Below are 48,881 nucleotides of genomic sequence, written 5' to 3'. Positions count from 1 at the left end.
GGGAGTCCGCTTTTGGCGAGACGACCGAAGAATCTGAGATTCTTCGCCTTTGGTGCTCAGAATGACGATTTGTCCAGTCTACGTAGGGGCGTCCAATTGGACGCCCTGTTACAACTATATTCAGGAATTATATTTAGCAATAATTTAAAGACTAAGTCAAGAGAAATTTAGATAGTGCCCAATTTTAAAAACCTTTCCTTTTTCTGTTTTTTCCTGTTGCTAAGTTCAAAACTACATATATTTTAGATATATACAGAAAAGCAATTTGTCTTAGTAATTAAGATAAAGGAGCTAATTAACATGGATTGGAAAAAAGCAGTTGAAAAAGAAGGGCGTAATATTGACATACCTGGAGAATGGTTACCTTTATATTATTATGAGACTTTGACAATCTTATTTCGTGTGGAAAATGCTCTTCGTGTCTTTGTATATGCTGTGTTAAAAAATGAATTTCACGAAAAATGGCTAGATCTAAACATTACAAGTGATGATTCAGAAGAAAGCACGATTAAATCTATTGCAAAAAAAAGGATGGCACAGGCCAGCACCTATGGATATCTTGGTTATGCCATTAACTGTCCCATGCTACATCTAACAAGTGGTGAACTTATACGCTTGATAACCTCTGAATCATATTGGAAATATTTCAGGAAATATTTCCTAGGTAGCAAAGAGATTATTAAAAATAAATTAGATGAAATAGGTGCTATTCGAAATTCTCTTGCTCACTTCAGGCCAATCAAGGAGGACGATGTTGATGTCATAAAGCAAAACGCTAAACATGTCTTGGCGGAGGTAGAAAAATGTCTATTTGAAATGATGACTTGTAACAAAATTATCCCTACTAATATGGATGAAAATTGGTACAAAGAGTTAAGGACTCTTGGGACTGAAAACTGCACTCTATCTTTTAATCAAAGTAATGACGAGAATTGGATAAGAATAACTTTGGCTTACGATTGTCCATTATTGAAACAACAGATGTCAAATACCGAAGCACTCATTCGTTATAGAATTTTAAATATTAAGACATCAGCAATTGTAGAGCAATATCCAGTTTTATGTAATCTCCTAACTTACATTTCTGAAGAGGTGCCCTATACTCGTATGGATGAAAAAAGGAATGTGAAATTTAGTAAGAGAATATCAATGGTTTTTAACCACGAGGTGTTGTCAAAAGAGTACGCACAGATTAAAAAGGCTCTAGAGGAGCTTCTATTACTCATCTCAAAAGAGCAGGAGATGATAACGCAAGATAATCTAGCTAGTGGTAGAATAGTTGATGCTGTAGTGATATTAAATAAATTGCGAGGTTCTGGTAAGGATGCATTCTGGTCTATGGACATAGGTAGTCTTTCAACTCCTGTCAAAGAAAATGATTCACCCGAGTACTGGGGCAGTTTAGGTTATGTACCTAGTCATTTCATCTCTGATACTGATATGTATCCCTGGATGCCTGTGAAAATAGGTAGTTACGATCTTCCATTTTAACCAACTTTGTAAACCTTCTTATTGAAAAAACTAATCTTTTGAAAGGCCTCTCCTTTTACTGGTGGAGTCAGGAGTTACCTCCTGACTCCCTTTCTAAGGTAAAGCTAAAGCTTTACACTCCAATCTTCCGCGAAAACCCTCACTTAAAAATCTTGACAAATTCAATCTTCTACTGTATATAAGTTAAACCAGTAAATAATAGTTCCGATAAACTAAAGGTAACTATGGGTATTAAGAAATAGTAAAGGTTCCTGATTTTTATTTTAAGCAAACTAAGGAGAGAAAATGGTTATGGAGGAAAAAATTAGGACTTTTATCCAGAATAACTTCCTCTTGGGGGACAAGAACCGGGCTATTAAAGAAGACGAGTCGTTTCTGCAGAACGGGATAATCGATTCCACCGGGGTTTTAGAGCTGGTCAATTTCATCGAGGAGACCTACAAGATCAAGGTGGAGGATGAGGAGCTTGTCCCGGAGAATCTGGATTCCATCCAGAATTTGATAGCCTATATCCAGAGAAAACAGGAATAATAAACTTAATCCTGAAAAGAAGATTTCATTATGCTTTTAAATCATTTCCTTGAAAAAAGTGCTGAAAAATTTCCAGATAAGATCGCCTTAGTCTGCCAGGGCGAAAGATTAACCTATCAGCAGATCGATAGCTCTGCCAATAGATTAGCCAAGGGTCTGAAAGACTTTGGAGTGGAAAGGGGCGACCGGGTTGCGATTTTCTTAGAGAACTCAGTTGAGGCGGTTTTATCCATCTTCGGAATCTTAAAAGCAGATGCAGTTTTCGTGGTTATCAACCCAACCACCAAGAAAGACAAGCTCACCTATATCTTAAACAATTGCCGGGTCAAAGCTTTAATCACTGGTTCTGATAAACTGGATCTCATCCAGGAGGTTTTACAGAAAGCACCCTCAGTCAAATCTGTTATCCTCGCAGGTAAGCAGGAATCTGAAGTGAAAATGTTCGTACCTGACAAAAAGGTCTCTTACTTTGACAAGGTTTTACGCTCCTATCCTGACAATTCTCTGGAGAACAAAAATATCGATCTCGACCTGGCAAGCATAATCTATACATCCGGCACAACCGGAAACCCCAAAGGGGTGATGCTATCTCACTTGAATATGGTATCTGCGGCAAACTCCATCACTCAATATCTGGAGAATACCAGCGATGATGTCATCCTCAACGTCTTACCTTTGTCTTTCGACTATGGACTTTATCAGGTCCTGATGGGATTTAAAATCGGTGGAAGAGTCATCTTAGAGAAGAGCTTTTTATATCCTTATGTGATAATCGATCTGATGCTAAAGGAAAAAGTTACCGGATTTCCAGGAGTCCCAACCATTTTCGCCATCCTGCTTCAATTAGAAGACTTGAAAAAACAGAATTTCGATTCCTTAAGATATATCTCCAACACCGCTGCAGCTTTACCTGTTGCCTTCATAAAGAAAATCAGGGAGACTTTCCCAAAAGCAAAATTGTATTCAATGTACGGTTTGACCGAATGCAAGAGAGTATCCTATCTTCCTCCAGAAGAGCTTGACAGAAGACCTAACTCAATCGGAAAGGGAATGCCAAATGAGGAGGTCTATATAGTGAATGAGAGTGGACAAAAGGTGGAAACGGGAGAGGTCGGGGAGCTTGTGGTGCGTGGCTCAAACGTTATGCTTGGTTACTGGGAACTCCCAGAAGAAACCGCAAAGGTTCTGAAACCGGGTCCCCTGCCCTGGGAAAGGGTTTTATATACAGGTGACTTATTCAGGATGGACGAAGAAGGGTTTTTGTATTTCATAGGAAGAAAAGATGACATAATCAAATGCCGGGGAGAAAAGGTAAGCCCAAAGGAAATCGAGAATGTTTTATATAATCTTGAAGGTGTATTAGAGGCAGCAGTTGTTGGAGTGCCGGATGATATTTTGGGTCAGGCGATCAAAGCCTTTGTGGTTTTGAAAGAAGGAGTAATCCTTTCGGAAAAAGATATCCTGAGACACTGTCAAAAGAGCTTAGAAGATTTTATGGTGCCAAAATCTGTGGAATTAGTCGAGATCCTGCCCAAGACAGAATCTGGGAAAATAAGAAAAGTCGGTTTGAAGTAAGGAGAGGAAAATGGAGTTTCACAAAAAAATTCTGGATATAAATCCTGAGATAGAGTGCGAAAGGATTTGCGAATTCATTAAAGAACAGATTTTTACGCATTTCAGAAGAGAGGGCGCAGTGGTGGGGATAAGCGGAGGCATAGACTCAGCTCTAACTGCTGCTTTATCGGTCAGGGCTTTGGGCAAGGATAAGGTTTTAGGGGTCTTTCTGCCAGAGAAAGAATCGAATCCGATAAGCTTAACCTATGGGGAACTCTTAGCTAAGAAACTGGGCATAAGAACCGAAAAAGTCGACCTGACTCAAGCCCTGGAAAGTCTGGGATGTTATAAAAAGAGGGACGAGGTAATTGAAAAGATTTTCCCCGCTTATGACCGTTCCTATAAAATAAAAATCGGGCTTCCCCAGGACTTATTAGAAAGGGACCGGATTAATTATTTCAGCTTGAAGGTAATAAGCCACCAAGGAGAGGAGAAAAGTTTCCGCCTTTCCAAAGAGGGACTTTTAGGAATCGTGGCTGCCACGGATATAAAACAGAGAAGCCGGATGATCCAGCTTTACTATTATGCGGAAAAACATAACTATTTGGTCATTGGCACAACCAATCTGAGCGAATATGCTCAGGGTTTTTACGTGAAATTCGGAGATGGAGGAGTTGATCTGGAGCCGATCGCTCATCTTTATAAAACTCAGGTATACCAATTAGCGAAATTTCTGGAGATTCCGGAGGAGATAATCAAGCGAGTCCCTAGCCCGGATACTTTTTCAGCAGTGGTATCAGACCAGGAATTTTTCTTCTGTATGCCTTATGACCTTTTAGACTTGCTTTTGTATGCTCAGGAAAACAAGGTCCCTCTTTCAAAGGTGAGCCAGGTATTGAACCTTTCAGAGGAGCAGATAACAAGAGTCTATCGGGATTTTGACCAGAAAAGGAAAGCCTCAGTTCATTTGAACCAGAATGCCCCGAATCTGCTCTGAGGAATTGTAGTTGCTCGATTTATCGAGCCTGTAGTTGCCTGATTTATCAGGCATAAAAAAAGCCCAATGAATTGGGCAACTACAATATTCGGATGTAGTCGCTCGATTTATCGAGCACGTAGTTGCCTGATTGCTCTGTGACCGTCGGGTCCCCCGACCCGACGGGGTTAAAACCAGCCAAGTCAGGGGACTTGGCTGGCACAGAATGTCGGATTGTCGGCAGAATGAGATGATGACCGGAGAGTGAAATCCTATGAAAATCTGTACCAATTGCGTGCTACCAGAGACCTTTCCTGGCATCAGTTTTGACTCCAGAGGGGTCTGTAACTTCTGCCAGGAGTTCAAGGGAAAAGAATATCTGGAAAAAGAGAAGGTGAAATACCTGCAGAAGTTCCAGGAGCTTCTGGACAAATTTAAAAACTCCTCTTCCTACGACGCTTTAATGGCTTACTCCGGCGGAAAAGACAGCACCTATACTCTGAGCATTTTGAAAGAAAAATACGACCTTAAAATCTTAGCTCTGACCTTTGATAATGGCTTTTTATCAGAACAGGCTTTTAAGAATATCCGGCAGGTGGTGGAGAATTTGGGAGTTGACCATATTTTTTTCAAGCCGGATTTCAGCCTTTTGAAAAAGATTTTTTTGACCGGGACAAAAGATGACATCTTCTCCCGCAAAACTTTAGACCGGGCAAGCACCATCTGCACCTCCTGTATGGGGATTGTCAAGTTCACCACTTTGCGACTGGCTCTGGAAAAGAAGATTCCCTTTATCACTTATGGCTGGTCACCAGGACAGGCACCGATTTCCGCCTCCATTTTCAAGAACAACCCCTCCATGCTGAAAGGGATGCAGAATGCCATCAAAGAGCCTCTTTTCAGGATCGCGGGCGAAAAGATTAATCCTTATTTTTTAGAGGAGAATCATTTCGAGCAAAAAGAGAATTTTCCTTATAATATCAGCCCTTTAGCTTTTCTGGAATACGATGAGAAGAAAATATTCACAAAGATCGAAAGGCTCGGTTGGAATATGCCAGTTGATACCGACTCGAACTCGACTAACTGCCTTTTGAACTCCTTTGCCAATTTAGTACATAAACAGAGATTTGGATTTCACCCTTATGCCTTCGAGTTAGCCAAGCTGGTCAGGGAAGGTTATCTCGAAAGAGATGAGGCTTTGAAAAGGTTAGAACAGGCAGAAGACCAGAACACAGTGGAGCTGGTTAAGAAAAAACTTAACCTGAATTGATATGTTATATTTAGTCACTGGTGGAGCTGGTTTTATCGGCTCCCATATAGTCGAGAAATTAGTCCAGGCTGGAGAAAAAGTCAGGGTATTGGACAATTTCTCCTCTGGCAGAAGGGAAAATCTGAAAGATCTCCTGGATAAGATCGAACTGGTAGAAGGAGACATCAGAGATTTCTGGACAGTCATCAAAACAGTAGAAGGGGTTGACTTCATCCTGCATCAGGCAGCCTTAACCTCGGTTCAAAGGTCTATAAAAAACCCTCTGACTACCAATGAGGTCAACATCAACGGGACCTTAAACCTTTTGGAAGCTGCCAAAATCCACCAGGTAAAAAGATTTATTTATGCCTCTTCCTCTTCAGTTTATGGAGATACCCCCACTTTGCCTAAAGTGGAAACGATGTGCCCGAACCCGATCTCTCCCTATGCCATCAGCAAATTGGCTGGAGAGGAATACTGTCAGGTATTCTACAAGGTTTATGGACTGGAAACTGTTTCTTTAAGGTATTTTAACGTGTTTGGTCCAAGGCAGAACCCGAACTCAGAATATGCCGGGGTAATTCCCAGGTTTATAATGGCTCTTTTGAAAGTAAATAAGCCCAGTATCTTCGGGGATGGTGAACAATCCAGGGATTTTACCTATGTGGAAAATGTAGTGGATGCCAATCTGAGCGCCTGTAAAGTATCTTCTGTTGCCGGGGAAAGCATCAATATCGCCTGCAACCAGAGATACACTTTAAACCAGCTCTGGAACAACCTGGTGCGCTTGAGCGGGAAGAAAGTGGAGCCGGTCTATTCCGATCCTAAGCCGGGAGATGTCAAGCACTCGTTGGGTGATATCAACAAAGCCAAAAAACTTTTGGACTACCAGGTAAAAACCGGATTTGAAGAAGGCTTGAAGATAACCCTGGACTGGTATGCTGGATTGAACTCCTGATAATTTCGGGGCTCAAATAGAATCTCGCTAAAGTTACGTTTAAAAGATAAGGGGATTAAAATTCTTTGGATTTTAACCCTTTCCGTTTATATTGTAAATAATCGAATATTCGGAGGAAAATATGCGCAGAAGAGATTTTCTCAAAAATATCGGATTAGGCATGGGAGGAGGGATAATCTTTTTACCTGAAGCCCTGAAAGGAGAGGCAAAAAGTTTGATCAGGAATATACCTGCAACCCGGGTAGTCCAGATTCATAACCCGAACGCCACCAACTGGGATTTTGCCAGTGGCTATTATGGAGATTATGTTAACCAGAGCTTAGTGGACACGATGGTGGATAGAGGTGTATGCGAGCTAACTGGACTTTCGGATGCAGTTTCTGCCTGGCAGAGGATCATGAGCTCTTACAGCTCCGGGGATAAAATCGCAATCCGGGTTAATTTCAATTGCACCGAAAGCTACGATCCTTCTGGCAATTTAATAGATGCAGTAATAGAGCCGATCAATTCTATAATCTCCGGGCTGACCAGGATTGGAATTCCGGGCTCAGACATCTGGGTATATGATGCCTCCAGGACTTTGCCTGTCAGATTTACCTCCGGCTGTCCTTATTCTGGAGTCCGATTTTATGATTACCAAGGACAAAACGGAAACTTGAAAGCTGGTTTCGACAGCACCGACCCATCCAGGATCGTAACTTTTTCCAATTCAAATATCCCTTCTCACCAGATCACGGATGTGCTGGTCAATGCTCAGCATTTGATCAGCGTTCCCTTATTAAAAGCCCATTCCACCGGAGTCTCCGGAGGCTTCAAGCTTCATCTGGGAACAATCAACGGGCCGGGCTATGGGGATATTCATCCTTACCTTTACGATTTAGAAAAAAATCCATTAGTTGATATCTTTATGAATACCCATATAAAAGACAAGATAAGGCTGACGGTTGGAGACGGTCTTTTTGGCGCAAAATCGTATAACGCCACCCCGGAAAGCTGGTCTACCTTCGGGAACAAATCACCCAACACTCTATTTTTCTCCTTAGACCCTGTTGCCTTGGACACGGTTATGCAGGATCTTCTCCATACTCAGTGGCCCACTGGCTCTATGCCTCCGGATGACCATGACCACCTGCACTGTGCCTTCAGGCAGGGCTTGGGAATCCATGAGCATAAGGATAAAAACGGAAAATATTCCCAGATAGACTATCTAAAAGTAGAGCTTTAGATGGAAGAGCACTTCTATTTCAAAAACAGCTCCAGGAAAGAGCTTTTCGGAATAATGCATTATCCTGAAAAGCCAGGTTCTAAAGGAGTTCTGATCTGCCATCCCCTGTTTGAGGAAAAACTTCACGTCCACCGTGTGCTGGTGGATTTTTCCCGCCTTTTATCTTCCTCCGGGTTTAGCGTGATGCGTTTCGATTATTACGGAGATGGTGACAGTCAGGGTGAGTTTGAAGAAGCTACTCTACAAACCCGTTTAAATGACATCTCCTCGGCTCTGGATTTCTTCAGGGGAAAAACCTCAGTTGATAGATTAGCCCTCTTAGGGGTCAGGTTCGGAGCCACTTTAGCCTCTCTCTCCGCAGAGAATAAGGGACTTTCGGATGCTTTAATCCTCTGGGCTCCAATCTTAAAAGGGAATGACTATCTGCTTCAGCTCTTGAGGATGAACTTGACTCATCAGGTGGTTGTTTATAAAAGGGTGCTTTACACCCGTGAGGATCTGATTAAAGGGTTAAAGGAAGGGAGAAAGATTAACGTCGAAGGACATGAGATCACCAGAGAACTTTATGAACAGGTCTCAAAGGTAGATCTTTTGGCTGAAGACAAAAAATTCAAAGGAAAGGCGCTGCTGTTCCAGTTTTCCCAGAATTCAACTGACTTTGAGCCGGAGTTAGAGAGATTGAGGAGCCTGTATTCGAGGAATGGCACCTCTGAGCTTTTAAAAAGCAATGATCCGCCTTTCTGGGGAGATATGAAATATTATCCACCCTTGACTGATGACCTTTTCGGAAAGACCTTAACCTGGATAAAGGCTAATTTATAGTCGGCAATGGAAAAGATAGCTAATTTCAAATTCGAAAATCAGGAGTTAGCGGGGATTGTTAATCTGCCTGAGATTAGCTTTCCTGGAAGGGATAAGGTGGGGATCATTCTCTCTGTGTCTGCTCTTAAATACCGGGTCTGTTCTTATCGCCTGAATGTGAAGATCGCTCGAAGACTGTCTCAAGAAGGTTTTTTTGCTTTGAGATTTGACCCTTTGGGAATAGGAGACAGCCAGGGCAATCTTCCTTCTGCTTTAGGCTTGAACCACTTCTTAGAGATCCAGGCCGGCAGATATGTGAAAGAGACTAAAGCCGCTATTGATTTCTTCAAAAAAGAATATAAGCTGGACCAGATCATCCTGTTGGGTCTGTGTGGAGGAGCGATAACCATGCTCATTACCGGGGCTAAAGACCAGAGGGTGAATAAGCTGATACTCCTGGGAGTTCCGGTTCTGCTGGAGAATATCCCTGAAGTTAAACCTGAATTCAAAGATACGATAACCACTCCGGAATATGCCGGGCAGGTCCTTTCCACCTATAAAAGTAAGCTTTTAAGCCCCCAGGCCTGGCTCCGGCTTTTGACTTTTAAAAGCGAATATCGGACCCTGGCTAAATCCGTTTCTTTATATTTTAGAAAATTCTTCAAAAAAAATAATTCAAAAAAAAATCCGCGACTTAATGACCTTTTTCTAAGCTCTTTTAAAAGCCTTATTTCGGAAGGCAAAAAAATCTTATTCATCAACGGGGAGTTTGACCCAGCCACCTGGGAGTTTAAAGACGAATTTGAGGATAGATATCTAAAAAACCTGAAAAATCCTGACAGCACTTATCAGATCCACATGATCAAGAAGGCTAATCATATCTTCTCCTTAAGCGAATGTCAGGCGAAGTTATTAGACAAGATCAGCACCTGGCTTAGGCAGGAATATCCGGGGGTGAAAAAATGAGAATCCTGCATGGACCTCACGATTATGGCGGAGCCGGGTCCCGGATCTCACGGGCTCAAAGAGAATTAGGTCACCAAAGTGATTTTGCAGTTTTCCGTCCATCTTTCTCCGGCTTTCCAGTGGATTTCATTTTGAAAGATGAAAAAAAAGAATGGACCCGAACCCAGAGGTTTCTCTTCTTCTTGAAATGTCTGAGGAATTATGATGTTTTCCATTTTCATGCAGAATCCATTTTTGCTGCAGAGTTTAAAGATATTCCTCTTTTAAGAAAACTGGGCAAAAAGGTTATCTTTCATTTTCACGGAAGCGAGATCCGCGGCAAGAATATGCATCCCCGGATTAAATTAGCTTATGCCCGGCTGGTCTCCAGCCCGGACCTTCTGGAGTTCGTTCCGGACGGCATCTGGATTCCTCAGCCTGTGGATCTGGAATACTGGACGCCTCAACCTGAGAATAGTCCAAAGGAGAAACTGATTCTGGTTCATGCTCCGACCAGCAGAAAAGTTAGCGGCACAGATTATATCATCTCCGCAGTGGAAGATTTAAAAAAAGAGGGATACAGATTAGAGCTTTTACTGATCGAGGGTATGCCTTATGAGAGTTTAAAAGAGTATTATCATAAAGGTGATATCTTCATTGATAAGATAACCCTGGGAATCTACGGGACCTTCGCCATAGAGGGTATGGCATTGAAAAAACCGGTTTGTGTTTTTATAAAAGAGGAGCTCCTGCCTTTATATCCGGAGGAGCTTCCGGTAATGAATACTAATCCCGATAACCTGAAGCAAAACCTCAGGAAATTGATCGAGGATGAAAACCTGAGAAGAAAGTTGGGAGAACAAGGGAGGGCTTATGCGGAAAGATATCATGATGTCAGGAAAATAGCATCAAAATGCCTATCTATTTACCAGGATTTTTAAGATGTACCAGACCTTCAAAACCATAATCAAGCATACTGCCATCTACAGCACCTCTGACCTTTTAGCCAAGGCAGTGGGCTTTTTTCTTCTGCCGATTTATACAAGATACCTAAGTCCGGCAGATTATGGGATTTTGGAGCTTTTGGCAGTAACCTTGAACATCGTCATAATCCTGGTCCAGCAGGGAATGCACTCCTCTTTCTTCCGGGCTTATTCTTTTGATTATAAAGATAAAGCAGAGGACCAAAAATCAATAGTCAGCACCTCTTATTTGTATCTTCTCTTTTCCTCTTTTATCTTCCTGGGTGGAATTTCCCTTTTTTCCAGACCGATAAACAACCTCCTTTTTCAATCCAAAGACTATACCCTCTTGGTCCGGCTGACTTTTTTGACCGGCTTTTTCAATACCCTCAGCAATATCCCTTTTCAGCTTTTTCGGGCTAAGCTTCAGTCAGTTAAATTCAGCCTGGTCTCCATAGTGAGATTTTCTTTGAATCTTTTCTTCAACATTTATTTCATCTTAAAGCTGAAGCTGGGATTAAGCGGAGTAATCTACGGGAATTTATGCACCGCTGTTCTGATTTCCATGTTGATGCTCATTTTGACCTGGAAACAGCTTTCCTTCAAGATCTCCTGGTTAAAGCTAAAAGGGATGCTCAGCTATGGACTGCCTCTGGTTCCGGGAGCGCTTTCCTTCTGGGTTTTGACAGTTGCAGACCGGTATCTTTTGGAAAGGCTTTCCTCCACCACCGAGCTTGGTTTGTACTCTTTGGGAATCAGGTTTTCCGGGATTTTGGAGTTCCTGTTAATCCAGCCTTTTTTAACCACCTGGCCTTCGATTTATTTCCCCCTGGCTAAGGAGAAGGATGCTCAAGCGACTTTCTCCCGCTTGACCACTTATTTTCTTTTAATCGGTTGTTTTTTCAGCCTTGGAATAATCGCCCTTTCCAATCCAGCTATAAAAGTCATGGCAGATCCACAATTCTGGGGAGCCTATAAGGTCATCCCCCTCTTAGTGTTTTCGACACTGCTATATGGGCTTTTTGGCATAACTATCATTGGTTTATTCATCCAGAATAAAACCAAATACAATCCTTTGATCATAGGAATCGCGGCAGCATTTAACGTTTTGCTCAACTTCCTCTTGATTCCTCCTTACGGCATGCTGGGAGCGGCCTTTTCCATATTTTTCTCCTATCTTCTGATGAACCTTCTGGCATATCTGATCAATCTTCGAATCTATCCCCTACCCTACGAATGGATAAGAATTCTGAAGATGGTCACAGTTACAGCTTTAGTCCTTTTTGCCCTTAACCTCGTCCAGGTAAGCTCCTGGAAAAAGGAGTTACTTTTCAAGATGGCCGTTCTTCTTCTTTTCCCTTTAGCTCTATGGATAACCGGCTTTTTTGCTCCAGGCGAGCTTAAAAAAGCAAAAGATCTTACCCTGGAGCTTTTTGAAAAACTCGGGCTCAGAAAAGCATACCGCTTAATCTTCAACAAGAGATGAAAAGAAAGGTTTTAGTCATCGCTTATAATTTCCCCCCTCTGGGAGGCGGCGGGGTTCAAAGGACCCTTAAGTTCTCAAGATACCTCCCTTTATTCGGCTGGGAACCAATAATCCTCACTGTGTCCAAACCGGATTCACTCCTCTGGGATTATTCTCTGGTGAAAGAGCTTCCGGCTGATCTGCGGATCTTCAGGGCTCCAGCTTTTGAGCTTTCCAAATGGGAGAAAAGGTTTTTCTCTTTATTTAAACCCGCGGCGAATTCAAGGGCAGAAAAAAAGGGGAGCGGCCCCCATCTTCCTCAGGAGGTAAAAGCTCACCTTCCTAATCTGAGAGCTCTTCTTAAAAGAATTTATATGTTTCTTACCCTTTGGTTGAGGGTTCCGGATGACCAGGTCGGCTGGGTCCCGTTTGCCATCCTGGAAGGCCTTTCTCTGCTCAAATCAAAAAAGATCGATCTTATCTACACAACTTCACCCCCTCACTCCTCCCAGTTAATCGGCCTTTTTTTAAGTAAGCTTTCCGGCAAGCCCTGGGTGGCAGATTTCCGGGATGACTGGTTAGAGGATGAGCAGAGGATAAGTCATTACCCGGGTTTCTATTTGAGACTGGAAAGATACCTGGGTAAGAAATTAATTACAAAAACCTCCTGCCTGATCGCCAACACCGAATTTAAAAAAGAGACCTATGATAAAAATTATCCTCAGGCAAAAAGGATAGTGGTTATTCAGAATGGATTTGATGCCGAAGACTTAATGAGGGCCAGGCAAAAGCAGGATAAATGGCTAGATGACAAGCTCCACCTATGCCATACTGGTTATTTCTATCCAGGAATAGCGCTTTCTTTTTTTGAGACTTTAAAAGAGTTTTTTCTGGAGAATCCAGAATTAAGAGGGAAAATCCAGCTGGATCTGGTGGGTTACCTGGAAGAGGAGTACCGGGATTCGATAATAAAGAACCAGCTTGAGGACGTAGTCAAACTCTGGGGATATGTGGAACATCTTTCCTCCATAAATTTTCTATTGAAAAGCCATCTCCTGCTTCATCTCATAGGCTCAGAAGGGGAGTTCATGAAAGGGGTGGTGGCAGGGAAATTGTATGAGTATTTAGCCAGCGGAAAACCGATTTTATCCTTTGCCCCTAAGGGTGGAGAGAGCGAAAAGATGATCCTGCAGGCAAACTCCGGCTGGGTGCTGGATCTAAATGACAAAAAAGGGATTAAACTAAAATTGAAACAGATCTGCGAGCTTTTCTTCAGAGGAGAATTGAAAATCCAGCCGAACAGGAATTACGTAGAGCAGTTCGAAAGGAAAAAATTAACTCAAAAACTCAGCCTGGTTTTTGAGAATTGTCTAACTCAAAAATAGCTTGATATGCTGAAGATATTTTTTAAAAAAATAATCAAATTCATACTGGTGAAATTAAATCTCATCCGGCTCTTTTTCCTTTTCGCACCTCAAGGGAGATTGGTTATCCTCAACTATCATCGGATAAGCGACAAAAAAGAAGAAAAATCTTTGAGTCCTTTTGATATCGGGGTTACCACAGAGAAATTTGAAAAAGAGCTGAGATATCTGGCTCGAAACTTCTCGGTCATCCCCTTTTCACAGGCAATCGACCTTTTAAAAAATGGAAACGATTGGCCCAGATTCCCGGTGGTCATAAGTTTCGATGACGGGTACAGGGATGTCTATCTTAATGCTTTCCCTGTCCTGGAGAAATTTGATTTACCAGCCATAGTTTTCATCTCCACCCGTATGGTGGAAAAAGGAGAGCCTTTCTGGTGGGATGAGCTTGAAGGTTTAGTAGTGCATAACCATCTGGAGGAAATCAAATTAGCTCTGGAAAATTGTTTTTCCCCGGAATATGATTTAGACCTGGGCCATCTTAAGACAATTCAGGACAAAAGAGTTTTTTTAGAGACCTTAACTGAGCGAATCAAAAAGATCAAAGGTAAATATCGGGATGAGTTATTAAATAAACTCAAGCCCCTTTTGAAATCAGAAGAAGAGGAAAAAAGGGAAGTCCTTTCCTGGGATGAGATCAAAAAACTGAGAAAGTACGGAATCGAGTTTGGCTCCCACACTCATAACCATTACCTGCTGACTTTTGAGGACCAAAAGACCATTACCGAAGAGCTCAAAGTCTCAAAACGGAAACTGGAAGAGCACTTAGAAGAGAAGATCGAATTTCTATCTTATCCCAGCGGTCTTTATAATTCGGAGATAGAGAAAATGGCTGGGGAGTGTGGGTATAAGGCAGGCTGCTCGAATTCTTATGGGTTTAACCCTAAGGGAATTGACTTTTTTTCTCTGAAACGTTTGAGCCTGGAGGAATCCCAGAGCCTGGATGATTTCATCATCTCCCTGGGAAGGGCCTTCGGAGCACTCCCTTTCTTGAAAGAGTAGACATGCAAAAAAAAGAGCTGCTTTCATCTGGGACTGACCAGAAACTGATTCTAAAAAAGGTCGATACCTTGCAGGAATTCAAAGAGCTAAGGGATTCCTGGGACAGGCTATTAGAGGAGACCTCTAACCCCAACATCTTTCTCACCTGGGAATGGCTTTACACCTGGTGGGAATTCTATTCAGCCGGATACCAGCTCTTTATACTTCTGGCTCTGGATCAGAATGAGAATCTTTCAGGAATTGCCCCATTCTGTTTGACCCGGATAAGCCCGATCAGAATAAAAGTCTTGAGATTTCTTGGAACCGAGGAAGTTTGTTCAGACCATCTTGATTTTATTCTGAAGAAAGGAAGAGAAAAAGAGGCTCTCGCTCTTTTCTTTAAGTTTCTTGAAGAAAATTCGAAAGAATGGGATCTACTTGAGTTCACCGACATGCCTGAGGACTCTTTTAGCTTGCCTTTCGTTCAGACCCTGGCAGAAAAAAACAGATTAAGCTTTTCTTCTGACCCCTGGACTGTTTGCCCTTATGTGGTCCTGCCTAATAGTTGGGAAGATCTCTTGGAAGTCCTTTCACGAAAGGCTCGCAAGGATATTAAATATCAGTTGAAATTGCTTAAAGAACATTCGGATGTTCTTCATTCTACTGTTGAAAACAAGGATGAGGTTATCCCCAAGATGGAGGAGCTTTTCTTTCTGCACGGCAAAAGATGGAGTGCCTTAGGGGAACAAGGGGTTTTTCAAAGGGAGAGATTCAATCGCTTCCATAAAAAAATTGCCCAGCTCTTCTTTGACCAAGGATGGCTGCTTATATCTTATCTTTCGACCAAGGATAAGATCATAGCTTTATATTATAATTTTATTTACTCCAACCGGGTCTATTATTATCAGTCCGGGTTTGACCCTGATTGGAAAGATTTTAGCCCAGGAACAGCTTCGATAACTTTGACTATCCAGGCAGCCATTTCTAAAGGCATCAAGGAATTCGATTTCTTGAGAGGGGAGGCTCAATACAAATACAAATGGACTGAAAAGGAAAGAAAAAATCTAAAGGTTTTAGTCTGGAACAAAAATTTCAGATCAACAATCTATAAAAATTTTCTTTCTTTTCTGACAAATTCTAAAAAGTTAATTAAAAGATATCTGCCTGACTTCGTAATAAAAGTATTAAAATATCTCTGGCGAAAAGCAGGTTTTGCAGGAGAATAAACAGCTTTCAGTGAGGATCTTTCTATTGATAAAATTTCAATGTTGTTCAGCTTTTGATTCAAAAGGTGAAGTGACTATGTACCAAGGGATTAGACTAACAGAACTACAAACTCTAAATATTTTGTGCAGAAATTGAGCATTTTGTGACTTTATTTTTTGTAAGATTGCGTTTTATTTGAATAAGTTATGAAGTGGCATATAGTTTGCTAATAACAGACTTGATAAGGAGGAAAATTATGTGTAATAATAAGAAGATCGGCTCAGCGGTTCTATTTTTTTCATTATTCTTCTTTTCTGTGACTTTGGGTAAGGGTCCTACGCACCCTTCTGTAAATACTTTCGGAATGGGAGGGCCCTACTTAACACCTACTTGGCCTTATTATAATTCTACCAGTATGGCTTGGATGAATACTCACATAGATTTTCAATATTGGGGTAGTGTTACGGCAACAGATCCTACTTATGCTCTTTACTATAATCGTGGGCAAGCCATTGGGGAATATTACAATACTTGGTGCGATAACGAAAACTCTGAAAGACATCTGGATTTGGTAGCCTGGATGACAGCCAAAGGTTCTACTCATCCTGAGTCTTGTCTCGTCCATTGGCGGACTAATGCTTGGGAGCATCCCACTTCCGTAGCTGAGTGGTTTTTTGTTCCTGGCTGGGACAATGCTAATGATGCTGACCATAACTGGACAAGGGATAAGGAAAGCGATTTTGACTACAATAATGCAGTTTACGGGACAAGGTTTACTGTCCAGCGAACTTCTTCTCCCTATTACATAGAGGATGCGGGCGGTGGACTGTCTGGAGTTAGTTGGACGGCTAATAAGTGGCGGAGAGATTATATTAAATTAGGCTGGGGTGGTAATCCAGATACAGTTTCATACCGGGTTGATTCATCTACCACCAGTCGATTATATTTACCCTCTGCTCCGCCTTCACATACCTACACTTTTTATTTTGTAGATGACAGTTCTGCAGTTAATCATAATGCTGTGGCGATGGCAGACACCCAAGCCAGAGTAATTCAGTGTTTTTGGACTTCCGATTTAAGACAGATTATTTTTAATATGGCAAAACCATTGGTTCAGTCTTGGAACGGTCATAGTGCCAGAAAACTTTTTCTTGATGAAGGTTCTTATCGACCGCGTTCAATTCATTCTGACAATCCCTTTACGGATTTTGGCGGTGTTTTTAATTATCTGGAGTGGACTTACGGTGGCACAAGTCCAACCTGTTTCAATGAACCAGAGATAGATACCGGCTGGGGAGTTGGGAATATGCTATCCCATAAAGCTATCAGGGATACTTTTGCCGCACATCCTAACGACAGCATGTTCTTGATGGTGTCTTTTGCTGGCAATTATTGTGATACCAGTCTGGTTCAATATGGTAGTGGCGGGATGGAAGAAAATATGATAGAGGATGACGGTAAGTTTGAGGCAAATGATTATCCACCTATTTACTGGAGTCATCATCATCAGATACGTTGGTATCAACAACACAACAAATATGTTTTAATTCACGCTCAAGGTTATCCTGGGGGAGAGCAATCTAAGATTTATTCACTGGCAACTTACTATCTCTATAAGACTGATTCAGTCTACTATCTTTACGGAACGGGGAGTGCCTACGGTGTCAATTTCGGCGATACGACTGTCTGGTGGTATGGCTTAATGAGTATTGATATGGGAACTCCTACGGATACCTGTAAGATAGTGCAATCTCCAGGTGGTTCACTTGGGAATCTTTGGAAACGACCATTTACTAAGGGAATTGCCCTTGCCCGACACCGATGCGATGGGTGTGATGATTATACCAGTTCCAGTTCCTACAGTTTGGGTGGATATTACTACCGACTAAATTCAACTGGGGCTATTGTCGGGGATTCGATTAACTCGATTTCACTGCGGAACAACGAGGGTGCTGTCTTAACAAAAAGGGTCCCCGGGACGGCTTTGCTTCCCCCGACTCCTCTTTCTCCTCAAAACGGCTCTACTGTGGATACTACCCAGCCGACCCTCATTATACATAATGTCCAGGATTCGGCCGGCAGGCCTGTACTTTACTACTTTGAGCTGGACACGACCACCCAATTCGGCTCACAGAAAAAAAAGGAATCAACCCCTTTTGAGTTGGGAGCGGGTCAGGACAGTACTACCCACTGGACTGTCCCGACACCGCTCTCCTCTGGAGTCTATTACTGGAGAAGCCGGGCGTATACCAATACTTACCCAAGTGACACCAGCCAGCCTACTGCAGTTTATCATTTTCAGCTTTCCACCGGAATAGGGGATTCGATTTATGCTCTTTTCCTCCCTTCCCCGGTGGGAGATGAGCAGGTAGTTACCCTGCGACCGACTCTAAATGCCCAGTTCATACATAATGGTTTTGACCGAAACCAGATCAGGGCGAAATTCCTGGTAGGTGAAGATCCAGCATTTGACAACGACCGGACGATTTTCTCTCCCTACATAAATATCCCGGATAACCTCACACTCTCCTGGACCCTGGACCGGGACCTGCAGGAGGGAAGAAGATATTTCTGGAGAGTAAACGTTTATGATTTAGACGTTTTAGTCGCTGCCAGCGATCCTGGCTCTTTTTTGACTGGCTCGATTCACGTCTTTCCTAATCCCTTTAAGCCTTCTAAGGGCGATAATTTTGTAACCTTCAGGAATATCCCTCTATATTCAAAAATACAGATCACCACCTTATCCGGGGAGTTAGTCCGGGAGCTTACTGGCAACGCCTCTACGGATGTTGTCTGGGATGTAAAGAGTAAGGAGGGTAAAGACCTGGCCTCGGGGGTTTATTATTACCGGGTCGATTTCCAATCCGGCAGTTCTACTGGAAAGTTAGCTGTAATCCGATAAAAATCATAGCAATAGAAAATTGAAGCTTTGTAGGTCAACTATCCTCGCCAAAGGCAGGGTGGTTGACAATTCTTTTTGTCAAGCAATCCTGCGGATATGCTTGACCTACAGGATCCTGGCTGTGATCAGATAAAAATTTTAGTTTTATCTAACTAAAAATTTACTATCTTAAAGATATGGAACCGTCTAAAAATAGAGCTCTTCCGGGAAAAGGCGAGGGCGTCTCCCGGATTATCACCTCAGAGAAGCTCTGGTATCTCTTTTTGATCTTCATCTCTCTGGTCTCCGGGGCTTTTCTTCTTTTCGTCCCCAGACCCGAGATTGTGCCAGCTATGGCTTTAGCCTTTATAGTCGGTATTACCTTTTTCTTTTATCCATATCTGGGGGTTTTAGCTTACATCATCTTATCTTATATGCGGTTTGAGGAAACTATTCCTGCCCTGGGTCATCTGCATTTAGCTAAACTTCTGACAATCACCCTGATTGTAGTCTGGGCATTGAAAATCGGGATCACCAAATCCGGACTCTACTTGCAGGAGAAGGGGCTTATCCTTTTATACCTTTTTTACCTGGTGATGGTTTTTTCTATTCCCTTTAGTTTCTGGCCTTCCCGCTCCTTCGATATCTTTGTGGATATGCTCAAGATCCTGATTTTCACCATTCTTCTCATCCACCTGATAGATTCCCCCAAAAAACTAAAGACCTTCTTCTGGGTTTTCCTTCTGGTTAACGGCTATTTAGCCCTGAGCGCAATTAAGAATTTTCTTATCCTGGGGCAGAGCGCAGTTGCCGCGCGTATCGGCGGCTCAGGAGGATTCTTGGGGGATGCTAACGATTTTGCCTTAGCTCTGAGTATCGCTCTCCCCTTTTCCTTCTATCTTTTTTTGTCGGAGAAAAAAAAGATTTTGAAGCTGGTCTATTTTCTTTTCATCAGTCTTTACACCTTAGGAATCATCTCCACTGCCTCTCGCGGAGGTTTTATAACCCTGGTCTTCCTTTTTCTCTATTTCATCTTCAAGAGCAAGCATAAGCTGGCGGGGATTTTATCAGTGCTCCTCATTTTCCTTTTGATCTTTTTATTTGCTCCAAAGGAGTACTGGCAGAGACAGATGACCATCACCACCTACCAGCAGGATGAATCAGCCATGGGAAGAATCGGAGCCTGGAAAGCCGGTCTCAGGATGTTTGCAGACAGGCCTATATCCGGAGTAGGAGTGGGAGTTTATGAGGTGGCATACGGCGTAGAGTACGGGGGGAAAAGCGGTCCCTGGTTTTCGCCTCATAACGCTTATGTTCAGGTCGGTGCGGAATTAGGTTTTTTTGGAATACTGTTCTACCTGGGCTTAATGTTTTACGTTTATGCCCAGGCTAACTCCTTTATGAAATCATCCAGGGAGGAAAACTATCTGAAGTGGGTCTCTCAGGGACTGAAAGCAGCCCTTTTAGCCTATGCGGTTGGAAGTTTCTTTTTGTCAGTCGGACTTTACCCTCATCTTTACCTTTTGTTGGGGATGGTGATAGTAATTCGGATTTTAAAACATGCAGAAGAGACAAGGGTATGGCGGGAGACTTAAAGATTTTGACTCATATAGGGACACAGGCGAGCCCCACCTGGAAAGAAAAGGCAACTCTTGTTCAGACAAGACCAGGCACACTGAATTCCCTTATCCTTTCCCTGAAACTCTATTTCAAAAGAAAAGATTTTGACCTGGTGGTTATCTCCGGAGGGAAAGCCGGAGTATTTTTCTCTCTTCTGCAGAGCCTGCTGCCCTTTCAAAAAACCCCAACCCTGATGCTGGATTGCCTCTGGTATAGAGCTAAAAACCCTTTGAAAAGGATTCTGAAGCGTACTCAGATAAGACTGATGAACCAGTCAGACAGACTTTTCCTGGTCTGGGCTAAAAGAGAAATAGAGGCTTACTCTTCTGAATTTGGGATACCTCAGGAGAAGTTAAAATTTTTCCCTTATCACACCACCTGCGAAGTTTACGATTGCACAGTGGAAAAAGGTGATTATCTTTTCAGCGGAGGCAACTGGAACCGGGATTATAAGACCTTAGTGGAGGCGACCAGAGGTCTGAACTTGAGAGTTGTCATAGCAACCAACAACCGTCTTCTTCTGGATGGAATAGACCTGCCGGAGAACGTCAAAGTGATTAGCGCAACTGACTATCAATTCTATGATCTTCTGGCAAAATCGAAAATGGTGGTTGTGCCGATGGCAAAGGGATTTTTGCATTCCGGAGGACAGCAGACCTTCTTGAACGCTATGTTCTGGGGAAAACCGGTTATTGTTACTGACCCGGAAGGAGCAAATGATTATATCGAGGATAAAAAAACCGGGATGCTGGTAAATCCGGGTGAGGTCGGGGCATTGAGAGATGCCATCTCCTATATTTTAGAAAATCCTGAACAGGTTCAGAAGATGGTGGAAGAAGCTCAAAGGAAAGCCCAGGATTTAACCACTGAAAAATTCTTTCAAGGAATCATTAGATTAGCCCAAGAGATCGTCTATGGAGATAATTGAATATACTGATAGATTCGAAAGCCAGTGGAAAGCTTATCTGACTGAAAAAGAGTTTTCCACTTTCGCTCATCAGATCGAATGGAAGGCTGTGCTGGAAAAAAGCTTTAAGCAGAAGCCGGTTTATCTTTTAACAAAAGATGGAGATAGGGTGGTTGGCATCCTTCCCCTTTTTTATTATTCCAGCGTTCTTTTCGGGAAATTCTTAATCTCCTTACCCTGGCTGGATTATGGAGGTGTTTGTTCTGATTCAGTCGAGGTTCAGGAGAAGCTCATCGATAAAGCGATTGAGTTAGCCAGAGAAAAAGGATGTAAGTTCTTAGAGCTGAGAAGCGTGAAAGCGGAGGATAAAAGGCTGACCACAAAAACTTCAAAAGTAACCTTTATTCTGGAACTCGACCCTGATCCGGAAAAGGTCTGGAAAAGAATAGATTCCAAAGCCCGGAATCAGGTCAGGAAAGCCCAGAAATCAGAGTTAGAAGTCACCTTTGGACAGAAGGAAAATCTGGACCAGTTCTATTCAGTCTTCTCGGTTAACATGAGGGACTTAGGAACCCCGGTCTGGACAAAAGAGCTTTTCAAAAATATCTTGACTTATTTCCCGGATAAAAGCGAAATTGCTTTGGTGAGATTAAAGGATAAAGTGATCGGAGGTGGGTTGATCTTATATTTCAAGGATATGCTGACCGTTCCCTCTGCTTCTTCCCTGGGCTCATACTTGAGCCTTTGTCCTAATAATCTTTTGTACTGGGAGATAATCCAGCGCGGGTGCCTAAAAGGGTTTAAGAAATTCGATTTAGGAAGATCGACCTGGAATTCAGGAACGTTCAGCTTTAAAAGCCAGTGGGTTAAAGAGCCAACCCAGCTTTTCTGGCAGTATTATTTGAATAAAATAAAAGACCTGCCTGAGCTTAACCCGGAGAGCTCAAAATTCAGCCTGGGTATAAAGCTCTGGAAAAAGCTACCTCTAAGCTGGGCTAATTTTTTAGGACCTAAAATCGTGAGGAACCTGCCTTAAGATTATGTTAAGATCTATTGCTCCAGCCGGAACTCAGATTCGGTTCGCAGAGATATTTGCAAGCCTCTCCTCTTTCTTCTCTAAAAGTCGCTCCAGCGAAGAATTCAAGCAAAGCCTCTGCGTATATTTTCAGGTGAAAGACTGCTTCCTGGTCTCATCTGGCAGAGCGGCTTTGACTTTGATTCTTAAAACCCTCAGGAAGATCAGGAATAAGGATGAGGTAATCATCCCGGCTTATACCTGCTTCTCAGTCCCCTCAGCCATAGCCAAGGCTGGGTTGAAAATTAGCTTGTGCGACATATCCATGGAGACCTTAGACCTTGACGTTGAGAAACTTTCACGGCTTGTTAATGAAAATACCCTGGCAGTCCTGCCGGTCTATCATTTCGGATTAGCTCACTCTATCTCTGATATATTTGACCTATGTCGGGAAAAGAAGGTTTTCGTGATTGAGGATGTTGCCCAGGGGATGGGAGCAAGATTCGGGAATCAATTCTTAGGGACTTTTGGGGATTTAGGTTTCTTCAGTTTAGGTCGGGGTAAAAATATCACCACCATAGAGGGAGGAATCATCCTGAGCCAGGATCAGGAAATATCTACCCTTCTGAAAAAGGAATTGTCAAATTTGAGAAAAAATCTCGGCATTGAATTCTTCTGGAAGACCCTAATCTACAAGATTTTTCTGAACCCTTATCTTTTCTGGGTCCCGGAGAGAATACCGGCTCTTAAGCTGGGTGAGTCTGAATTCTCTTTGGATTTTGACCTTTTCTCCCTTTCCGAATACCAGGCTAAACTGGGGTTTTGTCTTTTCCCAAGGCTGGAAGAGATTAATCAGGCAAGGATAAAGAACGCTTCCTATCTTATCTCCGGTTTGAAAGATTTAGACAGAATTTCGTTTCTTCCCTTGCCGGCTGAGGCTTATTCTGTTTACCTTCGCCTGCCGATATTATTTAAAGCTATCTCTGAGAGAGAAAAAGTCTTTCAGCTATTAAAAAAGAAGAACTTGGGAGCTTCGAAGATGTATCCGACTTCTCTGGATAAAATACCGGGAATAGAAAAATATTTAGCCCCGCGCTCGGATGAGCTTTCCAAAAGCCATCTGGTGGAGAAAACCATTTTGACTTTGCCTACTCATCAATATCTGAAAGAAAGTGACCTGCAGAATATAATCAAGGTAATAAAAGAGGGAGGAAGATGAACGTATGAATCAGCAGATATCCTTAGAGGATTATAAGACCAAAAGGAGGTTGGGCCGGGCAAAAGACCTTTTTAGGAAAATCCTGAATCTAGTCACCCGGAATTTTGTCATGAGTTACAGGTTGAGAAATAAACTGTATCGAGGCCTGGGCGTGAAGGCAGGCAAAAATGTTTTTATCGCCCGTGAGGTTTTGATTGACGACAATTTTCCTGAGCTTTTGACCTTAGAGGACGGCGTGGTGTTGAGCTGGAGAGTGGTTGTCCTGATGCATGATACTTCCAGGCATCCGCACATAGTCGCTCCGGTGACCATTAAAAGAAAAGCTCTGGTTGGAGTGGGAGCGATAATTATGCCCGGAATTATAATCGGCGAATATGCCCAGGTGGGAAGCGGGGCTGTGGTGACTAAAGATGTTGAGCCTTATACCGTGGTGGCTGGAGTGCCGGCAAAAAAGATTAAGGATAAAGTCGATATTGAGCCAGATGAGTGATCAACCTAAGAAATTCATAATCTCATTAGCTGAGGATTGGGGGAGACTCCCTTCATCCTCTCAGCACATAATGCGGGTTCTATCCAGGGAATATTCAATTCTCTGGGTGGATTCTCTGGGTTTGAGAACCCCTTCGGTCAGCCAAAAAGATTTAAAAAGAATTTTTCAGAAATTGAAGAAATTCTTTTCCGGGATCAAAGAAAAAGAGCCAAACATCTACGTTTATTCTCCTTTAGTCCTGCCTTATTTTCAAAACCGACTGGCCAGAAAAATAAATCAGTTTATCCTGACTTTGAGTTTAAAATTTTTCCTCTCTAGAAAAGAAGCTCAAAGGAGGATCCTGTGGGCTGCCTGCCCAACAGCAGAGAGCCTGGTGGGAAGGTTGAAAGAGGAAAAAAGCATTTATTATTGTGCAGATGAATATTCTGAATTTACCGGATATTCTAAAAACTTGGTAAAAGAGTTGGAGCAAGAACTTCTAAAAAAGGTAGATCTGGTCCTGGTCGTTTCTGATAAATTATTCCAGACCAAAAAAGAATACAATCCGAATATCTTTTTAATTCCTCACGGGGTCGAATTTGACCATTTTTCTCGATACAACCTAACTTCTGTGGAACTCCCTGCTGATATAAAATATATTAAAAGACCGATAATCGGATATTACGGATTGATCCGGGACTGGATAGATTTTGAGCTTCTGGAGAAAATCACCCAGAAGAAAGATTGGTCCTTAGTTCTGATAGGGCCGACAAGCGTGGATATAAGCAAAATTCAGGCAAAAGAGAATAAGCACTTCTTAGGACCTAAAGATTATAAGGACTTACCTTTCTATCTCCAGGGTTTTGATGTATGTATCATCCCCTATAAACTAACAGAGGTCACGATAAATGCCAGACCTTTAAAACTTTTCGAGTATCTGGCTTCAGGTAAACCGGTAGTCAGCACGCCTCTCCCTTCTGTTTTACCCTACCAGGACATAGTCAGGATAGGCTCAACCCATGAAGAATTCATCCAGCAGATAGAAAAATCCTTACAGGAAAAAGATGAATCTCAAAAAAAGAAAAGAATTGATTTAGCCAGGGAGAACTCCTGGGAAAAACTGGTGCAGAAGAATTTGAAACCTCTTCTTCTGGCTTAAGGTTATGAAAAGAATCAAAGTCATAATTCTGATCGCCACTTATCGAATCGGGGGACCTGGCAAAGGGCTGATGGACTTCTGCCAGGCAGCACCGGATTATGGATGTGGCCCGGTTTTGGTCGGGTTTACTGTGGGAAAAGAGGAGACTTCCCCTTTCTTAGAGGAAGCTAAAAAAAGAAAAATCCAGACTTTAAGTATAAAACATCATTTCAGGTTTGACCCAACCCTGATTACCCAGTTTTCCTCTATTCTAAAACTGAATAAAGCAGATATCCTTCAAACTCACGGTCATAAGGCAAACTTTTTAGCTCTAACCTTACGAAGGTTTTTCAAGATCCCCTGGATCTCATTCATTCATGGCTGGACCGATGAGGACTGGAAGATCAGAGCTTACAACCGGCTGGATAAATTCCTGCTCAAATTTCCTGACAGGTTAGTTGCGGTCTCTAAGGAGCTGACGTCAAAGCTTTATGCTCTGAAAATTCCCCAGGAGAAAATCAGGGTCATCTACAATGCAGTCTTTGAGGACGGCATCCCGAAATTAAATCCTCCCCTTGAGGTAAGAAAAGAATTCAGAATCCCGGCAGAAGATAAACTTTTGGGCGTGATTGGCAGATTAAGTCCGGAAAAGGGACAAATTTTTTTCCTGCAGGCTTTTTCTAAATTAGCAGAAAACTACCCTCAGGTAACCGCCCTGATTGTGGGAGAAGGACCGGATGAGAAAAAACTAAAAGAATACTGTGCCTCAAAAAGACTTGAGTCAAAGGTAGTCTTCACCGGATATCAAAAAGACATAACCTCAATCTATAAGTCTTTAGACTTAGTTATCCTCCCCTCTCTTTCAGAAGGTATGCCTAATGTGGCTTTAGAGGGAATGCTTTTTGGAAAGCCGGTTATAGGAACAAGGTTAGGCGGGATACCTGAGGTTGTCATAGAGGAAAAGACGGGAATATTAGTGTCAGCAGCAGACCCGGATAGTTTGTCTAAGGCAATACTGGAGCTTTTAGAAGATAGAAATAAGATGAGGATTTTCTCAGACAATTCCCGGAAATATGTCCTGGAGAATTTCTCACTGGAGAAAAGGGTGAAAAATATAGTGGAGCTTTACCGGGAGCTTCTGGCTCAAACATGAACAAAGTTAGAAAAATACTTCATCTAAACAACACCAGCTCCATGGGTGGAGCTGAGCAGGTGATTTTAGACCTGGCAGCTTTTACCGACCCGGAAAAATTCAAGTCCTATGTATCCGCGTTCAGAGAAGGGGAGCTTGTCTCCGAGATGAGGAGAAGGGATATAAGATTCGTCTGGCTTAAAGAGAGCACCCAGGTGTATGATTACAGGTTTTTGAAGAATATCACCCGGCTGGTAAGAGAGAGCCGAATTGACCTGATTCATTCTCATACCTGGGGCACAGATTTCTACGGATACTGGGCTTCAAAGATACTCGGGATTCCGATGCTCGCCACAGTCCATAACCGGTATTACATCTTCGAGAAGTGGACCAGGAGGCTTTCCTATAAGGTTTTGATCAGCCACGTCCAGAAGATCGTGGCGGTCTCTAAAGATATACAGAATCTGCTGAAAAAAGACCTCAAACTGCTCCCTCAAAAAATAAAGCTGATTTATAACGGGATCGATACCAGCAGATTCGAAAAAAAGTTTGACCAGGAAAAGCTCAGAAAGGAGTTAAACCTTTCAAAGGAAAACCTTATCCTGGGGAATGTGGGCAACCTGAGAGAAGTCAAAGACCATCACACGCTGATTCTATCTTTTTCCAAAGTCTCTCCTTTTTTTCCTCAGGCTAAGCTCTTGATAATCGGAGAGGGTGAGCTTAAATCCAATTTGCTCAAACTGAGGGCTGAACTGGGACTGGAGAATAAGGTCTTGCTCTTGGGACATCGAGATGACATCCCTTCTCTTTTAAACCTTATGGACATCTTCATCTTATCCTCCCGTCTGGAAGGCTGTTCTATCTCAATTTTAGAGGCGATGGCATCAGGCAAGCCTGTGATTGCCACCAGGGTGGGCGGAAATCCTGAGCTGGTTCTAGAGGGTAAGACTGGCTTTCTCGTCCCTTATGCCGAGCCGGAGAAGTTGGCTGAGACCATAGTCCAGCTTTTAAAAGATGAAAAGCTAAGAAAAAAGATGGGAGAGGAGGGCAGAAAAAGGGTTAAAGAGAAATTCTCCAGGGAAACGATGATAAAAAACTACGAGGAGCTTTATTCCCAGATACTGAGATGATTATTTTTTTTATAGTTTTAGTATTTTTGCTGTTTTACACCTATTCGGGATATTTTCTTCTCCTGAAAATCATTTCTTTTTTCAGATCTACTCCAGTTCAAAAAGGGGAATATCTTCCTCAAGCAACCCTTCTTATCCCGGTATATAATGGTGAGAAAGTGATCAGAGGTAAGCTGGAGAATTGCCTCAAACTTGATTATCCTCAGGAAAAATTAAGGATAATAGTCATCTCTGATTCATCCACAGACAGAACTGAAGAGATCGCTCAATCATTCCAGGACCAGGGGGTAAAACTTATCAGACTGGGAAAAAGGGGAGGAAAGACCAGGGCTTTAAATCTGGCCTTGAAAGATGTTCAGACTGAACTGGTCTTTTTCACAGATGCCTCTACCTTTTTGAGCGAAAACTCTTTGAGAAACATAGCCAGAAATTTCGCTGATCTAAATGTTGGATGTGTAAGCGGAGAAGACCGGAGCATCTCTGCTTTTTCAGAAAAGTCTGAATCCGGGGAAGGGCTTTATGTTGGCCTGGAGATGAAATTAAGAAGGCTGGAAAGTCAAAGCGGAAACCTGACCGGGGTGAGCGGGTGTCTTTATGCTATCAGGGAAGAGCTTGTTAACGAGATACCGAACGATCTTATAGACGACTTTTATCTTCCTCTTCAGGTCGTGAAAAAAGGAAAAAGGGTGGTCTCCGAGCCTGAGGCAACTGCCTTTGTCACTAAAGTCACTGATTTCAAAGAGGAGTTCAGAAGAAGAAGTAGAACCACCTTAGGAGGCTTGGAGGTCTTTTTCTCGGAGCTCTCTTTATTGAATCCTTTTAAGTATGGTATCTTCAGCCTGGAGCTTCTGAGCCATAAACTGTTGAGATGGCTTACCCCTTTCTTGCTCTTGCTTTTGTCCCTGACCAATATTTTTCTGCTGCACACTCATCTGATTTTCAGACTAACTTTTCTATTTGAGCTTCTCACCGTTCTGATTGTCCTGATTCACTGGCTTTTTTTGAGTAATAAAAAATCAGCAGGAATTTTTTCTTATTTCGAATCTATATTTTATTTTTATCTGGTAAACTTAGCCCTGCTTTTTGCCTGGGTTAAATTTATCTCAGGAAAAAGAGAAATAATCTGGGAGCCATCCAGGAGGTGAGAATTTTTTAAAAAGTACCGACTCAAGCGATTGATGTGGTGGTCGGGTCCCCTGACCCGACTAAAAGCATGCCAGGTGAGGGGACCTGGCGTGCACAAAGAAATACAGGAGTGTAAAGCTTTAGCTTTAGTTTTAACCTATTGAGGAACAAGAGAAGTTCTGCTGGCAAACCTAAAGATTTGCACTCCAGATACTATTTCTTCAATCCTATATTGGGAAAGAGGTAAGAGACGTGGGAAGAACCTTAATCCTTCTTTATCACCGTCTTTTGTCCAGGAAAGAGAACCTCTCAAAGATAAACTCAGAAGAAAGGGTTTATCTCTTAAAAGAAGAGGAATTTATAAAACAGTTGGAGTATTTGCATTCTGAGGAGTGGAACACTATCTCTGTGGAACAGTTATTGGAATCTTTAAAGAATAGAACTTCCTTACCGGAAAAAAGCTTGATAATCTCCTTCGATGACGGAAACCAGACCGATTATACTATAGCCTTCCCCCTACTTGAAAAGCTCGGTTTCAAAGCTACATTTTTTTTAACCAGCGATTTCATTGATACACCGGGTCATCTGAGTAAATCTCAGATTCAAAAGATGAGCCAGGCAGGAATGGAGTTCGGCACGCACGGCAAAACCCACAAATTTCTATCGACTCTGGATGAGAATGAACTGAAACTGGAGCTTCAGGAATCAAAAAAAGTGCTGGAGGAAATCACCGGGAAGAAAATTGATCTTTTGAGTCTGCCTGGTGGTTATCACAGTTCTAAAGTAAAGAGAATGGGGCAGGAGCTTGGCTACAAAGGAATCTGCACTTCCAAATTCGGACTAAACGAAAATAATACCGACCCTTTTGAGCTTAAGAGAATTTCTCTCCGATTTGATGACCCCTTTTCACAATTTATTTCCATTGTTAATCAGGACAAAAAGCTTTATCTGAAAAAGAAGTTGAGGGGCAACTTTCTGAGTTTTCTCAAAGCCATTTTAGGACCGAATAATTACTTCAAACTCTGGAATTTCTACCAGAGGATTTCTACCAAAAAAAATTAAGCCGATGTTTGACTTTTTTTTATCATATAAATCGATTTTGAAATAACAAACTCTAAAATTTTCATTAAAAAGGATAATGTTTTGAGATTTGTTCAAATGCCATACAAGTTTTAAGAAATTCTCTGAAGTTAATTATTTGATTTTCAAGGAGTTAATATCGGGAACATTATTTGCTGTTTGGTATATGAAAACAAACAAGTTAGTAAAAGGTCAGAAAAGAAAGGTTTTCGCGGTCAAAATTCATTTTGGTCAAACATCTGGTGAAAAAGCATTTTTTTACAAAAATCTGATTAATTTCCCTTGACAAACCTTCGATAATTTCTATAATAAACAGAGATTAGAGGACCTTTATGAGAGGGGTAAAAAGGATTTTGAGAAAAAGCTGGATAGGCTGGTTAATTATTTTTTACCTGGCACTGGGCATTGGTGCTTTTGTTCATTCCGCGAATTTCCCCTGCCAGCCTTCGGGTAAGGTCTATTATAAGGGGAAATTGGTGCCGGATGGCCGTAAAGTTATGGCTTACATTCAGGGTGTCAAGTATGATGAGAAAGAAGTCAGAGGAGGAGCCTACACTCTCTCCATTCCGGCGGATGACCCCTCCACTGCGGCAAAAGAAGGCTGGGAAGACCAGGAATTCGTATCCTTAAAAGTCGAGGGTTATTCAGGAGCCACGACTTTCCAGATCTCGTCAAACGACTTAACACCTCAAATCGATATAAACTTAACCACCATGGGAGTGCTTAATCTCACCACCTGGGGAAAGATCAAGGCACTCTTTAAATGAACCTGACTTGAAACTCTGAATCTTGTTCTGCGTAAAAAAAAATTAGGAGGAGAAGATGAAATTGACTACGCGTGAAGATAAAGGGATAGTGATTTTAGAACCCAAAGGCAAAATCATGGGAGGCCCGGATGCAACCCTTTTGCACGACAAGCTGCACGAGCTCATAAATCAGGGAAAAAAGAAGGTTGTAATCGACCTGGCTAAAGTAGATTGGATGAACAGCACTGGGCTGGGCATATTGATCTCCGGACTGACCACCATGCGGAATAATGGCGGAGAGCTTAAACTGGCTAACGTGACCGAAAAAATCCAGAGCCTTTTGACCATCACCAAGCTCATAACCGTGTTTGAGACCTTTGAATCAGTTGATCAGGCAGTGGGAAGCTTCAATTAAACTCTCTTTTATTTTGGAAAGAACTTAATGCAGATCTAAAGGTAGGTCGATCAACCTACCTTTTTTTATTTAAGAAAATGACTAAGGTGATCCGCAGAAAAAACCAGATTATAATCCCCAGCTCCCAGCTTTACTTAGCCAAAGTGGATAGTTTCATGGAGGGTAAATTAAGAAAATTAAAACTGGACAAAAACCAGCTGGCCGACGTGGCGATTTCAGTGACCGAGGCGGTCAATAACGCCATAGTGCACGGAAATAAAAAAGACCCTGAGAAAAAAGTCACCCTCCGGCTCATTTGCGATAAGTCCTGTATCTGCATAGAGGTCGAGGACGAGGGGAAAGGGTTTGACCTTAACTCTCTCCCCTGCCCTATTACCGAAGAAAACCTGCTCAAGGAAGTTGGAAGGGGGATTTTCATAGTCCGGTCTCTGATGGACAAAGTCGATTTCATCTTCAAGCCAGAAGGCGGAACCATTGTCCGTCTCACCAAGTATTTGAAGAATAAGGAATAAGATATAAAGTGATTCTCCTTACTTTAGTAGCTTCAGTCTATCTGGTCTGCGGCATAGTCCTCTTTTTCCTGGGTATTACTATCTTGTCCGAGGATTACCGGGGAAGGCTGAACCGGATAACCAGCCTGATGCTTTTCTTTGCCGGCTCAGGCCCAGTTTTTGCCGCCTTTGGAACCATTCTTAAAGCTGGCGGGCTGGCATCTACGACTTCGGTTTTCTACACCAATATCTTTTTCTTGTGGGAGCTTTTCTTCCCCCAGCTTCTGCTTTTCTCCTTGATTTTTCCAGCGGAAAATCCTTTTTTGAAAAAACATCCCCGGGTCAAGATACTGATTTTCACGCCTCACATCTTTCGTCTCCTTCTGGTCTTGTTCCTGTACCAGCCACGCAATCTCATCAATTTCTCCTCCCTGGAAAATGTATCCGGACTGGGAGGTTTTATTCTCCAACCGGTAACTTTCGTTCTCAAATTCCTTTCTCTTTCGGTGGAGGTAATCTACAGGTTTCATCTACAGTTTTTTTCGATCATAAACTTAACCTATCTTTTCCTGGCGGTTCTCTTCCTTTACCGGGGAACCAGAAAACTGACCCAGAGCCGCTTGAAAACTCAGGCTCAACTGGTTACCTGGGGCATTAGATCTGCTGCTGGACTTTATGCGGTCGCCTTTATCTTGCCTGCCCTGACTAATTTGAGGATCCCTGACACACTGGGATATGCACTGACCATTGCGGCTCTTCTGATCGGGGCAGGTTCTATTGCTTGGGCAATCATCCGCTACCGCTTTCTGGATATCAGGACCCTGGTAAGGCAGAGTCTGGTCTATTCCCTGACCTCGGCCCTTCTTTTAGGAATCTATTTTCTTTTGATTGCTCAGTTGAGTAATCTGATGCAGAGCCTTTTAGGCCGCAGGGTCCCCATCTTAGAGATAGGTTACCTGATACTGGCTATATTCCTTTTCCAGCCGATTATGGGATGGATGGATGAGTTGGTAAAGAAGCTGTTGATGAAAGACAAGGCTGATTACCGCATAATGATGGAGATGTTCAGCCGTAAGATAATCTCCATTTTGAATCTGGATGAGCTTAACCGCACGATCTTTGACTCCTTGAAAAAGGAGATGTTAGTGGAGGAGGTTTACCTCTGCCTGTGCGAGACGAAAAATAAAAGATTTTCACTTTTATCCGAGCATAAAGACTTTTTCTTTCCCGAAGATGACCGTCTGATAGAACAGCTCAAATCCAGGGACCGGCCTTTTTTTTTAGATGAGCTGGAGCCTGGAGCTGAAACTCCTCTTTTTAAAACTCTGATTGAGTCAGATGTTTTTCTCATGGTGCCGATTTATAGCTCTGAGGAGTTTATCGGCTTTTTCGGTTTAACCAAAAAAATCACCGGTTTGAAATATACCTATGAGGATTTAACCCTTTTAAAGGTCCTGGCTAACCAGTACGTGATCGCCTATAGAAACGCCCGTCTCTATCAGGAGTCTTTAGAAAAACAAAAGATAGAGGAGGAGCTTCTGGTAGCAAAGCAAATCCAGCTCGGGCTTCTGCCTAAATCTTTTCCCAGGGGAAAAGCCTTTGAGCTTTCCGCTTATACCCAGCCTGCCCATCAGGTCGGAGGGGATTATTATGACTTTTTAGAGAGGTCTGATGGCTCCCTGGGGGTTGCCATAGCTGATGCTTCTGGCAAAGGTGTTCCTGCCGCCTTGATGGTCTCTCTCTTACACGCCTCTTTAAGGGCGATGATGAAAAACAAATTCGAGCCTTCTGAAACTATGTCCAACATAAATCAGCTCATCTCCTCTTCGGTCTCCGACGGCAGGTTCGCCACCATGTTTTACGGCGAGTTCAATCCTCATACCCGAAAACTTTCCTACTGCAATGCCGGGCACAACTATCCCATAGTCATTCGCAAAAACCAGAAAGTGGAATTTCTCAAAACAGGAGGGCTCATTTTAGGACCCTTTCCTGAGGCAACCTACCAGATGGAGCAGGTCCAATTTGAGCCTGAGGACTTGGTCTTCTTTTATTCGGATGGGCTAACTGAGAATTTCAATGAGAAACAGGAGATGTTCGGAGAAGACCGGCTCCTGGAGCTGCTTTTGGAAAACAGGAAACTTTCCAGCGAAGAGCTGAAGGAGCTTATCGTCGGGGAAGTCGAAAACTTCGCGCACGGCATCTCTTTGTATGATGATTTCACCCTTGTGATACTAAAGGTGCTATAGAAATTTAGCATATCAAAAAAATATGGACTTGAGTAATTTCTTAAAGATTCATAAGATAGAAATAATACTAGCCGCCTTATTTGCGCTCATATTTGCGATAATTGTTGAGATAATATTGAAACCATTCAGAAAATTATTTAATTGGATCTGGCAAATTATTATTAAGATGTTCGCTGAGAAAAATTTCGAGCAGAAGTATAGAGATTGGCTGGTTAATAGATTTAAGTTTTTGAATGTTAGGGGTATAAAGACAAATGCACCTGTAGCTATTGAACTGGAACAGGTTTTTATCTCTTTAAAAACTAAAAAGCCTGCAGAAAGAATGGCAGTTTCTGCAATAGAATCTAAAATTGAAGGAATTGCAGCAGAGTTTCTAGGGCAGGAGATATTTAAAAGAAAAGAATTTATAAGAAGAGGCGAAGAATATGAAACAGAAAAAACTTATGAGTTGAAAGACCTTTTTAATATACCTCAGAAAAGGTTTATAATAATCGGTGCTCCTGGTAGCGGAAAAACCACTCTACTTAGTTATCTCGCACTAAAGTTTGCCAGAAGGAATGTTAAAGAATTGGTAGGGTTTGAAGATGAACTCCTGCCAATTTTTATAAATTTACGTGATACTTCAAAAGCTGGATTTCTGGATGTAAGAAAATTTACAGAAAATTATAATACCTATATAGAATGCCCTGATACCCCCCCTGAAGACTTTTTTAAGAAAAGATTAGATGAGGGTAAGTGTGTCCTTCTGCTGGATGGTTTGGATGAGGTAGCCTCAGCGGAACAAAGAATTAAGGTAGCTAAATGGGTGGATGAACTTACCACTGTTTATCCTCAAAATATATTTATTGCTACTTCCCGGCCATATGGTTATGAAACTGCTCATCTATATAACGACTTTTTTGAATTGCATATCCTCGATTTTACACCTGAACAGATAGAACAATTCATAAGATACTGGACCAAGATTGTGGAGATTAAGGCAAGGGGAGAGGAAAGCGAATATACTTTAAAAGAGGCGGAGAGGGAAGCGGATAAACTTTTGAAAGCCATAAAAGAGAATCCAAAAATAGAATTTCTGACGGCCAATCCTCTTTTACTCACAATAATCATCTTAGTCCATCGTTACAGAGGACACCTCCCGGAAAGAAGGGTTGAGCTTTATGATGAGTGCTGTGATGTTCTACTTGGATACTGGGATATAGCTAAAGGTATAGCTGCGGAGCTTCAGCCCCGCCAGAAAAGAACTGTTTTGCAGCCTCTGGCATTCTATTTACACCAGAATGGACTGAGAGAGGAAAAAAGAGAGAAATTTATTGAATTACTTGAGAATGAACTGCCCAAAGTAGCAGTTCCCAAAGACAAAGCAGGTGATTTATTAGATGACATCAAAGACAGATGCGGAATTGTGGTTGAAACTAAACTGCGATATTTTGGTTTTACCCATCCAACTTTTCAGGAGTTCTTGACTGCCAGATATATCCTGGATAATGATTTGGAGAATTTTCTGGTTACAAAAAAGAGAGATAAATACTGGATAGAGGTAACCTTACTATATTGCGGTATGAAAGATACTACCAATCTTTTACAGAAAATCTTGAATGAAAAAGAGGATATATTTCATACTAATCTCTTTTTAGCTGGAAGATGTTTAGCTGAAAGTTCGTCAGCCTCAACTGAGATGAGAACCCGGATCACAAATGAACTATATAATATTTACTGGAATATAAACGAATTTAATCTCTCTAAGGAAACTGCTTTAGAAGTATTACAGGAGGTTAAAGACCAGAAGATAATTCAAAAATTCATTGAGAAAACCAAGGCTAAAGAGAGTTATGTTAGATGGAGTGCGGCAGATGCCTTGGGGCAGATAAAGTCAGAGCAGGCAGTTTCGCCTTTGCTTGAGCTATTGAAGGATAAAGAGAGTGATGTTAGATGGAGTGCGGCAGTTGCCCTGGGGCAGATAAAGTCAGACCAGGCAGTTTCGCCTTTGCTTGAGCTATTGAAGGCTAAAGAGAGTTATGTTAGAGGGAGTGCGGCAGATGCCCTGGGACAGATAAAGTCAGACCAGGCAGTTTCGCCTTTGCTTGAGCTATTGAAGGCTAAAGAGAGTGATGTTAGATGGAGTGCGGCAGTTGCCCTGGGGCAGATAAAATCAGAGCAGGCGGTAATGCCTTTGCTTGAGCTATTGAAGGCTAAAGAGAGTGATGTTAGATGGAGTGCGGCAGTTGCCCTGGGGCAGATAAAGTCAGACCAGGCGGTAATGCCTTTGCTTGAGCTATTGAAGGCTAAAGAGAGTGATGTTAGAGGGAGTGCGGCAGATGCCCTGGGGCAGATTGGGGATAAAAAAGCGGTGGAGAGTCTAAAGCTATTATTAAATGATACTGCATACACTATATATGGTCAGGTTAGAAAGATTGCTTTCAAAGCTTTAAAAGAGATATCTGAAAGAACTGGTACTGAAATTTATAGGATTGAATGAGGTCTCGTAGGCTGGGCTCCAAGCCCCACACTTTGAGACCTATGGATGAATTATGGATAAGATAAAAATCAAAAAACCCAAGCCCCGTAAAACCTGGTCTATCTCTCCTGTCACCCGGATAAAGGAAAGCGGCAAGGTTTATAAAAGAAAGGGGAAATTTTCTAAAAAAGAAGAAGAACAGGAAAACGATCTTTATTTCAAGTATCTGAGAAAAGAAGAGGATTTTCGATATTGCCCGCGCTGTAGCGCAGAGCTAATCAAGAAAAAGATTGACCATAACCTGAGAAAAGTCTGTCCGGTATGCGGTTTTGTGTTATACCGCAATCCTGCCCCTGCCGCAGGGGTTATCATCGAAAAAGAAGGTCAAATCGTTTTGGTCAGAAGAAAATATAACCCTTATAAAGGAGATTGGTGCCTGCCAGCAGGATTTATCGAATATGGTGAATCTCCAGAACATTGTGCAGTAAGGGAGGTAAAAGAGGAGACCAATTTAGAAATAAAGTTGACCAGCCTTTTCAGAGTCTATTCAGGTTCTGACGACCCGCGCACCCGGGCAATCCTTATAGTCTATCAGGGAGAAATCGCAAGTGGAGAACCTGCGCCAGGAGATGACGCCTCAGAAGTAAAGTTTTTCCCTGCGAAAAGCATCCCCCAGAATATCGCCTTCCAGTCCCATCGCCAGGCATTGAAAGATTACTTCTCTGCCCGGTAGGCCCACATTGCCCTCAACGTGGGTAAGCAACCGTAGCGCCCTCACCCCCGTGAGGACGACCCTCCCCAATGCTGGGCTGACATCCCTGTCTGACTTCAAAGAACAGACAAGATGTCTGTTCCACTTTTACGTTGCCTCAGGTGCGCGTAGGGGCGGAGTTTAACTCCGCCATAGCACGGAGATGTAGTTGCTCGATTTATCGAGCTAAAAACATGCCCAATAAATTGGGCAACTACAATTCGACACTCAGACTTGTAGGGGAGCTCCGTGTGAGCTTCCGAATGGCGGGAGGGGACGAGCCCCTCCCCTACGAAAAAAAAGCTTTGAAAGGTATCTTTCCCACTTCTAAAAACCTTTTTCCTCTGATTTTACCATTATAAAAATGCCCAATCTGCCGATAAAAAGAAATGAATCTTTATCTTTTAAACTCTTCTCCTGTGGAGGATGGGAATGAACAACTCTGGGGTTAACAAAAAGGACAAAACTGCCTTGGAGGAAATGGAAAGCCTCTTTCAGAAAGTCCAGACCGCACACCCCCGTTTACAAAATAACACTACTGGAAAATTTAAAAATGACGATTTAGAAGCCCTCTTAGAGGTCAGCCAGGCGATCAACTCTACTTTGGTCCTGGATGATATCCTGCAGACAGTGATGAAAAAAGCTGTCTCTTTGCTAAGAGCAGAAAGAGGTTTCCTGATGCTCTTGGATGATAAGGGAGAGTTGCAGTTCAAGACCGCGCATAATATAACCAACGAATCCTTGAATAAAGAGGATTTCAGAATCAGTATGTCGATTGCCAATAAAGTGGCTACCACTGGAGAATCGATTTACACCAGCGACGCCTTAAAGGACGAGAGGTTCTCCAAGCAAAAAAGCATCCTGGAGCTTAAGTTAAAATCGATAATGTGCGTTCCCCTGAAAAGTAAGGAGAAGATCATCGGGATTTTGTATCTGGACAACTCCTCTAAAAACAATGTATTTTTACAGAGCGACCTTTATGTTTTTGAGCTTTTTGCCGGGCAGGCTGCCATTGCCATTGAGAATGCCAAATTATACGAGAACCTCTTAGCCCTGAAAATATATAACGAAAACGTGGTCAGCCGTACCCCGATTGGCTTGATCGTGGTTGATAATAATCTCTGGATTACTATCGCCAACCAAGCTTCTAAGGAGATCTTCAAGAGGACCGGCTGGAAAGAGGACCTCTCAGACCTTTCCTTTAGCCAGGTCTCCATTTTAGATTTAGTGCCTGAAGAGGAGAAGAACAAATGGAAGAAGATCTGTTATCAGGTACTCTATACTGGCCAACCCTATGAGGAGGCAAAATCCTTCCACAAGTTCAAAGAGGAGGAACTGGTCTTATCCCTGAAGGTCAGTCCTTTGGAGAATGTTGAAAATCGGATAATGGGCTTGATCCTGGTAGTGGAGGACATCACCGATAAGGTGCTTTTAGAGAAAAGGCTTATCCAGTCCGAGAAACTGGTGGCTGCCGGGGAGATGTCAGCTTCCATAGGGCATGAGTTAAATAACTACCTTACCATAATCCTGAACAATGCTGAGCTTTTACCTTTACACTTGAAAAAAGGAGAGATCGAAAAAGTCTCCTCCAATGCCAAGGCTATCCTGGAAAGTGTCAACACTATGAAGCGCTTCACCGACGGGCTGATGGATTTTTCCAGGCTGGAAACTAAGGTGGAGAAATATGACCTGAAAAACCTGATCGAGGACCTGCTCTTCTCCTTAAAACCGCAGACCAAGTTCTCCCAGATAAAGTTCAACCCCAACTTTGACCCGGAGTTACCTATGCTGGAATTAGATGCAGGCCAGATTCAGCAGGTCTTCTTGAACCTGCTGAACAATGCGGCTGAATCCATAAAAGAAAAACCAGAAGGAAAAGGGGAGATTTGGATCTCCAGTGAATACAAGCCTGAAGAGAAAAAAATCTGGGTGAAAATAGAGGACAACGGCACGGGGATCCCGGCGGAGAACTTAAGTAAGATCTTTGAGCCGCATTTCACCACCAAAAAAGAAGGTCACGGCTTGGGGCTGGTGACCTGTCAGAAGATCATAAAGAACCATAAAGGGGAAATAAAGGTGGAAAGCCAGTTAGGGGAAGGAACCTCTTTCTTGATCAGCTTTCCTTTAAGCTCTTCTTAAATTGTTAATGACGTTAAGACCCTTTTTTTAGAAATTTGAAATTCTCCCTCTCCTATCTTTAAAAAATATTCTGAAATTATGTCAACCGAAAAAGAGTTTATTACTCCACGCTATCAAATCATAAAGGAAATTGGCCAGGGCGGCCTGGGAAAAGTCTTTGAAGTCTCTGATCTATGGGAGGGAAAAACTGTTGCCCTGAAGCTCCATTCTGCCCAAGAAGAGCAGAAAGAAGACAGCCTGGAGAGATTCAAGCAGGAGTTCAGACTGACCTCAGAGCTCTCTCACCCCGGGATAGTGGAGGTTTATGATTTCGGGTATACTATCGACAAAAGCGCCTTCTACACTATGGAGATGGTTCAGGGAGAAGAGCTCACTTCTGAAATTGCCCGGCAGGATTTAAACAGGTTTTATCAGGTAGTCTGGCAGATCTGTGACATACTGGATTACCTTCACTCTCAGGATCTTGTTCATGCCGACCTAAAACCATCCAATTTCAAGTTGACTCGCAATATTTTCTCCGTAAAACTTCTGGACTTCGGATTGGCGCGCAGAACCTTTTCTCAGGTTTCGTCCAGTACCTCAGGGACACTCGAATATATGGCTCCAGAGGTCTTCCTCGGTCGAGAAATTGACTCACGAACAGACCTTTATTCCCTGGGGATAATCTTATTTGAGCTTCTGACCTCAAGGGTCCCTTTTTCCTCTGAAGACCCTTTGATTTTGAGGTCTGACCACCTGGAGAAAACTGCCCCTCCACCGTCTGCCTTTAGACCTGAATTGCCGCAGGGTCTGGACTCACTGGTTCTGAAACTGCTTGAAAAAAAACCTGAAGATCGCTTTCAGAATATATCAGAGCTAAAAGAGGCTCTTTCGGATATTACTCCTTTCCCAGCCTGGGGATCTGAGAAGACTTCCTATTTAAACAGAATCTACGGTGGTAAGATCCTCGACCGGGAGAAAGAATACCAGGCACTGAAAAAAGAGCTGGATGAATCACTTACCCGCGGAGGAAGGTTATTTCTGATCGAGGGAGAGATGGGAATAGGTAAATCCACTCTTCTTAAATACCTAAAAAGGGAAGCCCAGCTTGAAGGGATTCTTTTTGTTCAGATAGATTGCCTCAAGGATGAGACCCACCCTCTCCAGCCCGTAAGAGAGCTTTTCAGCCGAATCTGGCCTTTTTTCCAAAAGCTTCATCCCTCATTTGGCGATAGATACGAAGAGATTTTTAAATCTTTCTTAAACGAAGGTTATGAAAAAGAAAGTCAGGCCAGTTCAGAACTGGAAAAACTCTCTTCTTTCATACTTGAGGCTTCTAATCTTTATCCTTTTGTTTTAGCTTTTGAGGACCTTCACCATATGGGAGAAGGAAGTCTGGTTTTGTTGGAGGAACTGACTAAAATCCTGGAGAAGTCTAAGCTCTTCTTATGCGGAACCCTACAAGAAGCCAATTTAGACCCAAAGGGTAAGCTTAAATCTTTGATCAACTGCCTGACTGGTTCAAATCAGTTCCACCTTCTGAGATTACCCTCTCTTACTAAGCAGAACCTGGGTAAGCACCTGTCTCAGAAGTTAGGACAGAAAACCGTCCCTGATACTTTGCTTGATTTCATTTACCGGAATTCCTCCGGGGTTCCACTTTTTGCTTTGGAAATTTTGAAGTATCTGTTTGAAAAGAAAGCCCTGTATGTTGAAAAAGGCTCCCTGAGATTTGAAGAACAACTTCTAAAAGGGCTCAATGTCCCTGACACGATCGAGAAGACCATCCTGGGTAATCTAAAAAAATACCCTGAGGAAGTCTTGAATTTTCTCAATCTGGCTTCACTTATCGGTATGGAGTTTGACCTGAACTCTATAAAATTCCTGACAGGATACGAAGAAGACAAAATATTCGAGTCTCTTTTCATCCTTCTGAAAGACCGGATTCTTATCCAGGCTCAAAAGAAAACTTCCAGCTTGGTATACGCCTTTTCTTCTCCGACTCTCCAGTCTTTAATCTACAAGAACTTCGTAGGAGAGAAGGAAGTTCTTCATCGTAAACTGGCATATTTTCTGGAGGGACGAAAATCCAGCGGAGAAGAAATCGAGACCGAGGAGATCGCTTCTCATTTCATCTTCAGCGATGATTACTTTAAAGCTTATGACTATTCCCTTAACTGCGCAATCAAAAATCAGAAGGATCTGGACTTTCCTCAGGCTCTAAAATACCTGGAAAAAGCCTTGGCGGCCGCTGAAAAACTTCCTGACGAGAAGGAGAAATCGAAAAGAACTGCTCAAGCCCTCAAGCAAAGGGGCGATCTGTTCTTAAAAAACATCGGCGATTTGAACCTGGCTTTGAAAGACTACCAGGGTATCCTGAAAACGGTAGGGCTTTCAGGGAACCTTGAATTAATTGCTGAAACCTATAAGGACTTGGGTGAACTTTTCCGGTTAAAACATGACCACCAGAATGGACTGAGCTTTTTGATTAAAGCAAAGGAGGCCTTTCAGAAACTTAAAGATTATAAAGAGGTCGCTCACACACTGAACAATTTAGGAAATATTTACTGGATAGATTCTCAATATCAAAAGGCTTTGGAGGCGTTTGGAGAAGCTCTGGAAATTCATCGATCTTTGGATAACAAGCACGATATAGCCTCCACCCTGAATAATATGGGCTCGATCTACGTCTCGCAGCATCAGTATAAAAAGGGACTGGAATATCACACGGAATCCTTGCAGATAAAAAAGGACCTGGGGAACAAAGAGGAGATAGCCAGAAGTTTAAACAATATCGGTTTTGTCTATTATCTTATGGGAAACCTGCAAAATGCTGTAAAATCTTACCTGGAATCTCTTGAGCTGAATCAGGAGATCGAAAACCAGAAGGAAATATCTATAAACCTGGTGAATCTAAGCGAGAGTTACTTTAAATTGGGGGATTATCAGAAAGCTATAGATTATGCCAGTCAAGGGTTGAAGATAGCCCGGGACATAGGCTTCCAGCAGCCAGTGGGCTATTTATTAAAGAGTCTGGCTAATATTGACCTGGAAACTGGTTCCTATCAGAGAGCATTGGCTCAATTGAAAGAGGCATTGGATCTTTCCGACGAAATAAAGGACAAGGAATTGAAAGTTTCAGTTCTGCTTTCCCTGGGAAGGTTGTTCTTTTTGTTGAACCGGGCAGAAGATGCGAATCGGTTTTTGGAAGAAGCTCAGGAGATCTCACAGCAAATAAATGACAAAAGGACCCAGATAGCAGTTGGTCGTTTAAAGGGAATACTTTTGAGAAAGCACAAAAAGACCGCCGAAGCTCTAAAGCTGCTTGAAAACTCGATCTCCCTGGCTGAGGAGCTGAACTCGTTAGAGGATAAGCTCAGCTTGAGCCTGGATTTTGCATGGGCTTATTTAGACTCAGAACAAAACCAGATGCTAGAAACCTCTCTGGAAAACGCAAAGAAGATCATCGAGCAGAATAACATGCCTTTAATTGAGTCTGAATATTATTATATGCTTTTCAGGAAGGAATTCAGGCAGGGGAATTTAAATCAGGCTTTGAAATACTCGGAAACGGCTTTGGAGAAAGCTTCAGGGCTAAATCGACTGGAAATTATCTGGAGGATTTATTATCTCAGGGGAAAGCTCTACTTTTTGAATAATGACCTGGAGAGCGCTTATAAGGAATATGAAAAGGCTGGCAAACTCATAAAAACCTTGAGCCAGAATATAGATGACCCGGAGTTAAAACAAAGCTACCTTAACGAAAAAGAAAAGCTTGATCTCCTCACCGATATAAAAAGGCTTGCAGAGGCGATGATGAGTTCGGCGTAGAAAAGGAAAAGACCACCCAGGAGCAGGGTGGTCTTTCGATTAGGAGGTGCTAATTGTCGTTACAAAAAGCAACCAGGACAAATTACTGTCCGCCGTTAGATGATAAAGGAGCAATCTTCTCCTCTAACTCCTCCACCTCCAGGATTAATTCTTTCAGCTCCATAGAATCACCTCCTCCTTATGTTCAAAATATGAACATTCGTAGATAAAAAAATCCTGCGCCTTTTAAAACATCAACTAATCTGCAAAAATTGGCTTAGATTCGAATATCCCTTTTCAAAAAGCAAGTTTTTGTGAGGAGTAATACTAATACCAAATTACCCAGCTATTTACATCCCTCTCCTCAACCATTAATCTAACCTTATGTCATCTCTTGTCAAGCAAAATCTGATGAGGAGTAAAGATTTTTTTGAGAAATATCCATCCTGCCTCAATATATTGTAAAATATCTTACTTAAAATACAAGATATAGAAAGAAAACTTTTTGCCTTCAGAACATATTTTGTGAAATTTAGAAGTCAACCACCTCAACTCTGTGAGATAATCTTCTTTTCAACATAAAATCTTTTTCTACTTGAAAGTCAGTTGAAATCAGATTTGATAAAAACACTCTCAAGCTTTTTTGAAAAAATTGGTTTTAAAGCCTTGCCAATCTGAATGGCAGAATATATAATTAACTAAATTCTCTATATGGCAATGTCTAAACTCAAATTAAAAGCAGTAAGTAAACACTTTGATAAAAATCAAGTCTTGAAGGAGATCAGCTTCGAGGTGGAGGAGGGCGAGTTTTTCGTGCTGGTAGGTCCCTCTGGTTGCGGAAAAAGTACCATCTTGAGAATGATAGCTGGATTGGAGGAGGTTTCCACGGGTGAGATTTGTCTGGATGGGCTTTTGATCAATGACCTGCCAGCCAAACAAAGAGATGTAGCTATGGTTTTCCAGAACTATGCCCTTTACCCTCATTTTACGGTATTTGAGAACCTTGCCTTCCCTTTGAAACTAAGAGGATATCCAAAAGAGGAAATCAGACTAAGGGTCTATGAGACTGCTGACATTTTGGGATTAGGCGGGATGCTTCGGAGAAAACCCAAAGCCCTTTCCGGAGGGGAAAGGCAAAGGGTGGCTTTAGGCAGGGCAATAGTCAGAAAACCAAAGCTTTTTCTTTTTGATGAGCCTTTATCCAATTTAGATGCTCTTCTCAGGGTCCAGATGAGAGGTGAGCTTTTGAAACTGCATGAGAGATTAAAGAGTTCTGTGGTTTATGTGACTCATGACCAGTTAGAGGCTATGACCCTGGGTGACAGGTGCCTGGTTTTGAAGGAAGGCACTATTCAGCAGATCGGAACACCTTTTGAGCTGTACAGTTCACCTTCTAATATCTTTGTGGCTTCCTTTATAGGAACGCCTTCAATGAATCTGCTTAAAGGTATTCTGATTTCTTCTCTGGAATTTACCTTTGGGGACAGGCAAAGACTCTCTCTTCCGGGGAAATTTGAAAAGGATTTGAAGGAGTACGCTGGCAGGGAAATCTGCCTGGGAATAAGGCCTGAGGATGTAAGGATTTGTAGAGAAAGCCAGAATCTAAAATTCGAGTTGGAGCAGATCGAGCCTGTCGGTGCAGAGGCTTTCCTTTATTTTAAAGCCGGAGATCAGAAATTAGTAACCAGGGAAAGATTCTATGAAAACCTTCAACCTGGTATTTTCACAGAATTGTCTTTTGACCTGAATAAGGCATTATTCTTCGATTTGAAAACGGGAGAAAATATTTTTAAACTGAGAATTGATAATAGATAAATGGGAAGTTTGCAGGAAAAAAACCGGGGCTATGGTTCGATTTTTCGGAATCTGAATTTCTTTTCAATCTGGATAGGCCAGACTATCTCAGTGGTCGGCGATTTCTTGTATATGATCGCCCTGATGTGGTGGGTCCTGGAAAAAACCGGCTCCACTGCCGCTATGGCTACTGTGGCTATCTGCTCTTCCCTGCCTGCCATCATCCTGGGACCTTTTGCTGGAACATACGTTGACCGGGTGGATAAAAGGAGGCTTTTGATCCTGATGGACCTGGGACGTGGGGTGCTGATCACTGTACCTGGAGTGCTTTACTTCTTGAATCAACTTCAGGTCTGGCACATATTTGTAATCGCAGCCTTCCTTTCATCTATGTCAACCTTCTTTAACCCCGCCTTAGCCTCATTCCTACCGGTGATAGTGAATAAGGAGCAGTTAGTCCAGGCTAACTCCATATCTCAGATGAGCAGCAACTTAAGCGGAATCATCGGGCCTGCTTTAGGAGGAGCACTGGTCGCTCTTTTTGGAGCTGGAACAGTGATGTTTTTGGATGCTTTAAGCTTTTTCGTCTCGGGTATCGCCATATTTCTGGTGAGAGTCAAAGTTGAGCAGGTTTTTCCTTCAGAGGCGAGAAAAAGATTCCTGCAGGAACTCCTGGATGGTCTGAATTTTATCCGTAAAGAATCAGGGATACTGGGACTCGTGGTCTTATTCTCCATTCTTAATTTCTTCGTGGCTCCAGTAGGGGTTTTAATACCGTTGATGGTTAAGAAGATATTTAAGATGGGAGCAGAGGGGTTCGGGGTGCTTGGCTCAAGCATCTCTGTAGGAATGGTTCTGGGCAGCCTTTTCCTCGGGATGATTGGCGGAGTTAGAAGAAAAGGAACCTTTATAATGATAGGAATAGTTGTAGCCGGGTCCTTTTTAGCCCTGTTCGGAGTCTCGGAATCCTTCTGGACCTCGATCTTTCTTCTGGGCGGGTGCGGGTTTGGGTTCTCTTTTGCCAACATCTTAGTCCCGGTCGTGTTTCAGTCCAAAATACCACACGAGAAACAAGGCAGGGTCTTCGGCACCCTGGGAACAATTAGCGGAGGCTTAAGACCGCTCTCTTTAGCTTTGGTAGGAGTCCTGGGAGGGCTTTTACACGTCCAGATGATTGTTTTTTTAAGCGGGGTTTTAGTTGCCCTGGGTGGATTAACCGGGTTTTTGATACCGGGGATAAAGAAGTTATAGCTCTTTTATCTTCCCCCGGTTGGAAAGGGCAAAAGAGAGATGCTCTAACTCCATTGCCATATTGACCGTGCGCAGGACCACATTATCCGGGACCTTGAGGTTGGTGGGAGCGAAGTTAAGAATAGTATGAACTCCGGCTAATACTACCTCATCCAACACGCTCTGGGCAGCAGGAGCTGGAACAGCCAGGACCACAATCTCGATTTTGTCTTCCTTCAGTTCTTTAGCCAGATTCCTTACATCTGAGACCAGGATCCCCTTGTGATTTTTTCCGATCTTCCTCTGGTCGTTGTCGAATATCTTCTTTATGACAAACCCCTGCCTGGGAAATTCCTTGTAGGAGACTAAAGCTGAGCCCACGTTTCCCACCCCCACCAGAGCCACATTCCAGGTCCGGTTCAATCCAAGGATAGAGGCGATCTTATCCTTAAGCTCGTTCACCGGATACCCCAATCCCCTTGTCCCAAAGCTCCCAAAAAAGGAGAGGTCTTTCCTCACCTGGGCTGGGGTGAGCTTATCCCTTCTGGCCAGCTCTTTGGAGGAAACCGTGATATACCTTTCCCTCTGCAGGCTTATCAGGGTGCGATAATAAAGGGATAGCCTATGGATCGTGGATTCTGAGATTTTTCGCATAACGTTGTGAATACTTTCACATATTTTATCGGCAGAACGAAGGTTTGTCAAGCAAAAAATCTTGAATAAAAGACTTTTTTTTAGGCTTTGAACCAGATGAATGATTCCACGCGTTGCCAAAGGATTGGCAACGCTACAGATTTCTGGAGTCCATTCCAAAGCCAAAAGAAAGATTTGACAAGGGTGACTTTTTTCCTTATAGTTGTCTGAAACTGGAGCAGATAATGGAAAAAGAAAACTTGAACATAAACCCCTCAATCTTCAAGGCTTATGACATAAGAGGAATCTATCCTCAGGAGATTAACGACGATATCGCTTACCTGATCGGCAAGGCTTTCGTCCGATATCTCAATCCCAGAATAGTGGTCATAGGTCGGGATATGCGGCTCTCCTCAGATACCCTGTTCAAAAGCCTTGTCCGTGGGATAACCGAGGCAGGCGCAGATGTAATAGACATAGACTTGTGCACTTCTGATGCTCTGTACTTTACGGTCGGCAAATTCGGATACGATTCCGGAGCAATGATTACCGCCTCGCACAATCCGCCGGAATATAACGGGATAAAGATGTGCAGGGAGGAGGCTGTCCCTTTAAGTGGCAAAGAGGGGATTGAGCAGATCAAGGAAATCATACTTAAAAGAGATTTTTCAAACCCGGAGAAAAAAGGTGAGGTCAGAAATCAGGATATCCAGCCCGATTACATACAGCACCTTTTATCTTTTATCGAACCGCAGAAAATCAAGCCTTTTAAGATAGTAGCCGATGCCGGGAACGGAATCGCCGGAAAGGTTCTGCCTGATTTTTTCTCCCATCTTCCCTGCAAGCTGATTCCGATGTTCTTTGAACTGGACGGCTCTTTCCCTAACCACGTGCCCAATCCTATGATTCCGGAGAATATGGTCCCCCTGAGGAAAAGGATTTTAGAGGAGAAAGCTGATTTCGGCGTGGCTTTTGATGGTGATGCGGACCGGATGTTTTTGGTAGACGAGAAGGGAGTAACCCTGGGTGGAGATATAGTTGCTGCCCTGGTGGCTAAGAGGCTTCTTCAAAAGGAAAAAGGCGCAACCATATTATACAATGTTCCCTGTTCCAGGACTGTTCGTGAGGTCATTCAGCAAAACGGAGGGATACCCATCCGCACGCCGGTGGGACATGCGCTGATTAAGCCCCTGATGAAAAAATATAATGCCATCTTCGGAGGGGAGCATTCGGGTCATTTCTATTTCCGCCAAAACTATTTTGCTGATTCTGGTATGATCGCCCTATCAGTCTGTTTGGAGCTTCTCTCCGAAGAGGACAAGCCGCTTTCTCAACTGGTAAGCTCTATCGACCATTATTTCAGGACTGGAGAGATAAACTCCAGGGTAGAAAATGTTCCAAAGAAGCTGAAGGCAATCGTATCTCAGTATAAGGACGCTAAAATAGACCACCTGGACGGGATAACCATCGAATATCCTGACTGGTGGTTCAATGTGAGACCCTCCAATACCGAGCCTCTGCTCCGCCTGAATCTGGAGGCAAAAACCAGTGAGCTTTTAGAACAAAAGAAATCAGAGGTTTTGAACCTTATCCATTCCTGAATAGATTCTTGAAAAGCTCTTTTTTTGCAGGGCTGGTCCGCCGGTGGCGGACTGTCTACGATGGCATAAAGTATTGATTTCACGTAGGTCGGGCAACCTGCCCGACTTTCCCTCTGTATTTTTTGGAAATCCTTGAAATTTGAGACTGCCTGTAGTTGCTTGATTTATCGAGCAAGAGAATGCCTAATTAATTTGGTAACTACAATCAGTTTTTTTCTATATCTCCTCAAGTAATCTCAAAAAAATACGATAAAAAGATATGGAGACTTAAGTTCACACCCACAAACTCGAGGTCCGTATGAAACAAGGGACGAAGGTTTTGATCGTGGATGACGAGGAGAAGGTACGTCAGCTGATGATCGATACTTTATCCGCACTGGGTTACAACACCTTCGGAGCCAAGGACGGAGAAGAGGCTTTGACCCTTTTAGACCAGCAGAAGATGGATCTGGTAATAGCCGATATCAAATTGCCCAGGATGAACGGCTTTTCTCTTCTGGAATCGATTAAAGCAAAAAATCCATCCCTGCCAGTCCTGCTTATTACCGGGTACAATTTCAATTTCACTATGGAACAGGCGCTGCAGAAAGGGGCAGACGGTTTTCTGGCCAAGCCCTTCCGCATTGGAAAGATCGAGGAGGCAATCCAGAATCTTATGGGACACAAAAGACCGGAGATTGAAAAGAAATCTGTACTTAAAAGGATTCTGGTAATCGATGATGACGAGATCCTGAGGAATATGCTCATCGACACCCTTTCCTCTCTGGATTATCTTCCTTTTGCGGCTGAGGATGGTGAAAAAGCCTGGCAGATTTTGCAGGAGCAGCCTTTTGATCTGATCATCACCGATATCAAGATGCCGCATATGGATGGGATAACCCTGATGAAGAGGCTTAAGGAGAAGAACCTTAAAACTCCGGTGATAATGATCACCGGATACTCCAACGCCTACCCGGAGGACAAAGCCTTAAATGAGGGCGCGGACGGATATTTAGCCAAGCCCTTCCGCATCGAGAAGATCGACGAGCTGATGAGGAACCTCTTTCTAGAGAAAGAAGAGGTTTAAGAAATGTAGCGGAGGTCTTCAGACCTCCATTTGTTTTT

The 48,881-nt window shown here is 42.7% G+C and carries 39 protein-coding genes; 38 read left to right on the top strand and 1 reads right to left on the bottom strand.

What is annotated here, in order from left to right; genetic code table 11:
• Positions 1-300: 300 nt before the first annotated feature.
• The 36 genes from MUP17_07115 to MUP17_06940 all read left to right on the top strand — a co-directional run bounded on the left by MUP17_07115 (position 301) and on the right by MUP17_06940 (position 45,564).
• On the top strand, positions 301-1,491 hold the full coding sequence (locus MUP17_07115) for a Swt1 family HEPN domain-containing protein (protein ID MCJ7458744.1): 1,191 nt from the start codon (positions 301-303) through the stop codon (positions 1,489-1,491).
• A 291-nt stretch (positions 1,492-1,782) separates the two neighbouring features.
• The gene (locus MUP17_07110) at positions 1,783-2,022 is read left to right on the top strand and encodes an acyl carrier protein (GenBank protein MCJ7458743.1); all 240 of its coding nucleotides are present in this window, start codon (positions 1,783-1,785) and stop codon (positions 2,020-2,022) included.
• Positions 2,023-2,052: 30 nt separating this feature from the next.
• The gene (locus MUP17_07105) at positions 2,053-3,597 is read left to right on the top strand and encodes an AMP-binding protein (GenBank protein MCJ7458742.1); all 1,545 of its coding nucleotides are present in this window, start codon (positions 2,053-2,055) and stop codon (positions 3,595-3,597) included.
• A gap of 10 nt (positions 3,598-3,607) precedes the next feature.
• Complete coding sequence (nadE, locus tag MUP17_07100; GenBank protein MCJ7458741.1) at positions 3,608-4,573, top strand: NAD(+) synthase; 966 nt, start codon at positions 3,608-3,610, stop codon at positions 4,571-4,573.
• A gap of 253 nt (positions 4,574-4,826) precedes the next feature.
• Complete coding sequence (locus tag MUP17_07095) at positions 4,827-5,822, top strand: 7-cyano-7-deazaguanine synthase (GenBank protein MCJ7458740.1); 996 nt, start codon at positions 4,827-4,829, stop codon at positions 5,820-5,822.
• Between the two features lies 1 nt (position 5,823).
• The gene (locus MUP17_07090) at positions 5,824-6,759 is read left to right on the top strand and encodes an SDR family oxidoreductase (GenBank protein MCJ7458739.1); all 936 of its coding nucleotides are present in this window, start codon (positions 5,824-5,826) and stop codon (positions 6,757-6,759) included.
• A 121-nt stretch (positions 6,760-6,880) separates the two neighbouring features.
• On the top strand, positions 6,881-7,984 hold the full coding sequence (locus MUP17_07085; protein MCJ7458738.1) for a DUF362 domain-containing protein: 1,104 nt from the start codon (positions 6,881-6,883) through the stop codon (positions 7,982-7,984).
• A complete protein-coding gene (locus MUP17_07080; GenBank protein MCJ7458737.1) occupies positions 7,985-8,806 on the top strand; it encodes an alpha/beta hydrolase in 822 nt (273 codons plus the stop codon). It abuts the gene before it with no gap.
• Between the two features lie 6 nt (positions 8,807-8,812).
• On the top strand, positions 8,813-9,751 hold the full coding sequence (locus MUP17_07075; protein ID MCJ7458736.1) for a hypothetical protein: 939 nt from the start codon (positions 8,813-8,815) through the stop codon (positions 9,749-9,751).
• Complete coding sequence (locus tag MUP17_07070; protein ID MCJ7458735.1) at positions 9,748-10,671, top strand: glycosyltransferase family 4 protein; 924 nt, start codon at positions 9,748-9,750, stop codon at positions 10,669-10,671. The genes MUP17_07075 and MUP17_07070 overlap by 4 nt, the downstream gene beginning before the upstream one ends.
• Before the next feature lies 1 nt (position 10,672).
• The gene (locus MUP17_07065; GenBank protein ID MCJ7458734.1) at positions 10,673-12,178 is read left to right on the top strand and encodes an oligosaccharide flippase family protein; all 1,506 of its coding nucleotides are present in this window, start codon (positions 10,673-10,675) and stop codon (positions 12,176-12,178) included.
• Positions 12,175-13,542, top strand: coding sequence for a glycosyltransferase (locus tag MUP17_07060; GenBank protein MCJ7458733.1), 1,368 nt, complete (start codon positions 12,175-12,177; stop codon positions 13,540-13,542). The genes MUP17_07065 and MUP17_07060 overlap by 4 nt, the downstream gene beginning before the upstream one ends.
• 6 nt (positions 13,543-13,548) lie before the next feature.
• A complete protein-coding gene (locus MUP17_07055; protein ID MCJ7458732.1) occupies positions 13,549-14,583 on the top strand; it encodes a polysaccharide deacetylase family protein in 1,035 nt (344 codons plus the stop codon).
• Between the two features lie 2 nt (positions 14,584-14,585).
• Positions 14,586-15,788 carry a GNAT family N-acetyltransferase gene (locus tag MUP17_07050; protein MCJ7458731.1) on the top strand — a complete coding sequence of 401 codons (1,203 nt, stop codon included), beginning with the start codon at positions 14,586-14,588 and terminating at the stop codon, positions 15,786-15,788.
• Between the two features lie 236 nt (positions 15,789-16,024).
• Positions 16,025-18,670, top strand: a complete 2,646-nt coding sequence (locus MUP17_07045; GenBank protein ID MCJ7458730.1) for a T9SS type A sorting domain-containing protein — start codon at positions 16,025-16,027, stop codon at positions 18,668-18,670.
• Positions 18,671-18,846: 176 nt separating this feature from the next.
• Positions 18,847-20,244 carry an O-antigen ligase family protein gene (locus tag MUP17_07040; protein ID MCJ7458729.1) on the top strand — a complete coding sequence of 466 codons (1,398 nt, stop codon included), beginning with the start codon at positions 18,847-18,849 and terminating at the stop codon, positions 20,242-20,244.
• Positions 20,229-21,197: a glycosyltransferase family 4 protein gene (locus MUP17_07035; GenBank protein ID MCJ7458728.1), complete on the top strand. Its 969-nt coding sequence runs from the start codon at positions 20,229-20,231 to the stop codon at positions 21,195-21,197. Before MUP17_07040 ends, MUP17_07035 begins: the two co-directional genes overlap by 16 nt.
• Entirely contained in the window at positions 21,184-22,212 is a 1,029-nt protein-coding gene (locus MUP17_07030; GenBank protein ID MCJ7458727.1) for a FemAB family PEP-CTERM system-associated protein, read from the top strand. The genes MUP17_07035 and MUP17_07030 overlap by 14 nt, the downstream gene beginning before the upstream one ends.
• Positions 22,213-22,216: 4 nt before the next feature.
• Positions 22,217-23,410: a DegT/DnrJ/EryC1/StrS family aminotransferase gene (locus tag MUP17_07025; GenBank protein MCJ7458726.1), complete on the top strand. Its 1,194-nt coding sequence runs from the start codon at positions 22,217-22,219 to the stop codon at positions 23,408-23,410.
• Between the two features lie 4 nt (positions 23,411-23,414).
• A complete protein-coding gene (locus MUP17_07020) occupies positions 23,415-23,900 on the top strand; it encodes an acyltransferase (protein MCJ7458725.1) in 486 nt (161 codons plus the stop codon).
• Positions 23,893-25,038, top strand: coding sequence for a glycosyltransferase (locus tag MUP17_07015; protein ID MCJ7458724.1), 1,146 nt, complete (start codon positions 23,893-23,895; stop codon positions 25,036-25,038). Before MUP17_07020 ends, MUP17_07015 begins: the two co-directional genes overlap by 8 nt.
• Before the next feature lie 4 nt (positions 25,039-25,042).
• Positions 25,043-26,170, top strand: a complete 1,128-nt coding sequence (locus MUP17_07010) for a glycosyltransferase family 4 protein (protein MCJ7458723.1) — start codon at positions 25,043-25,045, stop codon at positions 26,168-26,170.
• A complete protein-coding gene (locus tag MUP17_07005; GenBank protein MCJ7458722.1) occupies positions 26,167-27,279 on the top strand; it encodes a glycosyltransferase in 1,113 nt (370 codons plus the stop codon). The genes MUP17_07010 and MUP17_07005 overlap by 4 nt, the downstream gene beginning before the upstream one ends.
• The gene (locus tag MUP17_07000; GenBank protein MCJ7458721.1) at positions 27,276-28,424 is read left to right on the top strand and encodes a glycosyltransferase family 2 protein; all 1,149 of its coding nucleotides are present in this window, start codon (positions 27,276-27,278) and stop codon (positions 28,422-28,424) included. The genes MUP17_07005 and MUP17_07000 overlap by 4 nt, the downstream gene beginning before the upstream one ends.
• 232 nt (positions 28,425-28,656) lie before the next feature.
• Positions 28,657-29,466, top strand: coding sequence for a polysaccharide deacetylase family protein (locus MUP17_06995; GenBank protein ID MCJ7458720.1), 810 nt, complete (start codon positions 28,657-28,659; stop codon positions 29,464-29,466).
• A 350-nt stretch (positions 29,467-29,816) separates the two neighbouring features.
• Positions 29,817-30,251 carry a hypothetical protein gene (locus tag MUP17_06990; protein MCJ7458719.1) on the top strand — a complete coding sequence of 145 codons (435 nt, stop codon included), beginning with the start codon at positions 29,817-29,819 and terminating at the stop codon, positions 30,249-30,251.
• Positions 30,252-30,306: 55 nt separating this feature from the next.
• Positions 30,307-30,645 (top strand): STAS domain-containing protein, encoded by a 339-nt coding sequence (locus MUP17_06985; GenBank protein ID MCJ7458718.1) that lies wholly within the window; start codon positions 30,307-30,309, stop codon positions 30,643-30,645.
• Between the two features lie 77 nt (positions 30,646-30,722).
• On the top strand, positions 30,723-31,157 hold the full coding sequence (locus MUP17_06980; protein ID MCJ7458717.1) for an ATP-binding protein: 435 nt from the start codon (positions 30,723-30,725) through the stop codon (positions 31,155-31,157).
• 8 nt (positions 31,158-31,165) lie between these two features.
• Entirely contained in the window at positions 31,166-33,382 is a 2,217-nt protein-coding gene (locus MUP17_06975; protein ID MCJ7458716.1) for a SpoIIE family protein phosphatase, read from the top strand.
• Between the two features lie 115 nt (positions 33,383-33,497).
• Positions 33,498-35,861 (top strand): HEAT repeat domain-containing protein, encoded by a 2,364-nt coding sequence (locus MUP17_06970; GenBank protein MCJ7458715.1) that lies wholly within the window; start codon positions 33,498-33,500, stop codon positions 35,859-35,861.
• Between the two features lie 52 nt (positions 35,862-35,913).
• Positions 35,914-36,573, top strand: a complete 660-nt coding sequence (locus MUP17_06965) for an NUDIX hydrolase (GenBank protein MCJ7458714.1) — start codon at positions 35,914-35,916, stop codon at positions 36,571-36,573.
• Positions 36,574-37,023: 450 nt separating this feature from the next.
• Positions 37,024-38,730 carry an ATP-binding protein gene (locus tag MUP17_06960; GenBank protein MCJ7458713.1) on the top strand — a complete coding sequence of 569 codons (1,707 nt, stop codon included), beginning with the start codon at positions 37,024-37,026 and terminating at the stop codon, positions 38,728-38,730.
• Between the two features lie 78 nt (positions 38,731-38,808).
• Positions 38,809-42,540 carry a tetratricopeptide repeat protein gene (locus MUP17_06955; GenBank protein ID MCJ7458712.1) on the top strand — a complete coding sequence of 1,244 codons (3,732 nt, stop codon included), beginning with the start codon at positions 38,809-38,811 and terminating at the stop codon, positions 42,538-42,540.
• 53 nt (positions 42,541-42,593) lie between these two features.
• A complete protein-coding gene (locus MUP17_06950; protein MCJ7458711.1) occupies positions 42,594-42,749 on the top strand; it encodes a hypothetical protein in 156 nt (51 codons plus the stop codon).
• A 487-nt stretch (positions 42,750-43,236) separates the two neighbouring features.
• Positions 43,237-44,334 carry a sn-glycerol-3-phosphate ABC transporter ATP-binding protein UgpC gene (ugpC, locus tag MUP17_06945; protein MCJ7458710.1) on the top strand — a complete coding sequence of 366 codons (1,098 nt, stop codon included), beginning with the start codon at positions 43,237-43,239 and terminating at the stop codon, positions 44,332-44,334.
• Entirely contained in the window at positions 44,335-45,564 is a 1,230-nt protein-coding gene (locus tag MUP17_06940) for an MFS transporter (GenBank protein ID MCJ7458709.1), read from the top strand.
• On the opposite strand, the gene MUP17_06935 is transcribed toward MUP17_06940, so the two are convergent.
• A complete protein-coding gene (locus MUP17_06935; protein ID MCJ7458708.1) occupies positions 45,559-46,197 on the bottom strand; it encodes a redox-sensing transcriptional repressor Rex in 639 nt (212 codons plus the stop codon). The two genes, MUP17_06940 and MUP17_06935, sit on opposite strands and share 6 nt — an antisense overlap.
• A 224-nt stretch (positions 46,198-46,421) precedes the next feature.
• On the opposite strand from MUP17_06935, the gene MUP17_06930 reads away from it, so the two are divergent.
• Complete coding sequence (locus MUP17_06930; GenBank protein MCJ7458707.1) at positions 46,422-47,777, top strand: phosphomannomutase/phosphoglucomutase; 1,356 nt, start codon at positions 46,422-46,424, stop codon at positions 47,775-47,777.
• 298 nt (positions 47,778-48,075) lie between these two features.
• Entirely contained in the window at positions 48,076-48,843 is a 768-nt protein-coding gene (locus MUP17_06925) for a response regulator (protein MCJ7458706.1), read from the top strand.
• The last annotated feature ends 38 nt before the right edge of the window (positions 48,844-48,881 follow it).

It is taken from the genome of Candidatus Zixiibacteriota bacterium, assembly GCA_022865345.1.
Taxonomy (GTDB): domain Bacteria; phylum Zixibacteria; class MSB-5A5; order MSB-5A5; family RBG-16-43-9; genus RBG-16-43-9.
Note: the sequence above shows the minus strand (reverse complement) of the source record. Positions and strands in the feature narration are given on the sequence as shown.

What these genes read in the sequence shown, in the direction of transcription:
- MUP17_07115 (MCJ7458744.1), top strand. Translation starts at nt 301, where the DNA reads ATGGATTGGAAAAAAGCAGTTGAAAAAGAAGGGCGTAATATTGACATA.
- MUP17_07110 (MCJ7458743.1), top strand. Translation starts at nt 1,783, where the DNA reads ATGGAGGAAAAAATTAGGACTTTTATCCAGAATAACTTCCTCTTGGGG.
- MUP17_07105 (MCJ7458742.1), top strand. Translation starts at nt 2,053, where the DNA reads ATGCTTTTAAATCATTTCCTTGAAAAAAGTGCTGAAAAATTTCCAGAT.
- nadE (MCJ7458741.1), top strand. Translation starts at nt 3,608, where the DNA reads ATGGAGTTTCACAAAAAAATTCTGGATATAAATCCTGAGATAGAGTGC.
- MUP17_07095 (MCJ7458740.1), top strand. Translation starts at nt 4,827, where the DNA reads ATGAAAATCTGTACCAATTGCGTGCTACCAGAGACCTTTCCTGGCATC.
- MUP17_07090 (MCJ7458739.1), top strand. Translation starts at nt 5,824, where the DNA reads ATGTTATATTTAGTCACTGGTGGAGCTGGTTTTATCGGCTCCCATATA.
- MUP17_07085 (MCJ7458738.1), top strand. Translation starts at nt 6,881, where the DNA reads ATGCGCAGAAGAGATTTTCTCAAAAATATCGGATTAGGCATGGGAGGA.
- MUP17_07080 (MCJ7458737.1), top strand. Translation starts at nt 7,985, where the DNA reads ATGGAAGAGCACTTCTATTTCAAAAACAGCTCCAGGAAAGAGCTTTTC.
- MUP17_07075 (MCJ7458736.1), top strand. Translation starts at nt 8,813, where the DNA reads ATGGAAAAGATAGCTAATTTCAAATTCGAAAATCAGGAGTTAGCGGGG.
- MUP17_07070 (MCJ7458735.1), top strand. Translation starts at nt 9,748, where the DNA reads ATGAGAATCCTGCATGGACCTCACGATTATGGCGGAGCCGGGTCCCGG.
- MUP17_07065 (MCJ7458734.1), top strand. Translation starts at nt 10,673, where the DNA reads ATGTACCAGACCTTCAAAACCATAATCAAGCATACTGCCATCTACAGC.
- MUP17_07060 (MCJ7458733.1), top strand. Translation starts at nt 12,175, where the DNA reads ATGAAAAGAAAGGTTTTAGTCATCGCTTATAATTTCCCCCCTCTGGGA.
- MUP17_07055 (MCJ7458732.1), top strand. Translation starts at nt 13,549, where the DNA reads ATGCTGAAGATATTTTTTAAAAAAATAATCAAATTCATACTGGTGAAA.
- MUP17_07050 (MCJ7458731.1), top strand. Translation starts at nt 14,586, where the DNA reads ATGCAAAAAAAAGAGCTGCTTTCATCTGGGACTGACCAGAAACTGATT.
- MUP17_07045 (MCJ7458730.1), top strand. Translation starts at nt 16,025, where the DNA reads ATGTGTAATAATAAGAAGATCGGCTCAGCGGTTCTATTTTTTTCATTA.
- MUP17_07040 (MCJ7458729.1), top strand. Translation starts at nt 18,847, where the DNA reads ATGGAACCGTCTAAAAATAGAGCTCTTCCGGGAAAAGGCGAGGGCGTC.
- MUP17_07035 (MCJ7458728.1), top strand. Translation starts at nt 20,229, where the DNA reads ATGGCGGGAGACTTAAAGATTTTGACTCATATAGGGACACAGGCGAGC.
- MUP17_07030 (MCJ7458727.1), top strand. Translation starts at nt 21,184, where the DNA reads ATGGAGATAATTGAATATACTGATAGATTCGAAAGCCAGTGGAAAGCT.
- MUP17_07025 (MCJ7458726.1), top strand. Translation starts at nt 22,217, where the DNA reads ATGTTAAGATCTATTGCTCCAGCCGGAACTCAGATTCGGTTCGCAGAG.
- MUP17_07020 (MCJ7458725.1), top strand. Translation starts at nt 23,415, where the DNA reads ATGAATCAGCAGATATCCTTAGAGGATTATAAGACCAAAAGGAGGTTG.
- MUP17_07015 (MCJ7458724.1), top strand. Translation starts at nt 23,893, where the DNA reads ATGAGTGATCAACCTAAGAAATTCATAATCTCATTAGCTGAGGATTGG.
- MUP17_07010 (MCJ7458723.1), top strand. Translation starts at nt 25,043, where the DNA reads ATGAAAAGAATCAAAGTCATAATTCTGATCGCCACTTATCGAATCGGG.
- MUP17_07005 (MCJ7458722.1), top strand. Translation starts at nt 26,167, where the DNA reads ATGAACAAAGTTAGAAAAATACTTCATCTAAACAACACCAGCTCCATG.
- MUP17_07000 (MCJ7458721.1), top strand. Translation starts at nt 27,276, where the DNA reads ATGATTATTTTTTTTATAGTTTTAGTATTTTTGCTGTTTTACACCTAT.
- MUP17_06990 (MCJ7458719.1), top strand. Translation starts at nt 29,817, where the DNA reads ATGAGAGGGGTAAAAAGGATTTTGAGAAAAAGCTGGATAGGCTGGTTA.
- MUP17_06985 (MCJ7458718.1), top strand. Translation starts at nt 30,307, where the DNA reads ATGAAATTGACTACGCGTGAAGATAAAGGGATAGTGATTTTAGAACCC.
- MUP17_06980 (MCJ7458717.1), top strand. Translation starts at nt 30,723, where the DNA reads ATGACTAAGGTGATCCGCAGAAAAAACCAGATTATAATCCCCAGCTCC.
- MUP17_06965 (MCJ7458714.1), top strand. Translation starts at nt 35,914, where the DNA reads ATGGATAAGATAAAAATCAAAAAACCCAAGCCCCGTAAAACCTGGTCT.
- MUP17_06960 (MCJ7458713.1), top strand. Translation starts at nt 37,024, where the DNA reads ATGAACAACTCTGGGGTTAACAAAAAGGACAAAACTGCCTTGGAGGAA.
- MUP17_06955 (MCJ7458712.1), top strand. Translation starts at nt 38,809, where the DNA reads ATGTCAACCGAAAAAGAGTTTATTACTCCACGCTATCAAATCATAAAG.
- ugpC (MCJ7458710.1), top strand. Translation starts at nt 43,237, where the DNA reads ATGTCTAAACTCAAATTAAAAGCAGTAAGTAAACACTTTGATAAAAAT.
- MUP17_06940 (MCJ7458709.1), top strand. Translation starts at nt 44,335, where the DNA reads ATGGGAAGTTTGCAGGAAAAAAACCGGGGCTATGGTTCGATTTTTCGG.
- MUP17_06935 (MCJ7458708.1), bottom strand. Translation starts at nt 46,197, where the DNA reads ATGCGAAAAATCTCAGAATCCACGATCCATAGGCTATCCCTTTATTAT.
- MUP17_06930 (MCJ7458707.1), top strand. Translation starts at nt 46,422, where the DNA reads ATGGAAAAAGAAAACTTGAACATAAACCCCTCAATCTTCAAGGCTTAT.
- MUP17_06925 (MCJ7458706.1), top strand. Translation starts at nt 48,076, where the DNA reads ATGAAACAAGGGACGAAGGTTTTGATCGTGGATGACGAGGAGAAGGTA.